Here is a 57,671-nt window from a genome sequence, read left to right on the forward strand (position 1 = left end):
CCCCCCCCCCCCCCCCCCCCCCCCCCCCCCCCCCCCCCCCCCCCCCCCCCCCCCCCCCCCCCCCCCCCCCCCCCCCCCCCCCCCCCCCCCCCCCCCACCGGCGTATCCGCTTACGGTCGTCCCGCCGCGAGTCGCCGAAGGAACGGCGGCCGCTCATCAGGGAGATCGGGGGTGCGCTCGTGCGGATCGGACTGCTCACCGACGGTGGTTATCCGTACGCGACCGGTGAGTCCAGGCTCTGGTGCGACCGGCTCGTACGCGGGCTCGCAGAGCACGAGTTCGACCTCTTCGCACTCAGCCGTTCCGCCGAACAGGAGGCGGCCGGCCGGGTCCGGCTCCCGCCCCAGGTCGCCGGCGTGCGCACCGCGCCCCTGTGGACCGCCGACGAGGACACCCTCGGCCTGCACGCCCCCCGGGGGCCGTTGGCCCGGCTGCTGACCGGTGGGGGCGCGCGGATGTACGCCCGGCGTGAACGGCGGCGCTTCACCGCGCACTTCGCGGACCTCGCGGCCTCCGTCTGCACCGCCGCGGGCAGCGAGCGAAGCCGTACGGGCACGGAGGCGGGCGGCCCCGCGGAGGGCGACGCCGAAGCGCGGCTCGCGGACGAGCGCTTCACCCGCGGGCTCTACGGACTCGCCGACCTCGCCTGGGAACACGGCGGACTGCCCGCCGCCCTGCGCTCGGAGACGGCCGTGCGCGTCCTGGAGGCCGCCTGCCGCGCGCCCGGTACCGGACGCACCGTGCAGAGCGCCACCGTCACCGACCTGCTCTCCTTCACCGCCGAGCTGGACCGGGTGCTGCGTCCCCTCTCGCTCGACTGGTACGAGGAGGACGGCCTCGGTGCCGTGGACCTCTGCCACGCGACGGCGGGCGGTGCCGCCGCTCTGCCGGGTCTGCTGGCCAAACGCTTCTTCGGAGTGCCGCTGCTGGTCACCGAGCACTCCGTGCGGGTGCGGGCGCACTACCTCGCGTCGGGCGGTGCGCCGGTCAGCGCGCCGGTGCGCGCCCTCCTGGCGAACCTGCACGGACGGCTCGCCACCGAGGTGTACCGGCAGGCCGCGCTCATCACCCCCGGCAACACCCACGCCCGCCGCTGGCAGGAGCGCTGCGGCGCCGACCCCGCGAAGGTGCGGACCGTGTACCCCGGCATGGACGCGGCCCGGTTCGCCGCGCTCGGCGAGAGCGAGGACGGCGGCGGGCCCGACACACTCGTCTGGGTCGGCCGCATCGAGCCCGCCAAGGACCTGGTCGGGCTCCTGCGCGCCTTCGCCGAGGTGCGCCTGGCCGAGCCGGACGTCCGGCTGCGGATCATCGGTGCCCCCGCCCCCGGCCCGGCGGGCGCCGCCTACCTGGCCCGCTGCCGCACGCTGGCCGACGAGCTCTTCCCCGGGGAGGACGCCGTCGCCTTCGAGGAGACGGGCGGGCCCGAGGCCCCGGAGCTGGCCCAGGCGTACGCGGCGGGCGGTGTCGTGGTGCTCTCCAGCGTGGTCGAGGGCTTCCCGATCAGCCTGGTCGAGGCGATGTTCTGCGGCCGGGCCACGGTCTCGACGGACGTCGGCGCGGTGGTCGAGGTCGTCGGCGGTACGGGTCTCGTGGTCCCACCGCGCAACCCCCGGGCGCTCGCGGACGCCTGCCTCGCGCTCCTGCGCGACCCGGAGCGCCGTGCACGCCTGGGTGCGGCGGCGCGAGCCCGGGCGCTCGAACTCTTCGGCGTCGAACAGAATCTGGCCGCCTTCGACGGCATCTACCTGGAGCTGATCGCGCGGGCACCGGTACGCGAGAGGCCTCGCCCGGCCGGCCAGGACGGCCCGCGCCCCTTCGCCACCCCGCCGGAGGCCCATGTCCTGGGCCACTGGCCGGAAGCGCCCGGTCGGGAACCCGCCGGCCGCACCCCCAGCTGGGCGGGCGCGGGGAGCGGCGATGCGTAGCCATGAGACGGCCGGCCCGCCCGCCCCGGCGCCGGGCGAACAGCACCACGGAGGAACGACGATGAGCCGCGAGGGGCACCAGGGGGACGCCGCCTCGGCGCCCGACGCCGGAGTCGGGGGCGCGCCCGCCCGCGCCCCCGAAGTGGCGCACGCGCACCCCGCCCCGCGCAAGACCGTCGTCGGGCGGCGGGGGACCGCCGACCCGGTGCGGGCGCTCATGCACCGCCACCGGGAACTGTGCGAACGGGCCGTCGACCCGCTGGAGATCGCCGCCGGTCTGGAGGCCCACGGCGTCACCGACCGCACCGCCGCCCGCTACCGGCACCGGGACGTGTTCTCGCTCGCCGAGGAGCTCTTCGCCCGGATCCCGGCGGTCGCGGCGGAGCCCGTGGCGAAGGGCCCCGCCCCGGCGCGCGACGTCACCACGCGCACCGACTGGTCCCTGCGCGCCCTGCTGCCCGGCGCTGCCTGCCTGGCGACGCTCGTCGTGCTCGGGCTGACCGACGGGGTGCTCGGCGGCGACGCCCGGCTCGCCATCGGCTCCGCCGGGGCCCTCCTCTCGCTCACCGGCCTCGCCCTCGCCCTGCGCACCGGCCCGCTCAGCGCCCGGCACGGTGCAGGGTCCTCCGGCACCGCCGCGCTCTGCGCCTGCTGGCTGCTCGGTTACGTCCTGTACGGCGACGACTTGCTCCACCAGGTCATCAGCGGCGGCCCCGAGGGCCCCTGGACGCCGACCCCGGCGCCCCTGCTGGGGCTTGCCGTCGCGGTGGCCCCGGCCGCCTGGTGCGTGCACCTCTTCGCCCTGGCCGCGCACCGCCGGCTGCACGGCAGCCAGGCGCTGGATGAGTTCGGGGCGGGCGTGCGCCCTCCGCTGTTCGGCGTCGTCGCGCTCTTCGTCTGCGCCCTCGCCGTGCTGCTGTACCTGGCCCGCCTGGGATTCGGTACCGGCGGTTCACCGGCCGGGGCCGCCGCCCTCGGGGCCCTGCTCCTGCTGGCCCGGCTCCTGACCGTCCACGGCTTCCCCGAACCCGCCGCCACCGGACTCGCCGCCGCCTGCGCCATGGAGGCCGCGGCCCCCGCCCTGATCCTGACCGGGCGGCTGCCCGGGCTGCACGCGGTCGCCCGCCCCGTCGACGCCCTCATCGAGGCGGCGGGCGCCGGGGTCGTGCCCGTACTGGCCTGCGGCACCGCCGCGCTCGGCCTGCTGATCACCGCCGTCATCGCCCTCTCCCGGGCATCCGCCCACGCCGCCCCCTGAGGCGGCCCCCCGAGCCCCCCGCGGAGCCGACGCCGCGGGCCGTCACCACCCGAACCGTGCGCACCGAGACGTACGGAACAGCCCTCAAGGAGACACCGACATGACCCGCCAATCCCCCGCACCGGCAGCCCGCCGTCGGCCCTCAGGCCGGGGCGGTGCGCGATGAGGGTGCTGCTGCTCGGAGCCAACGGATTCATCGGCCGGTTCGTGGCCGACCGGCTGCTCGCCGACCCCGCCGTCCACCTCACGGCACTCGGCCGCGGTGACGACGCCGACGTGCGGTTCGACCTCGCCACCGGCAGCCCCGGAGCGCTCACCCGCTTCCTGGACGCCGTCCACCCCGGGGTCGTCGTCAACTGCGCCGGCGCGACCCGGGGCGGCGCGCGCGACCTCACCCGGCACAACACCGTCGCCGTCGCCACCGTCTGCGAGGCGATGCGGCGCAGCCGCTGCACCGCCCGCCTGGTCCAGGTCGGCTGCGCGTCGGAGTACGGGCCCTCCCAGCCCGGGTCCTCCACCGCCGAGGACGCCATCCCGCGCCCCGGCGGCCCGTACGGCGTCAGCAAGCTCGCGGCCACCGAGCTCGTCCTCGGCTCCGGCCTCGACGCGGTGGTCCTGCGGGTCTTCTCACCGGTCGGCCCCGGCACCCCGGCCGGTTCCCCGCTCGGCCGGCTCGCCGAGGCGATGCGCCGCACCATGCAGGCGGGGGACGGCGAACTCAAGCTCAGCGGCCTCGGCGTGCAGCGGGACTTCGTGGACGTACGCGATGTGGCGCGGGCCGTGCACGCCGCCTCGCTCTCCGCCGCCCAGGGCGTCGTCAACATCGGCACCGGCCGGGCCGTCCGGCTGCGCGACGCGGCGGCCGTCCTCGCCAAGGTCGCCGGATACGCCGGAGCGCTCCACGAACTGGACACGCCCCCCGCCCGCCTCCCCATCGGCGCCCCCCGCACCTCCACCGAGTCGGTCATCGAACACCTCTCGGCCACCCCGTCCCCGTACCCGGACGGCTGCGGCGCCTGGCAGCAGGCCGACGTCCGCACCGCGCGGGACCGGCTCGGCTGGCGCCCCCGGATCAACCTGGAGGAGTCGCTCGCCGACATCTGGATGGAGGCGGCGTGCCGTATCTGACGAGCACCGGCACCGCCCGGCGCACCAGCGGCGCCGACCGGATCGGCTTCGGCGTCCCCGGCTACGCCCACCCGCTGCTCGCCCCCGCCGAGTGGGCCGAGCTGACCCGCCCCGGCACCCCGCTGCACTGGGCGGTCCTCAACATCGACAACGGCCCCGGCAGCAGGCCCGACCCGCACTGCCTGGAGGCGGCCGGACGGCTCCGCAACGCCCGCGCCCGCGCGCTGCGCGAAGGGGACCCGCTCGACGCCGTACGGGCGTCCGGCGGCAGGCTGCTCGGACAGCTCGACCTCGCCGACGGCACCCGCCCGTTCGGGGAACTGCTCGCCGACGCGCGGTCCTACCTGGACTGGTACCGGGTGGACGGCTTCTACCTCGACCGCTGCCCGGCCGGCCGAGCCGAACTCCCCGCCGTCCGCCGTCTCGCCGGCACCCTGCGGGCGTTCCTCGGGAGGGACGACGGCCACCTCGTGCTGGGGCACGACACCCACCCGTATCCCGGGTACGCCGAGACCGGCGACCAGCTCGTCACGTTCCGGGGCGCGTGGAGCGACTACCGCTGGTCGCAGGTGGCGGAGTGGACCGCCGCCTACCCGCCCGGCCGCTTCGCGCACTTCGTGCACGGTGTTCCGCGCACGCATCTGGAGGAGGCGATGCGCATCGCCCGCTGGCAGGGCGCCGGAACGATCTTCTTCACCGACCGCGGCGGACGGTCCGGTCCGGGGAACGGGTGCGGACAAAGCGATCCATTCGCGGCACTGCCCAGGTACTGGGACGAAATCGTCTCGCGGATCGGACCTGGTATCTCGGAATGAGGAGGGGCGTGGCAGTGTTACGGGAAGAACAACCGTACGTAGTCGAAGTACGTAGAAACCGACCACCTGCATTGTTGAGGTTCCTGTGTCGCTGCCACCCCTGGTCGAGCCAGCTGCTGAGCTCACCGTCGACGAGGTCCGCAGGTACTCCCGCCACCTGATCATCCCGGATGTCGGGATGGACGGGCAGAAGCGGCTGAAGAACGCGAAGGTGCTCTGTGTCGGCGCCGGCGGCCTCGGTTCGCCGGCCCTGATGTACATGGCCGCCGCCGGTGTCGGCACGCTCGGCATCGTGGAGTTCGACGAGGTAGACGAGTCGAACCTGCAGCGCCAGGTCATCCACAGCCAGGGTGACATCGGCAAGTCCAAGGCCCAGTCGGCCAAGGAGACCGTCCAGGGCATCAACCCCCTGGTCAACGTGGTCCTTCACGAAGAGCGGCTGGAAGCCGAGAACGTGATGGACATCTTCTCCCAGTACGACCTGATCGTGGACGGCACGGACAACTTCGCCACCCGCTATCTCGTCAACGACGCCGCGGTCCTGCTGAACAAGCCCTACGTCTGGGGCTCGATCTACCGCTTCGACGGCCAGGCGTCCGTGTTCTGGTCCGAGCACGGTCCCTGCTACCGCTGCCTCTACCCGGAGCCGCCCCCGCCGGGCATGGTTCCGTCCTGCGCCGAGGGCGGCGTCCTCGGCGTGCTCTGCGCCTCCATCGGCTCGATCCAGGTCAACGAGGCCATCAAGCTGCTCGCCGGCATCGGCGACCCGCTGGTCGGCCGGCTGATGATCTACGACGCCCTGGAGATGCAGTACCGCCAGGTCAAGGTGCGCAAGGACCCCGACTGCGCGGTCTGCGGCGAGAACCCCACCGTCACCGAGCTCATCGACTACGAGGCGTTCTGCGGCGTCGTGTCGGAGGAGGCCCAGGAGGCGGCGGCCGGTTCGACCATCACTCCGAAGCAGCTCAAGGAGTGGATCGACGCCGACGAGAAGATCGAGATCATCGACGTCCGCGAGCCGAACGAGTACGAGATCGTCTCGATCCCGGGCTCCCGGCTGGTCCCGAAGAACGAGTTCCTGATGGGCAACGCCCTCCAGGACCTCCCGCAGGACAGGCGCATCGTCCTGAACTGCAAGACGGGTGTCCGCAGTGCGGAAGTCCTCGCGGTCCTCAAGTCGGCGGGCTTCGCCGACGCGGTCCACCTGGGCGGCGGCGTGATCGGCTGGGTCAACCAGATCGAGCCCGAGAAGCCGGTCTACTAGAACGCTCCGAAGGGGCCGGTCCGCATCACGCGGGCCGGCCCCTTCGGCGTTCGTGGCGTGGTTACGAGCAGGTCTTGCCGTCCGCCGGGACCTTCCCGTCCAGGAAGTACGAGTCCACGGTCGACGTCACACAGCTGCTGCCGCCGTACGCGCCGTGCCCCTCGCCCTCGTTGGAGAGCAGCACGCCGACGCCCTCGCCCAGCTCGTCCGCCATCCGGCGGGCGCCCTCGTACGGCGTGGCCGGGTCGCCCGTCGTCCCGACGACCAGGATCGGACCGGCGCCCGGAGCGCTCGCCTCCGGGTCGTCGTGCTCGCCCTTCACCGGCCAGCCGGAGCACCAGCCCGCCGTATCCCAGGCCAGGAACGGGCCGAAGACGGGGGACAGCTTCTCGAACTCGGGCAGCAGCGCCTTCGCCTCGGCCGCCGTGGGCCGGGCCTTGCCGTCCGCACAGGAGATGGCCCGCTGCGAGTGGTTCTGGGTGTCGTAGTGGCCGTTCTCGTCCCGGCCGTTGTACGAGTCGGCGAGCTGGAGCAGCGTGGCGCCGCTGCCGTCCTCGGCCTCTTCCAGGGCCCGCGTGAGAGTGGGCCAGTCGTCCTTCGAGTAGAGGGGGAGCACGATGCCGGTGATCGCCAGCGACTGGTTGAGCTCGCGGTCCGTGCCGGTCGGCAGCGGATCCGCGTCGAGCCGCTTCAGCAGCGCCGTGACCCGCCGGGTGCCCGCCTCCGGGTCCTCGCCGCGGTCCTTGAAGTAGTTCTCCAGCGCCCGCTGGAAGCCGGTCGCCTGGTTGCGGGCGTGTCCGGTGGCGTCCGCGGTCGGGTCGACGACCGCGTCGAGGACCGTGCGCCCCACCTTCGCCGGGAAGAGGTGGGCGTACGTGCCGCCCAGCTCGGTGCCGTACGACATGCCGAAGTACGTCAGCTTCTCGTCCCCGAGGACCTGGCGGATCAGGTCCATGTCGCGGGCGGCGTTCGTCGTGCCGACGTACGGGAGGACCTTGCCGGACAGGCGTGCGCAGCCGGCCCCGAAGTCGGCGCCGTCCGCCATGAAGGCCGTCTCCTCGGCCGCCGTGTCCGGCGTCATGTCCACATTCCGGTACGCCTTCTCCTGCGCCTTGTCGTCGCGGCACCGCACCCCGGCGCTCCGCGCCACCCCGCGCGGGTCGAAGCCCACCAGGTCGTAGCGGGAGTTGAGAGTGGCGTACCCGGCGGCGGCGCGCGGCAGTATCGAGACGCCGGAGCCGCCCGGTCCACCGAAGTTGAAGAGCATCGAGCCCAGGCGCTTGGACGTGTCCGTGGCCTCCTTGCGGATCAGGGCGATGCCGATCGTGCCGCCCTTCGACTTCGCGTAGTCCAGCGGAACCTGCACGGTCGCGCAGCGCCACTCGGAGCCCGGCGCCTCACCGTCCTCGGGAGCCTCGCAACGGGTCCAGTCCAGGTGCTGCGAGGCGAGCGGGCCGGGCGACGAGGCGGTGGAGCCGTCCGCGCGCCGGCCCGGCTTGTCGTCCGTACCGTCCTCGCAGCCCGCGAGCACCCCCGTCAGCAGCAGTGCGGCGGCGGCCAGTGATCCGGCCCGTGCGTGTGCGACCACGTGTGCGTTACCTCCCCGTCGAGCGCTGCCCGTACGGCAGTTCGCCCATCGTAGGGGGCGCCTCGCAGGGCTCAGCCGCAGACCGTGCCGGCCTCCGGGACCTTGCCGTCGAGCAGGTAGCCGCCGACCGCCTTCTGCACGCAGGTGTCCCCGCTGTTGTACGCGCCGTGCCCCTGGCCCTTGTACGTCATCTCCACACCGACGCCCTCGCCCAGCTCCTCGGCCATCGCCTTGGCGCCCTCGTACGGGGTCGCCGGGTCGCCGGTGTTGCCGATGACCAGGACGGGGGCGGAGCCGGGGGCGCTGACGTCGGGGGTCTTCCAGGTGCCCTTGACCGGCCAGTCGGTGCAGCCCATGAGGCCCCAGCCCAGGTAGTCGCCGAAGACCGGCGAGGCGTCGCGGAATTCGGGGAGCTTCGCCTTCGTCTGCTCCAGCGTGAACCGCTCGCGCGAGTCGGCGCAGCTGATCGCGGAGTAGGCGGCGGCGGAGTTGTCGTACCGCCCGTCGTCGGAGCGGCCGTTGAGGGAGTCGGCGAGCGCCAGGAGCAGGGAGCCGTTCCCGCCGTCGGCCTCGTCCACACCCTGTTCCAGCAGCGGCCAGGTCTCCTTGGAGTAGAGGGCCGCCGCGATGCCGGTGGTCGCCTGGGTCTCGGTCAGCTTGCGGGCGCCGATGCCCGTGATGGGCTTCTTCTCCAGCTGGTCCAGCAGGGAGGAGATGCCCTTCTCGATCTCCCCGGCGTCGGACCCGGGCAGCTTGCAGGCGTCACCGCGGTCCGCGCAGTCCTTCGTGAAGTTGTCCAGGGCGAGCTGGAAGCCCTTGGCCTGGCTCAGCGAGGACTGCTCGGCGTCCTCGGTGGGGTCGACCACCGCGTCCAGGACCGCCCGGCCGACCTTCTCGGGGAACAGGTGCGCGTAGACGCCGCCCAGCTCGGTGCCGTACGAGATGCCGAAGTAGTACAGCTTGTCGTCGCCGAGCACCTGGCGCATCAGGTCCATATCGCGGGCGGCGTTGGTGGTGCCGACGTACGGAAGCTGCTCACCGGACCGGTTCTCGCAGGCGGCGGCGAACCTCTTGGTGTCCTGGACGAACGCCTTCTCCTCCGCCGCGTCGTCCGGGGTGCCGTCCTCCTGGTAGCGGGCGTCCAGCTGTTTGTCGGTCTCGCACTCGACGCCGTCGCTGTTCCCCACTCCGCGCGGGTCGAAGCTCACCAGGTCGTACCGCGCGCGCAGCTTGTCGTACGCCGTACCGAATGCGGGCAGGGTGGCGACGCCCGAGCCGCCGGGGCCGCCGAAGTTGAAGATGAGCGAGCCGATCCGCTTCTTCGGGCTGATCGCCTTCGCACGGATGAGCGCCAGCTCGATGGTGGCGCCGTCCGGCTTCGCGTAATCGAGGGGGGCCTTCATGGAGGCGCACTCCCAGTTCGCCCCGCCGGGCAGCGGGGAAGGCGGGTTTCCGCCGCCCTGGGCCTGGGAGGGCGCGGGGCACTTCTTCCAGCTCAGCTTCTGGGAGGCGAGGCCGGACGACGGGCTGCCGGTGGCGGCGTTCGCCGCGCGGCCCTGGCTCGTCGGGCCGGCGGGTTCCCGCTCACCGCCGTCCGCACAGCCGGCGAGGGGGAGCAGCACGGTCACGGTGGCGGCGAGGGCCGCGGCGCGCAGGGCAGGGGAGGTCCTCATCGCTCCATGCTGCGGTGGCACCGGAGCCCGCGCACGGGGTGCCGGTCCAAGTGGGTGGCCCGTGCACCTAGGGCACGTGGCCCCCCGTCAGCGTCCGGGCGCCTTCAGAGCTGCCCCTTGCGCGTGAGGTGGTTGAAGCACAGCCAGCCGGGAAGGACCGGCAGCCACAGGGTCATCAGCCGGAACAGCAGCACGGCCGGGGCGGCGACCTCCTTCGGCAGCCCGACCGCGATCAGACCCAGCGTCAGCGCGCCCTCGACGGCACCCATGCCGCCCGGCGTCGGCGCCGCCGAGCCGAGCGCGTTGCCGGCGAGGAAGACGACCGCGATGCTCGCGTAGCTGAGGTGCGGGGTGTCCGGTCCGCTGAAGGCCCGGACCGAGGCGTCCAGACACATCACGAAGACACCGGTCAGCAGCAGCATCCCGCCGATCCCGGTGAGCAGCTTCTGCGGACGCTGCACCACGTCGAGCATGCGGGGGACGACCCCGGCGAACAGCGACCGGACCCGGGTCACCACGAACTTCCGCAGGAACGGGATGGCGGTGACCACGAGGACCAGCACGGCGACCGTCAGCAGCCCGGCGATCACGGTCCTGGACGGAGTGAGCGAGGACGGCGTCTTCTCGGTGCCGGTCAGATAGCCGAAGGCGCCCAGCAGCAGGATGTGGCAGCCCAGGCCGAAGAGCTGGGAGGCGCCGACGCTGGCCACCGCGAGGCCGGGCCGCACCCCGGAGCGCTGGAGGAACCGGGTGTTCAGCGCCACCCCGCCGACCGCCGCCGGCGCCACGATCTTCACGAACGATCCGGCGACCTGCGCGAGGACGGTCCGCCCGAACGACACCCGCTCGGGCACGAAGCCCAGCAGGCTCATCGCGGCGGCCACGTAACTCAGCGCCGAGAAGCCGAGCGCGGCGGCCACCCAGCCCCATTCCGCCTGCTCCACGACCGCCCCGAAGTCGGCCTCGGTGACCTGAGAGATCAGGAAGTACGCGGCGATGGCACCGGCGATGAAGCTGATCAGGGTGCGCGGCTTGATGCGTTCCAGGCGGACGGGCTCGACCGGCGCCTGCGGCCGGATCAGCAGGACCTCCCGGCGCATCTGGGAGAGCAGGTCCTCCTCGCGCACCTCTTCGAGGGCGTCGTCCATGGCCCGCTTCTCGGCCTGCTTCTCGGTGCGCAGCGACTTGCGGGCGTTCCTGCGGTCCCCGCTCCTGGACAGCTCCGCGTCCTCGGCCCGGGCGCGCTTGGCCGCGTCCGACGCTTCGAGAACGGCCTCGCGCTCGCGCTGCGAGCGTTCCCGGGCGAGCCGGCGCAGCTGCGCCCGGGTGGAGCGGCTGAGCGCGATCGGCTGGAGGAGGGGCAGGCAGTCGGCGACCGCGTCGGGGCCGAGCACGGCGAGCGCGGCGGCCACGGCCCGCTCCGGGCCCACCCGCAGCCCGGTGGTGGTGAGCAGCTGCGCGACGTCCATCCGCAGGACCAGGTCGCCGGCCGCGATCTCGCCGCCGCGCAGGTCGGTGACGAACACCTTGCCGAAACGATCCACCAGTATGGCGTCGCCCGTGAGTCTGCGGTGCGCGATCCGGCGCGACTGGAGGGCCTTGACCTGCTCCCACGCCCCGCGCACCAGATCGTCGGTGATCTCGGTGTCCGCCAGGGCGTCCAGGGACCGCCCGCCGATGTGCTCGTAGACCAGCATCACGGCGTCCGGTCCGAGCTCGGACGTGGCGATGAGCTTGGGCGCGTTGGCGCCGGCGGCGATCGCCGCGTACGCGAGCAGCGCCTCCTGCTCCAGCGCCTGGCGCAGCGACTGGATGGACCGCCGCTGGGTGATGCCGCGCAGGGTGAGCCTGCGCCACACCCGGTAGAAGAACCCCTGGGCCTGCTGCTCGCGGTCCACGACGGTCACGTCGAGCGGTGGCCCGTCCTCCAGGGACACCAGATAGCGGCGCCCCCGGTCGCTCTGGTCGCCGGAGTCGGGAGCCTCCTCGGCGCGCATCGCGGTGACCGGCCGGAAGCCGACGTGCCGCAGACCGGCCATCAGGTGCTGGCCCGTCGGGCGGACGTTCGGTGAGCCGACCGTGTACAGCGTGCCGTACGCGACCGTCCAGCCGATCAGCACCGTGAGCACGATGGAGAACGGGGTCGTGTAGCCGCCGACCAGCATCGCGAAGGCGTCGAGCAGCAGCACCACCCACAGCACGACCCGCCAGCGCGGCCGTCTCGCCATGCCCACCGCGGTCATGTACGCGATCACGGGGGCGAGGTAGCCGTGCACCGGATCGGTGAGCGCGTCGCCGGGCTGCGGCTGGGTCAGCGCGTCCCGGATGGTGCCGGAGGCGGACTTGGCGACCCACAGGTCCGCGGCGAGCGTCACCCCGTGCGCCAGCACCGCGGCCAGCACCCCGTCGGCGATCCGGAGCCCGTCGCGTTTGATCAGCCGCTCGATGGCGAAGGCGACCGGGACGAGCAGCACGGCGATGCTGGAGACCAGTCCGGCGAGCTTGATCAGCAGGTCGGGGGCCTGGCCCGTGCCCTTGTTGATGTCCTCTTCGAGGCCCGTGGTCGTGCCGTGGGCGAAGGCGGCGACGGAGAACAGCACGATGACCGCCAGCACCCCGATGAGCAGGCGCAGCAGGTCGGAGGGGCGGTGCACACGGGCGGGCAGCAGCGGTTCGTCACCGGAGACGCGCTCGGCCTGCGACCCGTCGGAGCCGACGAGGGTCGATCCGGCAGGGGCCTCCGCGTCCGTGCCCGGCTCCCGGGCCCTGTCCGGACGCGGCTCCGCATCGGAGGCGTCGTCGGCCGCCTTCGGTGGCTGCACGCCCTGCTCCTTCGTCGCCTCTGATTGGTCTTCGTGTTCTCGTATCACCGGTCACCGCCCGCATGATGGTGGCACGGCCGATGGACGCAAGGGGGCATCAGGGTGCGATGCGGGGGCGTGCGATGCGCAACATACGCTCCTTTCCCGCCGTGCGCACGCTGCGTGTGCGCACGGACACGGGCCGGCCCGCGAGGCCCGCGCTGTCGGTGGTGTGCGGCAGGATGGGTCGGATGAGCGAACACCCCACGGGCGACGCGCTGCCGGAGTACGCGGAGCGCGTGCTCGACGTCGCCGACCTGATTCCGCCCGGCCGCGTCATGACCTACGGCGACGTCGCGGAGTGGCTGGACGAGGGCGGCCCGCGCCAGGTCGGCCGGGTCATGGCGCTGTACGGGAGCGCGGTGCCGTGGTGGCGCGTGGTGCGCTCCGACGGCAGGCTGCTGCCCGGCCACGAGCTGCGCGCCCTGGACCACTACCGGGCGGAGGACACCCCGCTGCGCGAGGCCCCGGCGAGCGCGGAGGGCCACCTCCCGCGCCTGGACATGCGGCGCGCGCGATGGGACGGCGTGACGGGCGGCGGCGGTGGGGGAACTCACACCTGACAGCTTCGGCCATGGGGCGGCGGATCGGGCGGATCCGCGTCCGTACGGTGCGCGCGGGGCGCGGCCGGAAGAACGTGACGATCCCCGCAGCCGTCCCGCCGCATTCGGGGGGCGCGCCGGAGTAGCGTCTTCAGTTCGCGGCGGACGCCGCTGCCTCACCCGTACACCCACCAGGACCGGCGAACCCACGTGAGCACCTCCTCCACCACCCGGCACAGTCCTCACCGTCACGCACGGCCGGGGACCACGGGTCCGTACCGGCTGGTGCGCACCCTGCCGGGTTCGGTGGAGCCCCCTCTCCTGGACGCGGCACAGCGCGCGGTGGTTGACCACCCCGGCGGTCCGCTCCTGGTCCTCGCCGGGCCCGGTACGGGCAAGACGACGACGCTCGTCGAAGCCGTCGCCGCGCGCATCGCCCGGGGCGCCGACCCGGCGCGCCTCCTGGTCCTCACCTTCAGCCGCAAGGCCGCCGTCGAACTGCGGGACCGGATGGCCGCCCGGCTCGGCGCCGCCCGGGGGCCGCAGGCCACCACCTTCCACTCCTTCTGCTACGCCCTGGTCCGCGCCCACCAGGACGCCGACCTCTTCGCCAACCCGCTGCGACTGCTGTCCGGGCCCGAGCAGGACGTGACCGTCCGCGACCTCCTGGCCGGCCAGCTCGAACTGGAGAAGGAGGGGCGCCCGCACATCAGCTGGCCCGACGAGCTGCGCGCCTGCCTGACCACGCGCGGCTTCGCCGACGAGGTGCGCGCGGTGCTCGCCCGCAGCCGTGAACTGGGCCTCGGCCCGGACGCCCTCGCCGCCTTCGCCCGGCGCACCGGCCGGCCCGACTGGGGCGCCGCCGCCCGCTTCCTCGCCGAATACCTCGACGTGCTCGACGCCCAGGGCGTGCTGGACTACGCGGAGCTGGTGCACCGCGCGGTGCTGCTCGCGGAGCGCCCCGAGGTGTCGGCCCAGCTGGCCGGGGCGTACGACGCGGTCCTCGTGGACGAGTACCAGGACACGGACCCCGCCCAGGTACGGCTGCTGCACGCGCTGGCCGGCAACCGGGGGAGCGCCCCGGGGGGCGGCGGCGGGCGCGACCTGATCGCCTTCGGTGACCCGGACCAGTCGATCTACGCGTTCCGGGGCGCCGACGTCAACGGCATCCTCGACTTCCCGGAGATGTTCCGGCGCGCCGACGGCGCCCCGGCCCCGGTCGGCGTCCTCACCACCTCGCGCCGCTCCGGCGACCGGCTGCTCGCCGCCACCCGGCTGCTCACCCGGCGGATGCCGCTCACCCGGCTGCCGTCGGCGAAGGTCCGCGCGCACCGCGAACTGGGCGCGGTCCGCGAGGGCGGCAGCGTCGAGGCGTACACCTACCCGACCGCCTCCACGGAGCTGGAGAACATCGCGGACCTGCTGCGCCGGGCGCACCTGGAGGACGGGGTCCCGTGGTCGGAGATGGCGGTGCTCGTCCGGGCCGGCGGGCGCACGCTGCCCTCCCTGCGCCGGGCCCTGACCTCGGCGGGCGTCCCCCTGGAGGTCGACGGCGACGACCTCGCCCTGCGCCACGAACCGGCGGTGGGCCCGCTGCTGACGGCGCTGCGCTCGGTGGCGGAGGCGGCGGTGCGGGGCACGGCACCGGAAGACGGGGCGGCGCCCTGGCTCGGCACCGAGACCGCGCTGACCCTGCTCGCCTCGCCCCTCGGCGCGATGGACGCCGCCGACCTGCGCCGCCTCGGCCGCGCCCTGCGGGACGAGGAGCGCGCCGCCGGCAACAAGGTGCCCGCGCCCTCCGGTGAACTGCTGGCCCGGGCGCTCGCCGAGCCGGAGCGCCTGGTGACGCACGACCCGTCGTACGCCCGGGGCGCCCAGCGGCTCGGCACGCTCCTGCGCACCGCCCGCGAGCTCCTGGAGGCGGGCGGCACCGCCGAGGAGGCCCTGTGGGCGCTGTGGTCCGGCACCCCGTGGCCGGGCCGGCTGGAGCGGGCGGCCCTGCGCGGGGGAACCGCGGGGCGCAACGCGGACCGCGACCTCGACGCGGTGTGCGCGCTGTTCGAGACCGCCGCCCGCGCGGAGGAACGCACCGGCGGCCGGGGCGCGCTCAACTTCCTGGAGGAGGTCGACGCCCAGGACATCGCGGCCGACACCCTCTCCCGCCGCGCGGTCCGCCCCGACGCCGTCCGGCTGATGACCGCCCACCGCTCCAAGGGCCTGGAGTGGCGCCTCGTCGTCGTCGCGGGCGTCCAGGAAGGGCTCTGGCCGAGCCTGCGCCGCCGGGGCTCGCTCCTCGAAGCGGACCGGATCGGCCGCGACGGACTCGCCGAACCGCTGACGCCCGGCGCCCTCCTCGCGGAGGAGCGGCGGCTGTTCTACGTGGCGGCGACCCGCGCCCGCGACCGCCTGGTCGTCACGGCGGTCAAGGCCCCCGCCGACGACGGCGACCAGCCCTCCCGCTTCCTCGCCGAGCTGGGCGTCGAACCCCGGGACGTCACCGGCCGCCCGCGCCGCCCGCTGTCCGTCGCCGCGCTCGTCGCCGAGCTGCGCGCCACCACCGTCGACCCGGCCGCCTCCGACGCGCTGCGCGAGGAGGCCGCCCGCCGCCTCGCCCGCCTCGCGGCGCTCACCGACGACGACGGCCAGCCGCTCGTACCGGCCGCGCACCCGTACCGCTGGTGGGGCCTGTACGAGCCGACCCGCTCGGCCGTGCCGCTGCGCGACCGGGACCAGCCCGTCACCCTCTCCGGCAGCGCGCTCGACCAGCTCGCCCACACCTGCGCCCTCCAGTGGTTCCTGGGCCGCGAGGTGAAGGCCGACGCGCCCGCGACCGCCGCCCAGGGCTTCGGGAACGTCGTCCACGTCCTGGCCGACGAGGTGGCCTCCGGCCGTACGCCCGCCGACCTGGCCGTCCTCATGGAACGGCTCGACTCGGTCTGGGACGGTCTCGTCTTCGACGCCCCCTGGAAGTCGCGCCAGGAGAAGGAGCAGGCCCGCGCCGCCCTCGAACGCTTCCTGCGCTGGCACGTCATGGACCGGGCAGGCCGCACCCCCGTCGCCAGTGAGCACGACTTCGACGTGACGCTGGAGGCGGGGGAGTACGAGGTGCGCATCCGGGGCTCCATGGACCGCGTCGAACGGGACGCCGAGGGCCGGGCCTACGTGGTCGACTTCAAGACCGGCAAGCAGTCCCCGACGAAGGACGAGGTCCACCGTCACCCCCAGCTCGCCGTCTACCAGCTGGCGGTACGGGAAGGCGCGGTCGACGACGCCTTCGGGGGTACGCGGCCGGAGCCGGGCGGCGCCGAACTCGTACAACTGCGTCAGGCGGCCCCCAAGAAGGAGGGCGGCGACGCCGTGCCCAAGGTGCAGGCGCAGGCGCCGCCGGACGGGGAGTGGGTCTCCGACCTGCTGGCGACCGCCGCGGGCCGGGTCCTGGACGAGCGGTTCACGCCGACGACCGGCCAGCACTGCGGCCACTGCTCGTTCAGGGCGTCGTGCAGCGCGCAGCCGGAGGGCCGGCACGTCCTGGAGTAGCCCCGGGGATCAGTGCTTGCGGGCCACCAGGCCGTAGACGCTGACGTCGGCGTCCGTGACGTCGTTGATGTCCTGGTAGCGCGTACGGTCCAGCTCGTCCAGGCCCGCCACGAAGTCGGGGTCCGGGTTGTGGGCCTCCGGCAGGTCGACGACCCGCTCGGGGCGCCAGCGGTGCACGGGGACGATGCCGGGGTCGAGGAGTTCCAGGCCGTTGTCGGTGACGAACCGTTCCATCTGGGCGTACGACCGGCGCACCATGGCGAAGCCGCGCTCCTTGAACCCCTTGGTGATGCTGCCGACCTGCTCCGGATTGAGGTCCGAGCCGACATTGCTCAGGACGAGGAAGCTGCCGGGGACGAGCGCGTCCATCAGCCGCTTCACGACCGGGTAGGCCGTCTCGTCCTCGATGAAGTGGGTCACGGCCGCGAGGACCAGGGCGACCGGGCGGTCGAGGTCCAGCGTGCGGCGGGCGGCCTCCAGGATGGGGCCGGGGTCGCGCAGATCCGCCTCGATGTAGTCGGTGCGGCCTTCGGGACCGCTGGTGAGGAGGGCCTGTGCGTGGACCAGGACCACCGGGTCGTTGTCCACGTAGACCACGCGCGACTCGGGCGCGACGGCCTGGGCGATCTGGTGCACGTTCGCCTGCGTCGGCAGTCCGGTGCCGACGTCCAGGAACTGCCGGATGCCGTCGTTCGCGGCGAGGGTCACCGCCCGCCGCATGAAGTCCCGGTTGTGCCGCACGGTGAGGTAGCCGCGCGGATTGGCGGCCAGCGCCATGGCCGCGGCCTCGCGGTCGGCCGGGTAGTTGTCCTTGCCGCCGAGGAAGACGTCGTAGACCCGCGCGGGGTGCGCCTTCGTCGTGTCGATGCGCTTCCTCAGCTCGGCGGCGTCGGGGGCTGGTGCGTCGGCGCTCATATGACCGTCCTCGTAAGGCTGTTGGTGCGACAAGCAGACAATTTAGACCCGCTCGGGTGTGACGAGCGCCACCGGGAGGCGGTGACCACAGCCGCCGTCGCGACGTCACCGCTTGTCGGTGGCGCCGGTTAGCCTCTGTGGAGTGTCCCCGCGCCTCACCGATCCCGAGCAGCTCAAGGAGCTGCTGGGCATCCCCTTCACCCCGGAGCAGACGGCCTGCATCACCGCGCCGCCCGCCCCGCAGGTGATCGTGGCCGGAGCCGGGTCGGGCAAGACCACGGTGATGGCCGCCCGCGTGGTCTGGCTGGTCGGCACCGGCCAGGTCGCCCCCGAGCAGGTCCTCGGGCTCACCTTCACCAACAAGGCGGCCGGTGAGCTCGCCGAGCGCGTACGCAAGGCACTCGTCGCCGCGGGCATCACCGATCCGGACGTGATCGACCCGGACAACCCCCCGGGCGAACCCGGCATCTCCACCTACCACGCCTTCGCGGGGCGGCTGCTGACCGAGCACGGACTGCGCATCGGACTCGAACCGGGCACCCGCCTCCTCGCCGACGCCACCCGCTACCAGCTCGCCGCCCGCGTGCTGCGCGAGGCCCCCGGCCCCTACCCCGCCCTGACCAGGTCCTTCCCCACCCTGGTCAGTGACCTGCTGGCCCTCGACGCCGAGCTGGCCGAACACCTCGTACGCCCCGAACAGCTCGACGCGTACGACACCGAACTGCTGAGCGCGCTGGAGACCGCGAAGCTCAGCAACGAAGAGCTCCGCAGGATCCCCGCGACCGCCGAGGCCCGCCGCGAACTGCTCGCGCTGACCCGGCGCTACCGCGACGCGAAGCGGAGCCGCGACCTCCTCGACTTCGGCGACCAGATCGCCCTCTCCGCCGAGCTGGCCCTCACCCGCCCCGAGGTCGGCGCGATCCTCCGCGACGAATACCGGGTCGTCCTGCTCGACGAATACCAGGACACCTCCGTCGCCCAGCGCCTCCTGCTCTCCGCGCTCTTCGGCAGCGGCCCCGGCACCGGTGAGCCGACCGGGCACGCCGTCACCGCCGTCGGCGACCCCTGCCAGGCCATCTACGGCTGGCGCGGCGCCTCCGTCGCCAACCTGGACGACTTCCCGGACCACTTCCCGCACGCCGACGGCACCCCCGCCACCCGCTACGCCCTCAGCGAGAACCGCCGCAGCGGCGGGCGCCTCCTCCACCTCGCCAACGGGCTCGCCGCGCCCCTGCGCGCCATGCACGAGGGCGTCGAGGCGCTGCGCCCCGCCCCCGGCGCCGAGCGCGACGGCCTCGTCCGCTGCGCCCTGCTGCCCACGCACACCGAGGAGATCGCCTGGCTCGCGGACTCGATCGCCCACCTCGTGCGCACCGGCAAGGCGCCCGGCGAGATCGCCGTCCTGTGCCGCACCGCCGGTGACTTCCCGGAGATCCAGGCCGCGCTGGTCGCCCGCGACATCCCGGTCGAGGTCGTCGGCCTCTCCGGGCTGCTCCACCTCCCCGAGGTCGCGGACCTCGTGGCCGTCTGCGAAGTCCTCCAGGACCCGGGCGCCAACGCCTCCCTCGTCCGCCTCCTCACCGGCCCCCGCTGGCGGATCGGCCCCCGCGACCTGGCCCTGCTCGGCCGCCGGGCCCGCCTCCTGGTGCACCGCGCCGCCCACGGCGACGACGACCACGACCCCGACCGCAGGCTCGCCGAAGCCGTCGAGGGGATCGACCCGGCCGAGGTGATCTCCCTCGCCGACGCCCTCGACACCTTCCTGGACGCGGGCGGCGAGGAGGACGACCGGCTGCCGTTCTCCGCCGAGGCCCGCGTCCGCTTCGCCCGCCTCGCCGCCGAACTGCGCGACCTGCGCCGCTCGCTCGCCGATCCCCTGATGGACGTCCTGCACCGCGTCCTCGCCACCACCGGCCTGGAGGTCGAGCTCTCCGCCTCCCCGCAGGCCCTGGCCGCCCGCCGCCGCGAGACCCTGGGCAACTTCCTCGACGTCGCCGCCCGCTTCGCCGCCGTCGACGGCGAGGCCACGCTCCTCGCCTTCCTCGGCTTCCTGCGCACCGCCGTCCAGTACGAGAAGGGCCTGGACAACGCGCTGCCCGGCGGCGAGAACACCGTCAAGGTCCTCACCGCCCACAAGTCCAAGGGCCTGGAGTGGGACGTCGTCGCCGTGCCCGGACTGGTCACCGGCCAGTTCCCCAGCGGCCAGTCGCGGGACGCCTGGACCTCCCAGGCCAAGGTCCTCCCACACGCCCTGCGCGGTGACACCGCCACCCTGCCCGCCCTCCGCGGCTACGACGCCAAGGGCCTCAAGGGCTTCAAGGAGGAGATGAAGGAGCACCAGCACACGGAGGAGCTGCGCCTCGGCTACGTCACCTTCACGCGCCCCCGCACGCTGCTGCTCGGCTCCGGCCACTGGTGGGGCCCCACCCAGAAGAAGCCGCGCGGCCCGTCCCCCTTCCTGCACGCGCTGTACGAGCACTGCGCCGCCGGGTACGGCGAGATCGAGGTGTGGGCCGACGCCCCGGCGGAGACCGACGAGAACCCGGCCCTGCCCGAGGCGTCCGCCGACCACGCCTGGCCGCTCCCGCTGGACGACACCGCCCTGGCCCGCCGCAGGGCCGCCGCCGGCACCGTGATGGAGCTGCTGTCCCGGCCGGAGCCCCCGGACGTCCCGGCCGACGCGCCGGACGTCCCGGCCCCCCGCACACCCGCCCGCCTCACCCCCGAGGAGACGCGCACCCTCGCCTCCTGGGACCGGGACCTCGACGCGCTGGCCGGGGAGCTGCGCCGGGCCCGCGCCACCGTGCGCGACGTCCTCGTCCCCGCCTCGCTCTCCGCCACCCAGCTGCTGCGCCTCGCCGACGACCCGGACGCCTTCGCCCGGGAGCTGGCCCGGCCCATGCCCCGCCCGCCGCAGCCCGCCGCCCGCCGGGGCACCCGCTTCCACGCCTGGGTGGAGTCCCGGTTCGAGGAGCTGCCGCTGCCCATGCTCGGCCCCGACGAACTGCCCGGCGGCGACGACGGCGACACCGACATCGCCGACGAGCGCGACCTCGCCGACCTGAAGGAAGCCTTCGAGCGCACCCCGTACGCCCGCCGCACCCCGTACCGGGTGGAGACGCCGTTCCAGATCACCCTGGCCGGCCGGATCATCCGGGGCCGTATCGACGCCGTGTACCGCACGGGGGACACGTACGAGATCGTGGACTGGAAGACCGGCCGCACCCACACCGCCGACCCGCTCCAGCTCGCCGTCTACCGGCTGGCCTGGGCCGAGCTGCACGGACTGCCGCTCACCGACGTCACGGCCACCTTCCTCTTCGTCCGCAGCGGCGAGGCCGTCCGCCCGGCCTCGCTGCCGGGCCGCCGGGAGCTGGAGCGCATCCTCCTGGACGAGCCACCTCCGGCGGACGGATAGGCTGAAGGCCATGAGCGACACCCCGGACAGCGCCGTCCGCACGTACACCGAGCAGCACCGCGCGGCCTTCCTCGACGATCTCGCCGAGTGGCTGCGCATCCCCTCCGTGTCCGCTCAGCCGGAGCACGGGGGCGACGTACGGCGCAGCGCCGAGTGGCTGTCGGCCAAGCTGAAGGAGACCGGATTCCCGGTCACCGAGGTCTGGGAGACCGACGGCGCACCCGCCGTCTTCGCCGAGTGGCCCTCCGACGACCCGGCGGCGCCCACGGTCCTGGTGTACGGACACCACGACGTCCAGCCCGCCGCCCGCGAGGACGGCTGGAGCAGCGAGCCGTTCGAGCCGGTGATCCGCGACGGCCGGATGTACGGACGCGGCGCGGCCGACGACAAGGGGCAGGTGTTCTTCCACACCCTCGGCGTCCGGGCCCACCTCGCCGCCACCGGCCGCACCACCCCCGCCGTGCACCTCAAGCTGATCGTGGAGGGCGAGGAGGAGTCCGGCTCCCCGCACTTCCGCGACCTGGTCGAGCGCCGTGCCGGCCGCCTCGCCGCCGACGCGGTGATCGTCTCGGACACCGGCATGTGGAACGAGACCACGCCGACCGTGTGCACCGGGATGCGCGGCCTCGCCGAGTGCGAGATCGAGTTCCACGGACCCGGGCAGGACATCCACTCCGGCTCCTTCGGCGGCGCCGTCCCCAACCCGGCCACCGAGATCGCCCGCCTCGTCGCCGCCCTGCACGACGCGGACGGGAAGGTCGCGGTCCCCGGCTTCTACGACGGCGTGGCCGAGCTCACCGCCACCGAACGCGCGCTCTTCGCCGAGCTGCCCTTCGACGAGGCCGACTGGCTGCACACCGCCAAGTCCCGGGCCGCCTCCGGAGAGGCCGGGTATTCGACGCTGGAGCGGATCTGGGCCCGCCCGACCGCCGAGGTCAACGGCATCGGCGGCGGCTACCAGGGCGCCGGCAGCAAGACGATCATCCCCGCGTCAGCGCGCGTGAAGATCAGCTTCCGGCTGGTGGCGGGCCAGGACCCGGACCACATCGAGAAGGCCGTACGGACCTGGGCCGAGGCCCGTGTCCCGGCCGGGATCAGCCACCGGATCACCTTCCTTCCCGCCACCCGGCCCTGCCTGACGCCCCTGGACCACCCGGCGCTCCAGGCCGTGGCCCGCGCCATGGGCCGGGCGTTCGGCCAGAAGGTCCTCTTCACCCGCGAAGGGGGATCGGGGCCCGCCGCCGACCTCCAGGACGTGCTCGGCGCGCCGGTCCTCTTCCTCGGCATCTCCGTACCGTCCGACGGCTGGCACGCCCCCGACGAGAAGGTCGAGCTGGACCTTCTGTTCAAGGGAGTCGAGACCGCCGCCCATCTCTGGAGCGACCTGGCGGCCGCCCTCCGCTGAATTCTCTGAACGCCCGATCCATCCCGGGGGAGTAGGAAGCACCTGTGAGCACCTTCGACAACGCCACCGCAGACCGGCCCATCGGTCTGACCGCGCCGAGCGGCATCGACCGCGCGGCGCACCACCGCCTCGACGAGGCGTGGCTGTCCGCCGCGTGGAGCCACCCGACGACCCGGGTCTTCGTCGTCTCCGGGGGCCAGGTGCTGATCGACGACACCGACGACGGCACCGAACTCGTGATGACGCCCGCCTTCGAGGCCCCCGTCACCGAGACCCACCGCTACTTCCTCGGCACCGACGCGGACGGGGTCAGCTACTTCGCCCTCCAGAAGGACACCCTGCCGGGCCGCATGGACCAGTCGGCCCGCCCGGCGGGACTGCGCGAGGCGGGCCTGCTGCTCGGCCCGCGCGACGCCGCCCTGATGGTGCACGCGGTGGCCCTGGAGAACTGGCAGCGGCTGCACCGCTTCTGCTCCCGGTGCGGCGAGCGCACGGTGATCGCGGCGGCCGGCCACATCCGCCGCTGCCCGGCGTGCGGCGCCGAGCACTACCCGCGCACCGACCCGGCGGTCATCATGCTCGTCACCGACGACCAGGACCGGGCCCTGCTCGGCCGCCAGGTGCACTGGCCCGAGGGGCGCTTCTCCACACTCGCCGGGTTCGTGGAGCCGGGCGAGTCGATCGAGCAGTCCGTGGCCCGCGAGGTCTTCGAGGAGGCCGGCATCACGGTCGGCGAGGTCGAGTACGTCGCCAGCCAGCCCTGGCCGTTCCCGTCCAGCCTGATGCTGGGCTTCATGGCGCGCGCCTCGACGTTCGACATCAACGTGGACGGCGAGGAGATCGAGGAGGCGCGCTGGTTCTCCCGCGAGGAGCTGACCACCGCCTTCGAGTCGGGCGAGATCCTGCCCCCGTTCGGCATCTCGATCGCCGCACGGCTGATCGAGCTCTGGTACGGCAAGCCGCTCCCGAAGCCGGTGCGCGCGGGCGCCTGAACGGGCCGGACACGACACCGCCCCCACCGGTGCGTCGACCGGAGGGGGCGGTGTGCCCGGGTGGGTCAGGCCCCGAGGGCCTGCTTCACCTGAGCCAGGCTCGGGTTCGTCATCACGACGTCCGTGCCGCCGTTCTCGGGAACCACCAGCACGGTCGGGACCGTCTGGTTTCCGCCATTCGCCTTCTCGACGAAGGCGGCCGACTCCGGGTCCTGCTCGATGTTGATCTCGGTGTAGGCGATGCCCTCGCGGTCCATCTGCCCCTTCAGCCGACGGCAGTAGCCGCACCAGGTGGTGCTGTACATCGTCACAGTGCCCGGCATGTCTTCGCGCTCCTCTGTCTCTTCGGTCCCGGCAAATCCCGTCACGCCCGGACGGCCACCCACGCGTCTGGTACGTCACACGGGACCGGGGCGTGCGTTGCCGCACGCCAGGTGAACGTATGCGACCCGGCCGCCATTCCCGCCCCCGGGGCCCTGGCGAGGACGGCGCGCGGGACCGCCCCGGGGCCGTTCCCGCATTAGTACGACGGATACCTCACCCCTGTGGACAACCACCGCACCCGCCCCGGCCGACCTGGCAGCATGGCGGGGTGACATCAGCAACGCACTCCACCCTCTTCCCCCGGGTCCCGGACACCGCGGACGCCGTCCTCGACGGGCTCGACCCCGAGCAGCGCGAGGTGGCCACGGCCCTGCGGGGCCCGGTGTGCGTGCTGGCCGGAGCCGGCACGGGCAAGACGCGGGCCATCACGCACCGCATCGCCTACGGGGTGCGCGCGGGGATACTCCAGCCGGCGAGCGTCCTGGCCGTCACGTTCACCAACCGGGCGGCCGGCGAGATGCGCGGCCGGCTGCGCCAGCTGGGCGCGGGCGGGGTGCAGGCACGGACCTTCCACTCCGCGGCCCTGCGCCAGCTCCAGTACTTCTGGCCGAAAGCAGTCGGTGGAGAGCTGCCCCGGCTCCTTGAGCGCAAGGTCCAGCTGGTGGCCGAGGCGGCGGCCCGCAGCGGCCTGCGGCTCGACCGGAACGAGTTGCGCGACGTCACGAGCGAGATCGAGTGGGCCAAGGTCACCCAGACCGTCCCCGCCGACTATCCGGCGGTGGTCGCCAAGTCCCAGCGCGACGCCCCGCGCGACCCCGCGGAGATCGCCAAGGTCTACGAGACCTACGAGGAGCTGAAGCGCGAGCGCACGGTGATCGACTTCGAGGACGTGCTGCTCCTCACCGTCGGCATCCTCCAGGACCGGCACGACATCGCCGCCCACGTCCGCCGCCAGTACCAGCACTTCGTCGTGGACGAGTACCAGGACGTGAGCCCGCTCCAGCAGCGCCTGCTCGACCTGTGGCTCGGCGACCGGGACAGCCTCTGCGTCGTGGGCGACGCCGGCCAGACGATCTACTCGTTCACCGGGGCCACCCCGGACCACCTGCTCAACTTCCGCACCCGCCACCCCGGCGCGACCGTCGTCAAGCTGGTCCGCGACTACCGCTCCACCCCGCAGGTGGTCCACCTGGCCAACGGGCTGCTCGCCCAGGCCACCGGACGGGCCGCCGAGCACCGCCTCGACCTGGTCTCGCAGCGGGAGCGCGGCCCCGAGCCCGCCTACGTGGAGTACGCGGACGAGCCCGCCGAGGCCGAGGGCACCGCCCGCCGCATCCGCGACCTGATCGCGGCGGGCGTCCCGGCCGGTGAGATCGCGGTGCTCTACCGGGTCAACGCGCAGTCCGAGGTCTACGAGCAGGCCCTCGCGGACGCGGGCGTGCCCTACCAGCTCCGGGGCGCCGAGCGGTTCTTCGAACGCGCGGAGGTCCGCGAGGCCGGTGTGGCCCTGCGCGGCGCGGCCCGTGCGGGGGGCAACGATTCCCTCCTGGACGACGCGGACGACCTGCCCGCCGAGGTGCGCGCGGTGCTCTCCACCAAGGGCTGGCGCAGCGAGCCGCCCGCCGGGTCCGGGGCGGCGCGCGACCGCTGGGAGTCCCTGGCCGCCCTCGTCAGGCTCGCCGAGGACTTCGAGCGGGCCCATCCGGGGGCGACGCTCTCCGACCTGGTCGCCGAGCTGGACGAGCGGGCCGCCGCCCAGCACGCGCCCACGGTCCAGGGCGTCACGCTGGCCTCGCTGCACTCGGCGAAGGGCCTGGAGTGGGACGCGGTGTTCCTGGTCGGGCTGACCGAGGGCATGATGCCGATCACCTACGCCAAGACGGCGGAACAGATCGAGGAGGAGCGCCGGCTGCTGTACGTCGGCGTCACCCGGGCCCGCTTCCATCTCGCCCTGTCCTGGTCGCTGTCCCGGTCGCCCGGTGGCCGGCCCGGCCGCCGGCCGACCCGCTTCCTGAACGGCCTCCGCCCCGGTTCCACGGGCCCCGGCGGCCGGAGCGCGTCCGCGGCCGGCCCGGGCGGCATCTGGGCCGGTGACGGCGGCCGGAACGGCGGGGGCGGCGCGGCCGGCCCCGACGGCGGGGCGCGGGCGGCGGCTGTCAGGCGGAAGCCCCGGACGCCGGCCCGGTGCCGGGTCTGCGGCAAGACCCTGACGGACGCCGGCGAGATGAAGCTGATGCGCTGCGACGACTGCCCGTCCGACATGGACGAGGCGCTGTACGAGCGGCTGCACGACTGGCGGGCGTCCCGGGCGCGGGAGATCGGCCAGCCCGCCTACTGCGTGTTCACCGACCGGACGCTGATGGCCATCGCGGAGGCGGTGCCCGGCGGCGAGGGCGAACTGGCCGGTATCCCCGGGGTCGGCGCGCGGAAGCTGGGCCGCTTCGGAGCCGCTGTTCTGGACATCTGCGCAGGTGGAGACGGGCGCGAGGGTGATGCGGAGGCCGCCGGGGAGATGTGAGAAAAACTCGTCGGAAAAATAGTTTGCGCCCGCCCCAGTCATCACCATAGGTTCTTAACCACGGAAACAGCGGCTTCTCTGAAGCCCTGGATCCGTGCTGTACTTATCCGAATACGCAGGACCGGCCCGCCGGTCCCCCGAGACGCCGAGAGGAGGCGATTGAAGTGATCAGCATCATCGAGACCAACAAAATGACCGATCTCTCGGTCGTCTCCGCCTGCTCGCTCGGCCTTCTCGCCCGTGCCCCGAAGTCCTCCCTGCGCGCCACCGGTGTGTCCGGCGTCTCCGCCGTCATTCCGATGTCCCTGGCCGGCCTTCCCGTGCGGGAGCGCAATGAGCGACCGACCCAGGCACCGGCAGCAGCAGTAGCGAAGGGACAGGCCCCGGCCTATGCCTTTGCGGCCGTCGGTGCGGGAGCGGAAGCCGGCGTCACCGAGCAGACGAAGCACCACCAGACGATGTGGGCCTTCCGTGGGCCTGAACCCTGGAGTGATCCAGCCTGATCCAGCATCAGGCCGGCGCCTTCAGGGCCGCGGAACCCCACTCGGGATCCGCGGCCCTTTTGTTTTGCCTCAACGGGCGGGACAACGAGAAGGGGCCTCGGAACAAGCAGGACCTGGTACCAGCCGCCCCCCGGCCAACAGGCCGGAAACGACCAGACGAGGACACCACCACCGTGCAACTCGAAGCGCACGCCCCGTCCGTACCGCCTTCCGACACGATCTCCCCGCCCGGCCTCACGGAGGACTCCACCTTGACCCCCCTCACCGCGCTCACCGCGCTCGACGACGCCATCGAGAACCTCGGTGTACCCGTCCCCTGCCGCGCCTACGACCCGGAGGTCTTCTTCGCGGAGTCGCCGGCCGACGTCGAGTACGCCAAGTCCCTCTGCCGCACCTGTCCGCTGGTCGAGGCGTGCCTCGCCGGCGCCAAGGAGCGCCGCGAGCCGTGGGGTGTCTGGGGTGGCGAGCTCTTCATCCAGGGCGTCGTCGTCGCCCGGAAGCGGCCGCGTGGCCGCCCGCGCAAGAACCCGGTCGCAGCGTGACCACCGTGGGGTTCCCGGCCCCCAAGCCCATGAAGCGCATCGGAACCATCGACCGTCCCCTGACCCACGACCCCCGAAACCAGGCTCCAATGACCATCCCCACCCCCACTGCCGAGCCCGCCGGCTCCGCGACCCCAGACGTCACCATCATCGGCGCGAACGACTCGCGTCAGAACAGGACCCGCGAGATGCAACTCATCCCAGAAGCCCTGGCTCGTGCGCATATGCACGACCGCCTGCGCGAAGCCGACGTGGAGCGTCAGGCCGTGCGCCTGATCTCCGCCCGGCGGATGCAGCGCCGTGCGGAGCGCGCCTCGATGCGCGCCCGCCGCGCGCTGGCCATGGCCGTCATGCACTGAGCCACCCCGGCCGGCCACGGAGGTCCCGCCCGGACGCAGCCGCTCTCTGCGCCCGGCGGACCGCGCCTCCCAGCGCCACCCGCGCAGCAGCACCCCACCCCGGGGCCGATCCGTCCGACCGACGGACCGGCCCCGGGGGCGTTTCGGAGGCCGTCGGCGCGATGCGGGGCGGGGCCCGGTCCGCCCCGGGCGCCCGGCCCGGTTCGGCCCGGGCGAGGTCCGGTTCGCCCGGCCTGGGCGGGCGGGGTCCGGTTCGCCCGGCCCTGACCGCCCCGTCCCGGCTAGCCGGCGTCCACCGTCTCGGCGGACCTCGGCGCCGGCGGCACATGCTCCGGGCCCTGGCCGCCCGTGCCCTGGCCCTGGCCCTCAGAGTCCAGGACCTCCACGTCCTCCTGGCCTTCCTGGTCCTCCCGGTCGTCCGCCGCGTCGACCTGGCCCTCGGCGTCCTCCAGGTCGTCCGCCGCGTCGGCTTGGCCCTCGGCGTCCTCCTGGTCCGCCGCGTCGACCTGGCCCTCCGCGTCGACCTGGTCCTCCGCGTCCTCAGGCGCCAGGAACCCCGGCAGCCAGGACTCGAGTTCGTCGCGGAGCCGGACCGTGGCGCCGAGCTGGCACAGCACGCCGATCGTGCTCAGCGTCACCCGGTGTATCAGCAAGTAGGACGGCGGCAGGTTCAACTGCTTGCCCAACTGGTGGGCCGGGGAGCGCGGGTCCGCTATGCGGGCCGCCTGATGACGCATCCAGCTCCGGCTGAACGTGAACTCCTCCACCTCGGCCGGCTCGATGATCGGCAGCAGGTAGTCCAGCACCGCGTCAGGCTCCAGGTCGATCGAGTCCTTGACGAACCCCTCCGCCCGCAGCATCTCGTAGACCGCGTCCGCGTCGCCCCCGAGCGTCAGCCGCAACGCGTCCCCGATGGTCTGCGGCAAGCCGCCCGGCAGCCGGTCCACCGTCCCGAAGTCCAGCACCCCCAGCCGCCATCGGGCCGCGTCCGCACCCTCGTCGCTCTCCTCGCCTGACGCGCCGGCCCCCGGTTCCGGGGGCAGCAGCCGGAAGTTGCCGGGGTGTGGGTCGGCGTGGAGCAGCCCGGTGCGTGCGGGGCCCGAGAAGAGGAACCTCGCGAGCAGCTGGCCGGCCCGGTCGCGCTGTCCGGCCGTGCCGTCGGCGATCACATCGGCCAGCGGGACACCGTCCATCCACTCGGTGACCAGCACCTGCGCCGACTGGTGGACCACCTCGGGGACCACGACGTCGGGATCCTCCGCGAACTCCTCTGCGTGCGCCCGCTGGGACCGCGCCTCCTGCTCGTAGTCCAGCTCTTCCGAAACCCGGTCACGCATCTCCGTGATCAGCGGCTTGATGTCCATGCCCGGCACCAGTGGGCCCAGCAGCCGTGCGAACCGGCTGAGCTGCGTCAGATCCGAGAGCAGCGCCTCGCCCGCGCCCGGGTACTGCACCTTCACGGCCACGTCCCGGCCGTCGTGCCACACCGCCCGGTGCACCTGGCCGATCGACGCCGCGGCCGACGGCTTGTCGTCGAAGGTCAGGAACAGCTCCCGCCAGTCCTCGCCGAGCCGCTCCGCCAGGACCGCGTGCACCGTGCCGCTCGGCATGGGCGGGGCGGCCTCCTGGAGTTTGGTGAGCGCCGCGCGGTAGGGCCCCGCGACCTCCTCGGGCAGCGCGGACTCGAAGACGGACAGGGCCTGGCCGAGTTTCATCGCCCCGCCCTTCAGCTCCCCGAGGACCTTGAAGAGCTGGTCGGCGGTGCGCTGCTGCACCTCACGGGCCACCAGCTCAGCCGACTTTCCGCCGATGCGCTTGCCCAGCCCCCAGGTGGCTCGGCCGGCGAAACCCAACGGCAGCGCGGCCAGCTTGGCGGTACGGGTGACCGCCTTCCGGGGAAGATCAGACATATGCCCCTCCAATTCCCAGACTGCCGCGCTGCGGGCGGCGGTTACCCGGCCATTGTGTCGTGCGCCGTGCCGGCTCCGGAGGCGCGGACCCCCTCAGTGTGACCGGCGGCGCCACAGGAACAGTCGAGGTGCGCCCCGATCCGTTCCGACCTCCAGTCCAACAGCGGCAGCGCCGCCTCCCGCCGCGCACCGGTACTCATGGGCAACTCGCCGTCGAGAAAGGCCAGCGCATGCGCCGCCGCGAGCCCCGCCACCGCCGTCGCCAGGGCCAGGTCGCACGCCTGCGCGGCACCGCGCCGCCCGGACTGCCACTGCGCCAGCATGCGCGGCCATTGCGGGTCCCGGTCCCGCCGGTGCGACTGGAGGCAGCCGGCGCAGGCCGTGCCGCCGGGCAGGACCAGGGGTCCGACGAACCCGGTCGCCTCCATCACCCCCGCGTACAGATGCGGTGTGCCCGAGGAGATCCACGGCTCGGCGGTGCCCGGATCGGGGACGTACGCCGACAGTCCGTCGCGCGGCGCGACCACGATCAGCGACAGCCCCGGCTCGTGCCCGGCGGGACCGCAGCCCGCCGCCCCGGAGGACCGGGGCCCCGCGGCGGGGGCGGAGCGCCGGACCAGCTGCCGGGCCGCCATGTCCCTGCGCTCCCCGACGGAGGAGGCGGGCAGCCCGCCCGGGGACACGTCACCCGGCTCCGTACACCCGCCGTCCAGGACCTCCACCCGGCCGACCCCCGCTCCGGAGAGCACAGCCGCGACGGCCGCGCCGACCCTGCCCGCGCCCCGGACCTGCACGCGCATCGAGCGGCGGGCCGCGAGTCGGCGCATCCCGCCGCCGGGTTCGGGATGCACGACGGAGAGCGAGGCCAGGTCGGGCCGGTGACGCTCCAGGACGTCGGACCTGGTCCGCAGCGCTTCCGCCGCCGGACCGCCCGCCCGCACATCGTCCACGAGTCCGGCGTCCACCAGCCGGGTCACCAGCGTGTCCACATGACGCTCGCTCAAGTCCATCGCCCTGGCCTGTTCACGGAGCAGCGGCATGCCTCTGGTGCCGTCGAGCAGTTCCATGAAACAGCCCGTCGCGATATCCATCGGGCCGACCTTCACCGCGTGTGCGGGTGTCACTCCGAATTGCACGGTGTCCCTGCCCCGCCAAGCGCGGCGCAGGGCGGGCTTCAACATCGGATGCACGGCTTCCCCCGGTCTGTGTGTCTGTGACTCCGCTGTGCGTGACTCTGCTGTGCGTGTTCCTTTGCCAGAATGCAGCGGGCCGCCTAGACGTGCGAAAAGTTATCCACAGGGGCGGGTATTAGTCGTTCAAATGGTGCAAGGCGTGGAGCCGATCATGGAGAACCGTCCCGGAGGCGGGACTTCCCCCGCACACAGCGGGTAACGTCGAGCCGTGCCCGCCGACCCGTCGCCCGGCCCCGCCGGGGAGCCCGCCGTGCCCGGCGCCGGACCCCGCCGGCGCGGTGCGGACCCTGCCCGCCGTGCCTCCGCGACGAGCGCGGTCGAGGTCCGCAGAAGCGCCCGCCGCAGCAGAACGGTTTCCGCCTACCGCGAGGGCGACCGCACGATCGTGCTCATCCCCGCCCGCATGTCCGAGGCCGAGGAGCGGCGCTGGGTGGACGTGATGCTCGACCGGCTCGCCGCCCAGGAGAGCAGGCGCGTCCTCGGTGACACCGAGCTCGCCGAACGGGCGGAGCGCCTGTCGGCCCAGTACTTCGCGGGCCGGGCCAGGCCCGCCTCCGTCCGGTGGGTGACCAACCAGAACACCCGCTGGGGCTCGTGCACCCCGTCCGAGGGCAGCATCCGGCTGTCGCACCGGCTCCAGGGCATGCCGGAGTACGTCGTGGACTATGTGCTCGTCCACGAACTGGCCCACCTCCTGGTGCCCGGGCACGGCCCGCGGTTCTGGCGGCTGCTGGACGCCTACCCCCGCACCGAGCGGGCCCGCGGCTATCTGGAGGGTGTGGTGGCCGCCGACCGGCTGCCGCACCTGCCGGCCGCGCGCGGCGAGTGACAGGTGGTGGCGCCGGGTGAGCGGTGTCGGGTGTTTCTGTACCGGGTCTGTACCGGCTTCGCCCAATGCCGGAGTTTGCGGATAGCCTGACGCGACGCATTCACCTTCCGGATGGGGGACGGTCGTTACGCATGGCCAGGGAATTCCAACGCGGCCACAAGGCCAAGATCAGCGATCTCACACCGGGGACGGACCTGTACGTAGGGGTGCAGATCGCCGGCCCGGGGCTGAGCTTTGACATCAGCTGCTTCGGGCTCGATGCCAATGAACAGCTCTCCGACGACCGGTATTTCATCTTCTTCAATCAGCCGAAATCCCCCGAGGAGTCCATTCAGCTCCTCGGGGCCCAGGCCGGTGACACCGAGTCGTTCCGCGTCACCCTGGACCGCATTCCGGCGAACATCCACAAGCTGTCGTTCACCGCGACCGTGGACGGTGCCGGGCAGATGTCGCAGGTCGGCCCCGGATACATCCGGATCGTCGCGGGCGGCGAGGAAGTCGTCAGGTACGCGTTCAACGGTTCGGAGTTCAGCACCGAGCGCGCCGTCATGCTGGGCGACTTCTACCTCAAGGACGTCTGGCGCTTCGCCGCGGTCGGCCAGGGCTTCGACGGTGGCCTCGACGCGCTGCTGAAGAACTTCGGCGGCGAGGTCGCCGAGGAGGAGCCGGCCGCCGCCGCGCCGCCGCAGGGCGCGGCCCCGTCGTTCGCCCCGCCCGCCCAGGCGGACCCGGCCCCGTCCTTCGGTGCCCCGGCAGCCCCTCCGGCACCCCAGGCGCCCCAGGTCCCCCAGCCCGCGCCCGCCTTCGGAACCCCGCCGGCCCCCGCCCCCGCTCCCGCCGCGCAGCAGCAGATGCACGCCGCGCCGACGATCGCCGCCCCGCTCGCCGCCCCGCCTGGCGGCACCATGCCCCCGCCGCCCGCGCCGGCCCCGTACGGCCAGCCCGGCCAGCCGCCGCAGCAGCACTTCGGGCAGCAGCCCCACCCGCCGCAGCAGCAGTTCGGGCAGGTCCCCGGCCAGGCGCCCGCGCCCTACGGACAGCAGGCGCCGTCCCCGTACGGCCAGCAGCCTCCCGGCATGCCGCCGGGCGCACAGGGCATGCCCGGAGGCGCTCCGCAGGCGGCCGGCGCCGGTCTTCAGGCCGCGCTCCAGCCGTACAAGGAAACCGCGACCGGACAGCGCTGGACCCCGCAGAACCAGCAGCTCATGCGGGTCGACCTGACCATGGGCGGCACGGGAGTCCTCGCCCGGCAGGGCAGCATGGTCATGTACCAGGGCAAGGTCGACTTCGGCTACAAGGGCGCGGGTTTCGCCGGCCGCATGGTGGGCAACGCCACCGGCCAGGAGATGCAGCTCATGCGCTGCACCGGCCGGGGCCAGGTCTTCCTCGCCGAGGAGGGCGCCCATCTGCACTCCATCGAGCTCCAGGGCGACGGAGTCTGCGTCTCCGCCGAGAACGTGCTCGCCTTCGACGAGTCGCTCCAGTACGAGGTCCGCCGCATCGAGGGCCACGGCATCCCCGGCGGCGCCCTGTTCACCATGCAGTTCCAGGGCACCGGCACCCTCGTCGTCAAGACGCACGGCGTCCCCGTGGTCCTGCCGGTCACCCCGACCACCTTCGCCGACTGCAACGCCGTGGTGGCGTGGTCGTCCGCGTCCCAGGTGATCATCTCCAGCCAGGTCCGGCTGCGCCGCAACGCCTACCCCGGACACAGCGGCGAGACCGTGAACCTCCAGTTCCGGGGCGCGCCCGGCAACTTCATCGTCGTCCAGCCCTACGAGGTCTGAGGGAGCCCGTCATGAATCAGCAACTCGCGGGCTACGCCCCGACCCCCGTCACGGCACGGATGGAGAACCACGGCCATTCCATGCTGAAGGTCGCCATGGCGACCGGCCAGGACCTCTACGCGCGCACCGGATCGATGGTCGCGTACGAGGGCTTCATCCAGTACGAGCCCAACCCGCCCGCCGTCCGCCAGATCGCCTCGCAGTGGATCACCGGCGAGGGCGCGCCCCTCATGAAGTGCACCGGCGACGGGCTGCTCTACCTCGCCGACTACGGTGCCGACGTCGTCGTCATCAACCTCAACAACGACTCGATCTCGGTCAACGGCACCAACGTCCTCGCCTTCGACGGCCACCTCACCTGGGGCGTCGAGCGGGTCAAGGGCCTCGCCAAGTTCGCGGGCCAGGGCCTGTGGAACGTCTGCATCTCGGGGACCGGCTGGGTCGCGATCACCTCGCGCGGCACGCCGCTCGTGGTCGACTGCGGACGCGGCGAGGACGAGACGTACGTCGACCCGGACGCGCTGGTCGCCTGGTCGCCGAACCTCAAGGTGAAGGGCAAGCGCAGCTTCAAGGCCTCCTCGCTCATCGGGCGGGGCAGCGGCGAGGCGTTCCAGATGGCCTTCTCCGGCCAGGGGATCGTCGTCGTCCAGCCGAGCGAGGACAGCACCGACCGGCTGCGCGTCCGGCACTGACGGGGAGGGAGAACACACCATGCAGAGTTCGCTTTTCGGCCTCACGGAACAGCAGTCCCAGGACCGCTACACCATCCAGAACCCGCAGCTTCTGCGGGTCGCGCTGACCGGCCACGACGACGTCCTCGCCCGCAAGGGCGCCATGGTCGCCTACCAGGGGCTGATGGAGTTCGACGGCGAGTACCAGTCGAACGCCCAGCGCCGCTCCCGCGCCCACACCGGTGAGGGCCTGGACCTGATGCGCTGCTCCGGGCAGGGCACCGTCTACCTCGCCAACCTGGCGCAGTACATCCACGTCGTGGACGTCGACCACGACGGACTGACCGTGGACAGCTCCTACGTCCTGGCGCTCGACTCCTCGCTGCACACCGAGGTCATCGCGGTGGACAGCCAGTACGGCATCTCGGGCACCGGCAAGTACCAGCTCAACATCTCGGGCACCGGCAAGGTCGCCCTGATGACCTCGGGCCAGCCGCTGATGATGCAGGTCACGCCCGACAAGTACGTCAGCGCCGACGCCGACGCGATCGTCGCCTGGTCGACCTCGCTGCGGGTGCAGATGCAGGCCCAGACGCACTCCTCGGGTGTCTTCCGCCGGCGCGGGAACACCGGTGAGGGCTGGGAGCTCAGCTTCCTCGGGCAGGGCTTCGCCCTGGTCCAGCCGAGCGAGCTGATGCCGCCGCAGAACGCCCAGATCGGACAGGGCCTCGCCGCCCAGTACGGCATGGGCCAGCACGGCGCGCACGCCCAGAACCAGAACAACGCCTGGAACTGAGCCACGCACCACAACGGTAAGGGGCGGTCTCCCGGAGGCCGCCCCTTACCGTTGTCACGTCGTACGGGCGGCTACCGGCCGCCCTCCAGCGCCGCGCGCGTACGCTCCACCAGCCGGACCACCGAGGCGTCGGCGACCTCGGCCACCTCCTCGTACGCGAACCAGCGCAGGTCCAGGGACTCGGCGCTGATGCTCTCCGTCGCGCCCGCCGGCGCCACCGCCGCGTACTGCACGTCCAGGTGCCAGTGGCACGGCGCGGGGATCGGATGCCGGTCCAGGACCACCGGCCCGCCCGGCAGCAGCGTCAGCCCGCCGATCCCCGACTCCTCCGTCGCCTCCCGCAACGCGGCCGCCGCGAGCGTGGCGTCACCGGGCTCGCAGTGGCCGCCCATCTGCAGCCACATCCGCAGCTTCCGGTGCAGCGTGAGCAGCACCCGGCCGCGCTCCGGGTCCACGACCAGGGCGCTGGCCGTCAGGTGCCCGGCCCCGCAGGACTTCCACATGCCGTCCGGATGGCGCGCCAGGTGCTCCAGATACGCGTCGCGCAGCTCCTCCTGGGCGGCTCCGGCCCCCGCCCCGTAACCCTTGAGTACGAGGACGGCGTCGTCGTGCAGGCTCACTTGTCGGTGTCGTCCTTGCCGTCGGTGTCGCCCTTGTCCGTGGCGTCGTCCGGGGCGTCCGCACCCGGCGCGGGCTTCTCCGGGCCGTTCGCCGCCTCGCCGAGCATCTTGTCCAGCTCCGAGAAGTCCATCTGCTCGTGGTGGACGAAGCCGTCCGGGTCGTCCAGGTCGTGAGCGGTCGGGAGCATGTCGGGGTGCTCCCACAGCGCGTCGCGCCCCTCAAGACCGCGGGCGTCGGTCAGCGAGGCCCACAGCCGCGAGGCGTCCCGCAGCCGGCGCGGACGCAACTGGAGGCCGATGAGCGTGGCGAACGTCTGCTCGGCGGGGCCACCGGACGCACGGCGCCGGCGCATCGTCTCGCGCAGGGCGTCGGCCGAGGTCAGCCGGGACTTCGCGGCAGCGTGCACCACGGCGTCCACCCAGCCCTCGACCAGCGCGAGGGCCGTCTCCAGGCGGGCCAGGGCCGCCTTCTGCTCCGGCGTCTCCTCCGGCTGGAACATGCCCTGCTGAAGGGCCTCCTGGAGCTGCTCGGGCTGCGAGGGGTCGAACTGGCCGACCACGTCCTCCAGCTTGCTGGTGTCGACCTTGATGCCGCGCGCGTAACCCTCGACGGCGCCGAACAGGTGCGAGCGGAGCCACGGGACATGGGCGAAGAGCCGCTGGTGGGCGGCCTCGCGCAGCGCCAGGTACAGCCGCACCTCGTCCTGCGGGACCGACAGGTCCTTGCCGAACCGCTCCACGTTCAGCGGAAGGAGCGCGGCCCGGCCCGCCGGGCCCAGCGGCAGCCCGATGTCGGTCGAGCCGACCACCTCGCCCGCCAGCACGCCGACGGCCTGCCCGATCTGCTGGCCGAACATGGCCCCGCCCATCGACCGCATCATGCCGATCAGCGGGCCCGCCATCGCCTGCATCTCCTCGGGCAGCACGTCACCCATGGCGAGGCCCACCCGCTCGGCGACCGGGTCCACCAGCTGCTGCCAGGCCGGGAGCGTCGCCTCGACCCACTCCGCGCGGCTCCACGCCACACTGGAGATGGCACCGGACGGCATCGACGTCACGCCGTCCAGCCAGAGGTCGGCCAGGCGCAGCGCCTCGTCGACCGCCGAGCGCTCGGCGGGGCCCACGCTGGCGTCCTTGGAGCCGTCCGGCGTGCCCTGCGACACCGTCTGCCGGGCGATCTGCTTGGCCATGTCCCAGTTGACGGGCCCGCCCTCGTAGCTCAGCATCTGGCCGAGCTGCTGGAAGGCCGCGCCCAGGTCGTTCGGGTTCATCGAGCCGAACATGGCGGCGAAGGGGTTGTCACCGCCCGCGCCGGGGCCGAAGCCGAACGGGTTCGCCGGACCGCCCGAACCCTGCCCACCTCCGGTGGGGTCGTTCTTCTTGCCCTGGTCGCCGTCGTCCGGCTCCTCCGGCGGAAGGCCGAATCCGAATGGGGTGTCACTCACGGGTTTCCTCGGCTCGTAGGGCCGCCGGGGGAACCGGCGGCGACTGCCCGACATCACCATCCAGCGTAGACACCAAGTCCGCTCAGGGCCTCAGTGCTCCGCCCGGTCCGGCCCTGCGGCAGGATGGACGCCACCTGGTACGTACGTGTCACGCGGGTACGTACTGAAGACAACCGCTGGAGACGCCCGGTGAGTTCCCCAGATCCGCAGGTTCGCGCAGCGCGAAACCTGGCCGACCCGTCACCCGAGAAGAAATCCGCCCCCGGCCGGCCCGGAGGCCGCGGCCCGGTCGTGGCCGTCACCGGAGCCGCGACGGGTGTCGGTGAGCTGCTCACCGCGCGCCTCGCCGCCTCCGAGGAGATCAAGCAGGTCGTCGCCATCGACGAGCGCCGGGGCGAGGTCCCCGACGCGACCTGGCACCTTCTCGACGTCCGCGACCCCGCGATCGCCGAGAAGCTGCGCGGCGCCGACGTCGTCGTCCACCTGGCGCTCGACCTCGACCTGGAGACCGACCCCGCCGCGCGCACCGCCTACAACGTGCGGGGCACCCAGACCGTGCTGACCGCCGCCGCGGCCGCCGGCGTCCACCGCGTCGTCCTGTGCACCTCCGCGATGGTCTACGGGGCGCTGCCCGACAACGACCTCCCGCTCGCCGAGGACGCCGAGCTGCGGGCCACCGCCGAGGCCACCGGGGTCGGCGACCTGCTGGAGATCGAACGGCTCGGCCGCCGCGCCCCGCGCGCCCACCCCGGGCTGCACGTCACCGTCGTGCGCCCCGCCGTGCTCGTCGGCGGCACGGACACCGCGCTGACCCGCTACTTCGAGTCGCCCCGGCTGCTCGTGGTCGCCGGTTCCCGGCCCGCCTGGCAGTTCTGCCACGTTGAGGACCTGGTCACGGCCCTGGAGTACGCCGCCCTGGAGAAGATCGACGGCGAGTTCGCGGTCGGCTGCGACGGCTGGCTGGAACAGGAGGAGGTCGAGGAGCTGAGCGGGGTGCGCCGGATGGAGCTCCCCTCCGCCGTCGCGCTGGGCGCCGCCGCCCGGCTGCACCGGATCGGCCTCACCCCCTCGCCCGCGGGCGACCTGGCGTACACCATGCACCCCTGGGTCGTCAGCGTCAGCCGGCTGCACGACGCCGGCTGGCGCCCGGCCTGGACCAACGAGGAGGTGCTCGCCGCGCTCCTGGAAGAGGTGGAGGGACGCCACACCGTCGCCGGCCGCCGCCTCGGCCGCAAGGACGCCACCGCCGCCGGTGCCGCCGGCGCGACCGTCGCCCTCCTCGGCACCGCGGCCCTGGTGCGCCGCGCCCGCAAGGCCCGCCGCCGTATCTGAGCACCCTGTAGGAGGCTCCAAGCCGGGGCGCGCCCCGCCGGGTGAATCGGCAATTCCGTGTTGTCGGTGCGGTACGGCACGATGGGGGTCATGGCACTCACGCACGACCACCCCGGCGAGCAGACGGCGCAGGACCCGATCCGGCTGCTGGACATCCGTGACACGCCGCTGTCGGTGGACGAGGTCTTCCAGGCGGTCGGCGACGACGCCGCGGGCGGCACCACTTTCTTCGTCGGCACCGTGCGTGACCACGACGGCGGTCAGGACGTCGACGGACTCGGCTACTCGTGCCATCCCTCGGCCGCCGACGAGCTGCGCCGGGTGGCGGAGAAGGTCGTCGCCGACTTCCCGGTCCGGGCGCTGGCCGCCGTCCACCGGGTGGGTGAACTGCGGGTGGGTGACATCGCGGTCGTCGTGGCGGTCTCCTGCCCTCACCGCGCGGAGGCGTTCGCGGCCTCCCGCAAGCTCATCGACGACCTCAAGCACGAGGTGCCGATCTGGAAGCACCAGCGCTTCTCGGACGGTACGGAGGAGTGGGTCGGCGCCTGCTGAGCGCAGACCGGAACGGCGTCCATCCGCCCCGATTTGCGTAACCGCACCCCTGCCACGAGCGTTGGTTTTCCACATGGTTAATCTGCTGATCGGCCAGTCGGCCGCATCAGGGGGTAGGGAGGTCGACATGGCAGCGCTCGCCTGGTTGTTGATTCCGCTTTTCGCCGCGTTCGGCGCGGCGATATGGGGAAGCTGGGCCGCCCGCAACCGCACAACCGGTGACGTCACCGAACTCGCCGGATACGCGCGGTTCCGTGAAGCCATGGAGAAGTCCGACTCCGGTTCCGAACCGGTGGAGCAGGCCTCCAACGTCTGAGGTCGCTTCCGGGGTTTTCGACGCACCCGCCCCGAGCCCCGTACGGACCGGCCCCGGCGGTGCACGGAGAGACCCTTCCCGTACTGTCGTTCCATGCCACGCCGCACCGCGACGATGCTCGCCTCCACGCTGATCCTGATCGCGCTGCTCTGCGCAGGCGTGCTGATCAAAGTGCCGTACTCGGAGATGTCTCCCGGTCCGACGGTGAACACGCTCGGTGACGTCGAGGGCGATCCCGTTCTGCGGATCACCGGTCACAAGACGTACAAGACGTCCGGCAACCTCAACATGACGACGGTCCGCGTCACCGGCGCCGACTACAGCATGAATCTGGTCGAGGCCGTCTCCGGATGGCTGGGCCACGACAGCGTCGTCGTACCGCACGACACCCTCTACCCGGACGGCAAGACCGAGGAGCAGTCGACGCAGGAGAACGCCGAGGAGTTCAGCCAGTCCCAGGAGAGCGCCAAGGTCGCGGCCCTCAAGGAGCTGGACATCCCGGTCACCTCGTACGTCGTGGTCTCCAGCGTCGTCAAGGGCAGCCCGGCGCAGGGCAAGCTGCACGCCGGCGACATCATCGAGAACGTCGACGGCACCGCGGTCGAGAAGCCCGAGGACGTCGCGAAGCTGGTCACCAAGCGCAAGCCCGGGCAGGACGTCGTCTTCACGGTGATCCCGGCCAAGACCGCGGCGGCGGCCGAGAAGGCCGGCAAGAAGCCCGAGGGGACCGAGAAGGTGACCCTCACGACGGTGAAGGCTCCCGAGGAGGACCGCGCGATCATCGGCATCAAGGCGGGGACCGACCACACCTTCCCCTTCGACATCGACATCAAGCTCGCCGATGTGGGCGGCCCGAGCGCGGGGCTGATGTTCTCCCTGGGCATCCTCGACAAACTGACCCCGGGGCAGCTGACGGGCGGCGAGTTCATCGCCGGCACCGGCACGATCGACGACGCCGGCAAGGTCGGCCCGATCGGCGGGATCACCATGAAGCTGGTCGGCGCGCGCGGCGCGGGCGCACGCTACTTCCTGACCCCCGACGACAACTGCGAGGCCGCCGCGGCGGACACCCCCGACGGACTCACCCTGATCCGGGTCAAGACCATCGACGACGCCAGGAAGTCCCTGGACAAGCTCCGCGCGGGGGACACGGCCGGGCTGCCGAGCTGCTCGGCGGGCTGACCGCGCCCCCGCGACACAAGGCGGACGGTCAGGACTCGAAGGTGGCCGCCAGAGCCTCGGCCAGCCCCGGCACGAGACCGGCACCGGTCAGCACCTCGCTCGCCGAGTCCTTCTCGCGCAGGCGTACGGCGGACTCGCGCGCCCCGTCCCGCAGCACGGCCACGGTCATCCGCACCTCCTGCCGGTCGGGGTGCTCGGCGACCCACTTGGTCAGCCGCTTGTCGTCAAGCCCGTCCGGCACGGACGCCTCGGCGGACGGCGGAAGCATCAGGCGCTCCACCGTCATCGCGCACCCGGCGACCGCGTCGGGCCAGGCGATCGTGGCGAGGAACTCGTCCAGCGCCGTGCCCGCGGGCAGCTCCTCCTGTTCCACGGGGGTCAGCGCGGCGGTCTTCGCGCCGTCGTCGTCAAGGCCGAGCTGGGCGGCGATACCGGGCTCCTGGGCCCGCAGCCGCGCGGTGTCGACCAGGGCGAAGAGACGGGCCGGCTGGTCCCAGCCGAGGGTGGAGACGTACTCGTCGATTTCGAGCACCGCGACGGTGAGCGGGCTCGCGGCCATCGGAGGGCCTGAGGGGGAAACGTTGGACATGGGCAACATCCTGCCTCCTTCCGCCCCCGTAACGGGAACTAGGTAAAGCATCAGTAAGTTGAAGGGATGGGCTCTACGATCGCTGGGCCCGCTCCACACGACCCGCGAACTTCGAGGTGCGCACGTTGGCTTTCCAGATGCCGGACCGCGGCGGAGGCCCGACCGGGCCACGGATCAGAGTCGGCCGCCCGTCCCGGCGCGCCCGAACCCTGCTCATGACTCTGGGCGTCCTGGCGATTCTCGCCATGGCGTTCGTCATGTTCGCCGGGTTCTGGACGGACTGGCTCTGGTACAGGTCGGTCGCGTATTCGTCCGTCTTCACCACCACCCTGTGGACCAAGATCGGGCTGTTCCTCGTCTTCGGACTGCTGATGGCCCTGGCCGTCGGACTGAACATCTGGCTCGCGCACCGGCTCCGGCCGCCGCTGAGCGCGATGTCGCTGGAGCAGCAGAGCCTGGACCGCTACCGGATGGGCCTCGCCCCGTACAAGAAGTGGGTCCTGCTCGCGGTCACCGCGCTGGTCGGGCTGATCGCCGGCGCCTCCGCCTCGGGCCAGTGGCGGACCTGGCTGATGTACGTGAACGGCGTGTCGTTCGGCCAGAAGGACCCCCAGTTCCATCTGGACGTGTCGTTCTACGCCTTCGACCTGCCCTGGTACCGCTTCCTGCTGGGCTTCGGCTTCGCGGCCACCGTGCTCTCGCTGATCGCCGCCGCGCTGACCCACTACCTGTACGGCGGACTGCGGGTCACCAGCCCCGGCGCGCGGGCGACGGGTGCGGCCACCGGCCACCTGTCGGTGCTGCTCGGGGTCTTCGTCGCGCTGAAGGCCGTGGCGTACTGGCTCGACCGGTACGGCCTGGCGGTGAAGTCCAGTGACTTCAAGGCCACCGACAACTGGACGGGCCTGCGGTACGTCGACGCCAACGCGTACCTTCCGGCGAAGACGATCCTGTTCTGCATCGCCGCGATCTGCGCCGTGCTGTTCTTCGCGACGCTCTGGCGGCGCACCTGGCAGCTGCCGGTGATCGGCTTCGGCCTCATGGTCCTCTCGGCCATCCTGATCGGCGGCCTCTACCCGGCCATCGTGCAGAAGTTCCAGGTCCAGCCGAACGAGCAGGCCAAGGAAGCCCCGTTCATCCGGAAGAACATCGAGGCCACGCGCAACGCGTACGACATCGACGACGCGCAGGTCTCGGACTACACGGGCAAGTCCACCGAGGACGACGACGCCAAGCTCCGGGCGGCGGCCAACGACGCGGCCAGCTACCGGGTGATGGACCCCAACGTCGTCTCGCCGGCCTTCCAGCAGCTCCAGCAGAAGCGGAACTACTACCAGTTCCCCAAGACGCTGGACGTCGACCGCTACAAGGACGAAGCGGGCAAGGAGCAGGACACGGTCATCGGTCTGCGCGAGCTCAACATCGAGGGCATCCCCAAGCGCAACTGGATCAACGACCACTTCACCTACACCCACGGCTACGGCGCCATCGCCGCCCGCGGGACCACCACCGGTAAGAACCCGAAGGGATCTCCCGACTTCACCGAGTCCGGACTGCCGACCACCGGCGACCTGGGCACGTACAAGCAGGAGATCTACTACGGCGAGAAGACCGAGCAGTACTCCATCGTCGGCGGGCCCCAGAAGGAGCTCGACTACGAGGAGGACGGCGAGAAGACCACCAGCTACAAGGGCGACAGCGGGGTCAGTCTCTCCAACACGTTCAACCGCGCCGCGTACGCCGTGGCGTTCAGCGAGCCGCAGATCCTCTACTCGGGCGCCATCGGCGACGGTTCGCGGATCCTCTACAACCGCACGCCCAAGGAGCGCGTCGAGGCGGTGGCCCCCTGGCTCACCATCGACGGCGACGCCTACCCGGCCGTGGTGAACAAGCGCATCCAGTGGGTGGTCGACGCCTACACGACGACCAACGGCTACCCGTACGCCTCGCGCACCACGCTCGGTGACACCACGGCCGACTCGCTGACCACCAACCAGCGCGCGGTCGTCGCCCAGCAGAACCAGGTCAACTACATCCGCAACTCGGTGAAGGCCACCGTCGACGCGTACGACGGCACGGTCACGCTGTACGAGTGGGACACGCAGGACCCGGTCCTGAAGACCTGGCGCAAGGCGTTCCCGGGGACCGTGAAGCCCAAGGCGGACATCCCGCAGGAGCTGATGGACCACCTGCGCTACCCGCAGGACCTGTTCAAGGTGCAGCGCGAGCTGCTGACCCGCTACCACGTCACGAGCCCCGCCCAGTTCTACAGCGGCAGTGACGCCTGGCAGGTCCCGGACGACCCGACCAACAAGGAGTCCGGCTCCGTCCCGCCGTACTACCTGAGCATAAAGATGCCGGGTCAGACGGCTCAGAAGTTCTCGCTGACCACGACGTTCACACCGAAGGGGCGGCCCGACCTGGGGGCGTTCATGGCGGTGGACGCCGATGCGGCCAGCAAGGACTACGGCACCATAAGGCTCCTGAGAGTCACCGGTGCGGTGAAGGGCCCCGGGCAGGTGCAGAGTGAGCTCAACGGCAACGACGACGTCGCAGAGTTCGTGAGAAACCTCAAGGGCACCGACTCCGACATCGAGTACGGCAACCTGCTGACCGTGCCGCTCGAAGGGGGCTTCCTCTACATCGAGCCGGTCTACACGCGCGGTGGTACGCAGAACTACCCGCTGCTGCGCAAGGTCGCCGCCTCGTACGGCTCGAAGATCGTCTTCGAGAACAGCCTCGGCGAGGCCCTGAACGCCGTGTTCGGCGCCGAGGGTTCGGATACGAGCGAGCCACCGGGCGACACGACCGAGCCGCCGGACACCAGTCAGCCGCCGGCCACCGGAGACGCCGCGCTCAAGAAGGCGATCGCCGACGCCCAGAAGGCGTACACGGAAGGCGAGGCGGCGCTGAAGAAGCAGGACTGGGCGGCCTATGGCAAGGCGCAGACCGATCTCCAGGACGCGCTGGAGCGGGCGGCCGCGGCCCAGTCCAAGGCGGACAGTGACGGCAAGGCCGACAAGTCCGGCGACGGCAAGGCGGACGAGGCCGATAAGAACGACAAGGGCGACAAAGCGAGCCAGGCCAGCGCTTCGGACAAGGCGGGCGATGAGGGCGGGGGCTGAGTAACCCGGTAAAGCTCCACCTCCGCGTCGTGGTACGGTTTGAACACAACGACGCGGGGTGGAGCAGCTCGGTAGCTCGCTGGGCTCATAACCCAGAGGTCGCAGGTTCAAATCCTGTCCCCGCTACTGAAAGACGAAGGCCCGGATCCTCCAGGGGATCCGGGCCTTCGTCGTGCCCCGGCGGCCCGTTTCGCCAGGTGGGCGTGAAGTGCGGTTCGAGGGGCACGAGTTGACCGGGGACGTGTTTGACTTGTCTCTCTGTGGGCATGTCGACAAAACGCTGAAGTGACGTCACTGACCGCGATATACCAGGTGTACGCGGGTTACAGGTGGTGCGACGATGGTATTTATGGGGGACAGGGCAACTCTGTTGAAGACAGGGCGGTTTGCGCGGGGTCACGTCCATCCGGCGGAAAAGATGGCGGATGCGGTGTTTGCCGCTGCCGCCGAGCAGTACAAAGACACCATCGAGAGCGTCGAGACCGCCCGGACTTCCGAGAACGCCGAGAACGCGGAGAGTGCCGCGACCGCAGAGACCGCAGAGACCATCGAGGCCGCCGACGGCGTGGAGAACGCCGAGCGGGCGGAGGCCGAGGCGAGCGCCGACAGCGTGGAGGCCGAGGCGCGCCACCGCCGCGCGGCCGACGCCGGAGACACCGCGTCGATGAGCGTCCTCGGCGCGCTGCTCCTGCGCCGGGGCGACCTCACCGGTGCCGAGCCCTATCTGCGTGGCGCCACCGCCGACGGGGACCGGGCCGCCGCCAACAACCTGGGCGTCCTCCTGCACCAGCGCGGCTACCCCGACGAGGCGGCCGGCTGGTGGCGCACCGCCGCCGTGGCCGGGTCCGCCGCAGCCGCGCACGCCCTGGGCCGGCACTTCCGCGAGCGCGGGGACGAGCCCGCCGCCGAGTACTGGCTGCGCCAGTCCGCCGAGCAGGGTCACGCGCTCGGTGCCTACGCCCTCGCCGACCTCCTGGAGCACCGCAGCGACGTCGGCGCCGAGCGCTGGCTGCGCGCCGCCGCCGAGCAGGGCCACCGCGAGGCGGCCTACCGGCTGGCGCGCCTCCTGGAGCGCAACGCCGCCGACGCCGCGCACGAGGTGTTCGGCCGTCCCGGCCTGGGCCCGCGCACCGGCGCGGAGCCCGTCGCGCCCCGCCGCACCGCCGAGGGCGACGGCCCGGTCGCCGGCCCCGGCCACGCGCGCGGCGGCGAGGCCGAGCAGTGGTACCGGCAGGCCGCCGCGCGCGGTCACCGGCGCGCCGCCCTGCACCTCGGCGCGATCCTCGAACAGCGCGGCGAGCTCAAGGAGGCCGGGCGCTGGTACCTCATGTCGGCCAAGGCGGGCGAGGCCCGGGCCGCCTGTGCGCTCGGCTTCCTGCTGCGCGACGCGGGCGACCGGGAGAGCGCCGCCGTGTGGTGGCTGCGCGCCGCCCAGGACGGCGACGGCAACGCCGCGAACGCACTCGGTGCGCTGCACGCGGCCCGGGGCGAGCAGCAGACCGCCGAGCGCTGGTACCGCGCGGCCATGGACGCGGGCGACGTCAACGGCGCGTACAACCTCGGGCTGCTCTGCGCCGCCCAGGACCGCACCGCCCAGGCCGAGCAGTGGTACCGCCGCGCCGCCTACGCGGGCCACCGCGAGGCCGCCAACGCGCTCGCCGTGCTCCTGCTCCAGGCCGGCGACCCGGCCGGCGCCGAGCCCTGGTTCTCCAAGGCGGCCGAGGCGGGCAGCGTCGACGCGGCCTTCAACCTCGGCATCCTCTACGCCGGGCGCGACGAGGACCGCACCGCCCTCCTCTGGTACGAGCGGGCCGCCGCGGCCGGGCACACCGAGGCGGCGCTCCAGGTCGGCATGGCGCTCCTGCACCACGGCGAGGAGCAGGAGGCCGAGCGCCACCTGCGCTGCGCGGCGGGCGGCGGCAGCGCGGAGGCGGCCTTCCGGCTGGCCGGCCTGCTCGACGCGCGGCAGCCGCCGCCGGGGCCGCCCGCGCTGGGCGAGCCGCTGCCCGAGAAGACCGAGTGCGAGGAGTGGTACGAGCGGGCCGCCGAGCAGGGGCACCGCCGGGCCCAGGTCCGCGTCGGCATGCTCGCCGCCTCCCGGGGCGACGTGGAGAGCGCCGGCCACTGGTACCGGGAGGCGGCCGAGTCCGGCAGCCGCAACGGGGCGTTCAACCTCGGCCTGCTCCTGGCCCGCGAGGGCAGCGAGCGCGAGGCCGCCCTGTGGTGGACCCGCGCCGCCGCCGACGGGCACGGCCGGGCGGCGCTGCGCCTCGCCCTGCTCGCCGCGCGCCGCGGTGAGCTGGCGGAGGGGCAGCACTGGTGCGCCCGGGCGGTCGAGCTGGGCCCGGCCGAGGTCGCGGAGCGCGCGGCGCGCCTGCGCGAGGCCCTGCACCAGGAACTGACGGCGTGAGCCCCGGGGCGGCCGGGCCGCCCCGCGTCAGGGCCGCCGCACGAACGAGGCCGCACAAACGAATTTGCGCTGGTCCGAGCCGTCCCGTAGGGTTGTGAACACAACGACGCGGGGTGGAGCAGCTCGGTAGCTCGCTGGGCTCATAACCCAGAGGTCGCAGGTTCAAATCCTGTCCCCGCTACTGAAGGCCGAGGGCCGGATCTTTCCGAAGATCCGGCCCTCGGTCGTATGTGCATGCGGTCGTCCGCGCATGCGGAAACCGCCCCCGGCGCGAGCGCGGGGGGCGGTGCGGCGCGCTCAGGCCGCCGCGGCGCAGTCCGGGCAGATGCCCCGGTAGGTCAGTTCGACGCCCGAGATCGTGAAGCCGAAGCGCTCACCGGCCGGCAAGTCCGCCAGCGGGTCGCCCGACGGGTGCACGTCGCGGATGGCGCCGCACCGCGCGCACACCAGGTGGTGGTGGGCGCGGTGCGCGTTGGGGTCGTAGCGCTTGGCGCGGCGGTCGGTGGAGACCTCGATGACCTCGCCGAGACTCACCATCTCGCCCAGCGTATTGTACACGGTGGCGCGGGAGATCTCGGGCAGCTTGGCCACCGCCCGGGCGTGGACCTCGTCGGCGGTCAGGTGCACATGGTCCCCGTCGAGGACCTCGGCCACGACGCGCCGCTGCGCGGTCATGCGCCAGCCGCGTCCTCGAAGTCGTTCCAGCAGGTCACTCATGGGCGCCAGTCTAGCAGCGCACGGGCCAGGTCTTGAATAGGTGCGACTTTGGATGCTCATTTGACTTGGACTTTGTCCAATGTAGGATCGCTTACGCGTCGGCCAGAGGACAGGCAGGCCGGACGCGGGGCACGGCATGAAGGCATGACGTGCGGAAACGACGCAGGAGGCGCACGTGACGCAGGGACCGCTCACCACGGAGGCAGGCGCACCGGTCGCCGACAACCAGAACAGCGAGACCGCCGGTGCCGGCGGCCCGGTCCTGGTGCAGGACCAGCTGCTGATGGAGAAGCTGGCGCACTTCAACCGCGAGCGCATTCCGGAGCGCGTGGTGCACGCCCGGGGCGCCGGCGCGTACGGGACGTTCACGCTGACCCGTGACGTGTCGCGGTGGACACGGGCGAAGTTCCTCTCGGAGGTCGGCAAGCAGACCGAGACGTTCCTGCGCTTCTCCACCGTCGCGGGCAACCTCGGCGCCGCCGACGCCGTGCGCGACCCGCGCGGCTTCGCGCTGAAGTTCTACACCGAGGACGGCAACTACGACCTCGTCGGCAACAACACCCCGGTGTTCTTCATCCGGGACGCCATCAAGTTCCCCGACTTCATCCACACCCAGAAGCGCGACCCGTACACCGGCTCCCAGGAGGCGGACAACGTCTGGGACTTCTGGGGGCTCTCGCCCGAGTCCACCCACCAGGTGACCTGGCTCTTCGGCGACCGGGGCATCCCCGCCACGTACCGGCACATGGACGGCTTCGGCTCGCACACCTACCAGTGGCAGAACGAGGCGGGCGAGGTCTTCTGGGTCAAGTACCACTTCAAGACCGACCAGGGCATCGAGAACCTCACCACCGAGGAGGCCGTCCGCCTCTCCGGCGTGGACCCGGACAGCCACCAGCGGGACCTGCGCGAGTCCATCGAGCGCGGTGACTTCCCGTCCTGGACCGTGCAGGTGCAGATCATGCCGGCGGCCGACGCGGCGACCTACCGCTTCAACCCGTTCGACCTCACCAAGGTGTGGCCGCACGCGGACTACCCGCCGGTCGAGATCGGCAAGCTGGAGCTCAACCGCAACCCGGAGAACATCTTCGCCGAGGTCGAGCAGTCCGTCTTCAGCCCGGCGCACTTCGTGCCCGGTATCGGTCCGTCCCCCGACAAGATGCTCCAGGGCCGTCTCTTCGCGTACGGCGACGCGCACCGCTACCGCGTCGGCATCAACGCCGACCACCTCCCGGTGAACCGCCCGCACGCCACCGAGGCGCGGACCAACAGCCGGGACGGCTACCTGTACGACGGCCGCCACAAGGGCGCGAAGAACTACGAGCCCAACAGCTTCGGCGGCCCCGCCGAGACGGGCCGGCCGCTCTCGGGCGCCACCCCCGTCGCGGGCGTCACGGGCAACCACCCGACCCCGCTCCACGCCGAGGACGACGACTTCACGCAGGCCGGGAACCTCTACCGGCTCATGACCGAGGACGAGAAGGCCCGGCTGGTCGACAACCTCTCCGGCTTCATCGCCAAGGTCTCGCGCGACGACATCGCCGAACGCGCGATCGGCAACTTCCGCCGTGCCGACGAGGACTTCGGCAAGCGGCTGGAGGCGGCCGTGCAGGCGCTGCGCGCCTGAGTCCTCACGGCCGTACCGGCCCGGCCCCGCACCCGCGGGGGCCGGGCCGGTCGTATGCGCGGGGCGGCCGTCAGCCGACCAGTGCGGCCGGGCGGCGGGGCGCGGGGGTCCAGCAGCGGATGATGTCGCGGACCGAGACGATGCCGGCCGGGCCGCCGTCGTCCAGGACGATCAGGTGGCGGAAGCCGCCGTGCGTCATGGCCGCCGCGGCTTCTTCCAGAGTCCAGCCGGGCGCGGCGAAGACCACGTCGGTGGTGGTGTGGGAGGAGGCCGTCTCGGTGTCGGGGTCCTGGCCCGAGCCGACGGCGTTGAGGATGTCGCGCTCGGTCAGGATGCCGAGCCCGCAGGTATCGGGGTCGTGGACGACGGCCGCCCCGATCCGGCGGGCCGACATCAGCCGGGCGGCCTGGCGCAGCGTATGGGCCGGGCCGATGGTGAGGACCATCGTGCTCATGGCGTCACGGACGAGCATGAAGGGTGCCACCTCCTCTGTGAAGCGACCGCGTGAGTCGATTCACAAGTTCACAAGTGGGGGAATCCTCAGAGTTGCACCGATGTGGGAGGGCGACAAGGGGGCGCGAAGATCAGAAGAGGGGCGCGCGGACCTGCCGCACGCCCCTCGAATGCCCTCGACGCCGCCCTGCGGGCGGGGCGCACTCAGTAACGCTGGTTCAGGTAACCCAGCAGCTCGCGGTGGAGCGCGCCGTTCGACGCCGCTCCGTTCCCGCCGCCCGGCCCGTCCACACCGTCCAGACTGGTGAACCGGCCGCCCGCCTCCTGGACGACGATTGCGTTCGCCGCCATGTCCCACAGCGAGAGCTCCGGCTCCGCGCACATGTCCACGGACCCCTCGGCGACCATCATGTACGGCCAGAAGTCCCCGTAACCCCGGGTGCGCCAGCAGGCCCGGGTCAGGTCCAGGAACCCGTCGAGCCGCCCCTGCTCCTCCCAGCCGGTCAGCGAGGAGTACGCGAACGAGGCGTCCGCGATCCGCTCCACCTGGGAGACCTGGAGCCGGGTCGCGGAGGTCAGGCTGCGGCCGGTGTACGCACCCGAGCCCTTCGCCGCCCACCAGCGCCGGCTCAGCGCGGGCGCGGACACGACCCCCACGACGGGCTGGAAGCCGTTCTCCCCGGCTTCCATGAGCGAGATGAGCGTCGCCCAGACGGGCACGCCCCGTACGTAGTTCTTGGTGCCGTCGATCGGGTCGATCACCCAGCGCCGCGGGCCCGTGCCCTCGATGCCGTACTCCTCGCCCAGGATCGCGTCGCGCGGGCGCGCCCGGTGCAGATGGCCCCGGATCAACTCCTCGGCGGCCTTGTCGGCCTCACTCACCGGCGTCATGTCCGGCTTGGTCTCGACCTTGAGGTCCAGAGCCTTGAACCGGTCCATCGTCACCGCGTCGGCGGCGTCCGCCAGTACGTGGGCCAGGCGCAGATCATCGTGGTAATCGGGCATGCCGTCACAGTATCGACCCGCGGGTGAGCCGGGCCACACAGGCCCGGAGCGCGGTCAGTGCGCGGAGCCGGAGAGCTGGAGGCCGATCACGCCGAGGATCACCAGGGAAATCGACACCAGCTTGAGCGTGGAGACCACGTCACCGAGGAAGATCATGCCGTAGATGGCCGTGCCCGCCGCGCCGATGCCGGTCCACACCGCGTAGGCGGGCCCGACGTCGAGCTTCTTCAGGGACAGCGTCAGCAGACCGAAGCTGCCCAGCGCGAAGACGCAGAACGCGATGGTCGGCCACAGCCGGGTGAAGCCGTGCGAGAGCTTCAGGCAGACCGCGAACCCGGTCTCCAGAAGTCCCGCGACCACGACCAGCAGCCATGCCATCGTCCGCACCCTCCCACATCGCCGACCGCCCCGCACCGGCCGGTGCCGCTGGGCGTGATTATGCACTTACCGGAAGCGAGTGATCGCAAACGTTTCCGGCCCGGTCGGAGATCAGTCGCCGTCGCGCCTGTTCCGGGTGGAGAGCAGCCGGCGCAGCGAGTCCAGCCGCGCCGGGTCCGCGTGCCCCGCCGCCACCCAGGCGTCCAGCGCGCATTCCGGTTCGTGGCTGTCGTGCGTGCAGCCGCGCGGGCACTCCTCCGTACCGGGCTGGAGGTCCGGGAAGGCGTTGATGACGCGCGACGGGTCGATGTGGTTCAGCCCGAACGAGCGCACCCCGGGGGTGTCGATCACCCAGCCCCGGTAACCCGGCAGCGGCAGCGCCAGGGCCGACGTGGTGGTGTGCCGGCCCCGGCCGGTCACCGCGTTCACGACCCCCGTGGTGCGCCGTTTCTCCTTCGGCACCAGCGCGTTGACCAGCGTGGTCTTGCCGACGCCCGAGTGCCCGACGAACGCCGTCACCCGGCCGTCGAGCTGCTCGCGCACCCGGTCCGCCGCATCCCCGTTCTCCAGTTCCTCGCGGCTGGTGACGACGAACGGCACCCCCAGCGGGGTGTACGCGCCCAGCAGCGTGTCCGGGGACGCGAGGTCGGACTTGGTCAGCACCAGGAGCGGGGAGAGCCCCCCGTCGTACGCGGCGACCAGGCACCGGTCGATCATGCGCGGACGCGGTTCCGGATCGGCCAGCGCGGTCACGATCGCCAGCTGGTCCGCGTTGGCCACGACCACCCGCTCGAACGGGTCGTCGTCGTCCGCCGTCCGGCGCAGCACCGAGCGCCGCTCACCGATGCGGACGATCCGGGCGAGGGTGTCCTTGTCGCCGGACAGGTCGCCGACGAGCGAGACGGTGTCGCCCACCACCGCGGCCTTGCGGCCCAGTTCGCGGGCCTTCATCGCGACGATCGTGCGGTCGCCGACCAGGACGGTGAGGCGGCCCCGGTCCACGGTGAGGACCATGCCGTCCTCGGCGTCCTCGTGCTTGGGCCGGATGTGGGTGCGCGGGCGGTTGCCCTTGCGGTTGGGGCGGACGCGGATGTCGTCCTCGTCCGGGTTCTTGCCGTAGCGGCGCATGTCTCAGGCCCCGAGCATTCCGGTCCACATCTGCGGGAAGTCCGGCAGGGTCTTGGCGGTCGTCGCCACGTTCTCGATCTCCACTCCGGGGACGGCAAGACCGATGACGGACCCCGCGGTGGCCATCCGGTGGTCGTCGTACGTATGGAAGGTACCGCCGTGCAGCGGGCGCGGGCGGATGTGCAGGCCGTCCGCCGTCTCGGTGACGTCGCCGCCCAGCTCGTTGATCTCCTTGGTGAGCGCGGCCAGCCGGTCCGTCTCGTGCAGCCTCAGATGCGCGACGCCGCTCAGCGTGGAGGGGGAGTCGGCCAGCGCGGCGACGGCGGCGATGCCCGGGGTGAGCTCGCCGACCTCGGAGAGGTCCACGTCGATGCCGTGGACGCGGCCGGAGCCGGTGAAGGTCAGCCCGTGCTCGGTGAGTTCGCAGCTGCCGCCCATCGCGGTGAAGATCTCGCGCAGCGCGTCACCGGGCTGCGTGGTGTGCGCCGGCCAGTCCGGGATGGTCACCCGGCCGCCCGTGACCAGCGCCGCCGCCAGGAACGGCTGGGCGTTGGACAGGTCCGGCTCGATGGTCAGGTCGCGGCCGAGGAGCGCCGAGGGGGAGACCCGCCAGACGTTCGGCTCGCCGCCCGTCTCCGGCTCGTCCACCTGCGCGCCGACGGCCCGGAGCATGTCGACGGTCATCCGGATGTGCGGCATCGAGGGCAGCCGGTCGCCGGTGTGCCGGACCTCCACGCCCTGGTTGAAGCGCGGCGCGGACAGCAGCAGCGCCGAGACGAACTGGGAGGACGAGGAGGCGTCGATCGCGACCGGCCCGCCGTCCAGCGCGCCGCCGCCGTGCACGGTCATCGGCAGCGAACCCCGGGAGTCGTCGTCGATCCGGGCACCGAGGACCCGCAGGGCCTCGATCACCCCGGTCAGCGGACGCTCGTAGGAGCGGGGGTCGCCGTCGAAGCGGACGGGGCCGTCGGCGAGCGTGGCCACCGGGGGCAGGAAGCGCATGACCGTACCGGCGTTGCCGACGTCGACGGTGACCGGGCCGTGCAGCGGGGCCGGGATGACCCGCCATGCCTCGCCCGCGGCCTCCGGACCGCCGGCCGCGCCGGTCGCCGAGGAGCTGGAGGACACCGTCTCCTCGATGCGTACGCCCATCGCCCGGAGCGCGTCCGCCATCAGCAGGGTGTCCCGGGAGCGCAGCGGGCGGCGCAGCCAGCCCGGCTCCGAGGAGAGCGCGGCGAGCACCAGCGCGCGGTTCGTGACCGACTTGGAACCGGGCACCGTGACGGTCGCGTCGACGGCCCCGCTCGCGAAGGGGGCGGGCCAGAGGGCGGGGTGTACGGCGCTTTCGGTCATGCGCTCACTTTAGGTCCTGTCCGGAGTTCCCCGCCTGCGCCCCGACGCCCGGCACGCACGCTCGCCGCACGGGGTCGCAGGACAGGTGGCTCCGCCACATGACCTGCGACCCCGCACACCGATCGCACGCACCGACCGCCGCTGCGCCCGCGCTCCGCGCGGGCGACGGGGAACTCCGGACAGGACCTGGAGGTCTGCCCCGGAGTGAGCCCGGTCACAGGCCCAGCAGCCAGCGCCCGCCGCCGATCAGGGAGCACAGCGACACCGCGTGGAACAGGAACAGCCACAGCGCCGCCGGGACGTCGGTCAGCCGGGACAGCTGGTCCGCGTCCGAGTCCGGCGCCCCGCCGTGCCGCCGCTTCGACTGGAGCTCGAACACCGGGCGTACGCCGCCCAGCAGCAGGAACCAGACCGCGCTGTACGCGAACAGCGACTGCCAGGCGGGCGAGGCCAGCCACGAGACCAGCAGGAACACCGAACCGGTGAGGATCACCGTCAGCGCCCCGTACACATTGCGGATCATCACCAGCATCACCGCGAGCAGGGCGGTCGCCAGCCACAGCAGCAGGGTGATCCGGCCGTCCACCAGCAGCCAGGCGCCGCCGAGTCCCAGCAGCGAGGGTGCGGTGTAGCCCGCCGCCGCGGTCAGCACCATGCCGATCCCCGTCGGCTTGCCCCGGCTCACCGTCAGACCGCTGGTGTCCGAGTGCAGCCGGATGCCCGAGAGCTGCCGGCCGGAGAGCAGGGCGACCAGCCCGTGGCCGCCCTCGTGCGCGATGGTGATCGCGTTCCGGGACATCCGCCACAAGATGTTCGGCACGACCGCGATGAGCGCCGCGGTCGCGGTCACCACCACCAGCCACTGCTCCGGGGCGGGCTGGGTGCCGGTGACGCGGTCCCACAGGTTGCCGAGATCGGTGCTGTCCATGGGGCGGGCGGCTCCTTACCGGATCGGGGGCCGTCCGGGACGGCGGTCGTGGCAGTCTGGCACTTATGTGCGGACGGTATGCAGCGAGTCGGCGGCCCGAGGACCTGACCGGACTCTTCCAGGTGGAGAAGTGGGAACCGGCCGAGACGCTGGAACCCGATTACAACGTGGCGCCGACCAAGGAGGTCTACGCCGTACTGGAACGTCCTGTGAAGGACGCCGACGACCAGCGTCCGGTTCGCCAGCTGCGGGCCCTGAAATGGGGGCTCGTCCCGTCCTGGGCCAAGAACCCGGAGGGCGCCGCCCGGATGATCAACGCCCGGGCCGAGACCGTCCACGAGAAGCCGTCCTTCCGCCGCCCCTTCGCCTCCCGGCGCTGCATCCTCCCCGCCGACGGCTATTACGAGTGGGTGACCGGCGCCGAGGAACGGCAGTTGGAGGAGAAGGGCCGCCGCAAGCGCCCCCGTAAGCAGCCGTACTTCGTGACCCCGGCCGACGGCTCGGTCTTCGCGATGGCCGGACTGTACGAGTTCTGGCGCGACCGCACCCTGCCCGACGACCACCCGCAGGCGTGGTGGGTCACCTGCTCGGTGATCACCACCGAGGCGGAGACCGGCCCGCTCGCCGTCGCCCCGGCCGACGGACCGGCCTCGCTCTCCGACATCCACCCCCGGATGCCGCTGATGCTCACTCCGGACCGCTGGGACGACTGGCTGGACCCCTCGCGCACCGACGTCGAGGAGCTGCGCGCCCTGCTCGCACCGCCGCCGCCCGGCCTGATGCGCGCCTACCCCGTCGCGACCGCCGTCAGCAACGTCCGCAACAACGGCCCCGAGCTGAAGGACGAGCTGGCCGAGCCCGAGGTGAGGACCCTCTTCTGAGCCGTACGCGACGGGGCTCGCGCCGTCCCCGTACCGCCCGCCGGGTGTTGGTTGGATGGACACCGTGAACACCGACGACGTGACCCCCCGCGCCGAGACCGTCGAGACGGGGGCCGGCACCGCCCGCGTCACCTGGCTCGCCGCCCCGGCCCCGCGCCTCGTGCTCGCCCTCGGCCACGGCGCCGGCGGCGGCATCGAGGCCCGCGACCTCCGGGCCCTCGGCGCCGCGCTGCCCGCGCACGGCGTGAGCGTCGCCCTCGTGGAGCAGCCCTGGCGGGTGGCCGGCAAGAAGCTCGCGCCCGCCCCGAAGACCCTGGACACCGGCTGGCGCGGACTCTGGCCGGCCCTCACCGCCCCCGGGCTGCCGGTCGTCGCCGGGGGACGCAGCGCCGGGGCCCGCGTGGCCTGCCGCACCGCCGCCGAGCTCGGGGCCCGGGCGGTCCTCGCGCTCAGCTTCCCGCTGCACCCGCCGGGCCGCCCCGAGAAGACCCGCGCCGACGAGCTGCTGGGCTGCGGGGTGGACGCGCTCGTCGTCCAGGGCGGCAACGACCCGTTCGGGAAGCCCGCCGAATTCCCGCCCGGCGACTACCGGATCACCGAAGTGCCGTACGGCGACCACGGCTTCTCCGTACCCAAGAAGTCCGGGCTCACGGAGGAGGACGCGATGCGGATCCTCACCGGATCCGTCGCCGCGTGGCTGGCGGATCCGACGTGACACGGGACCCCCGCAGCCCCGGGAATGCCCGGCGGGGGGCCGCTGTTGTTCGGGACATCGGTACGCCAACGTCGTAAGTGGAGAGGGAGTCCGTCGCATGGGTTCGACCATCTGCCCACGTCGCTCGAACACCGCTGACCTGGAGTGGACGGTCCTGCACGCGGCCAAGACCACTCCCGAGCGGTCACTCGGCCGAACGGAACGACAGCCCGCGCCGGACCAAGGTCGACTATTCTCCGATTCGAGCGGGTCCGGTTTCGGCTCCGCCCCAGCGTTGGAGGAGGTGGGTCCGGTCACTGGGACCGACACAGGGACCGACGACGGCCGCCCGCAGGAGACGACGGCCGAGCGCAACGCGCGTTTCGAGCGCGACGCCCTCGGTTTCCTCGACCAGATGTACTCGGCCGCCCTGCGCATGACGCGCAATCCCGCGGACGCCGAGGACCTGGTCCAGGAGACGTATGCCAAGGCGTACGGCTCCTTCCACCAGTTCCGTGAGGGCACCAACCTCAAGGCGTGGATGTACCGCATCCTCACCAACACCTTCATCAACTCGTACCGCAAGAAGCAGCGCGAACCCCAGCGCAGTGCCGCCGAGGAGATCGAGGACTGGCAGCTGGCCCGCGCCGAGTCGCACATGTCGACCGGGCTGCGCTCCGCCGAGTCGCAGGCTCTCGACCACCTGCCCGACTCGGACGTGAAGTCCGCGTTGCAGGCGATCCCCGAGGAGTTCCGCATCGCGGTCTATCTCGCCGATGTCGAGGGCTTTGCCTACAAGGAGATCGCGGACATCATGGGGACTCCCATCGGTACGGTGATGTCCCGACTGCACCGGGGCCGCCGTCAACTGCGCGGCATGCTGGAGGACTACGCCCGTGACCGCGGGCTCGTCCCCGCCGGCGCCGGTGAGTCGGACGATCGGAAAGGCTCGGGCTCATGAGCTGCGGAGAGCCGCACGAGACGGAGTGCGCAGAGGTCCTCGATCACCTCTACGAGTTCCTCGACCGGGAGATGCCCGACAGCGACTGCACCAAGTTCGAGGAGCACTTCGTCGAGTGCTCCCCGTGTCTGGAGAAGTACGGCCTGGAGCAGGCCGTCAAGAAGCTGGTGAAGCGCTGCTGCGGCCAGGACGACGTGCCGGCCGACCTGCGCTCCAAGGTGATGGGCCGCATCGACCTCATCCGCTCGGGCCAGGCGGTGCCGGAACAGGACGTCGCGGTCTCCGGCCCCGAGGTGCCGAGCGCGGCCAAGGAGTAGCCGGTCCTCGCTTCACCCGAACGTGCTAATCGCCCCCAACGGCACCCGCCGGGACCATCCCGCTCGTTAGCGTGGCCCCTTCACGAGCGGAGCTGGGGGGCGAGCGAGGGTGAGAGCCACACGTGGGGCGGCGCGGGCCCATATCGGCGCCGTCGCCCTCGGCGCGGCCCTGTGCGCCGGGCCCGCCCTGCGGCCGGGCGCCGCCACCCCCTGGACCACCCTCGCCCTGCTCGCCGGCCTCTACCTCGCCTGCGAACTCCTCGGCCGCCACCCCTTTCCGGCCGGCTTCGTCGGTGCGGGTTCCTTCTTCCCGCTGCTGCTCGCCGCCGCCTTCCTGCTCCCGCCCCCGGCGGCGGCGCTCGTCGCCGTCCCCGGCTCCCTCACGGGCCGGGCCGGCAAACCGCCCGCCGCCGCCCGCCGGATCTGGCGCGCCGCCGAGCTGGCCGTCGCCGTCTGGGCGGCCGCCCGCGTCCACGCGCTGCTCGGCGGGCCCGCCGCGCTCGGCAGCCCGCCCGACCTCCCCTACGCGCTGCTGCCCGTCTGCGCGGCGGCGCTGGCCTTCAGCGCCGTGCTCGCCGCCCTCGACGGCTCGATCCTGCTCGTCGCGGAACAGCTGCCCGTCCGGCGCGCCTGGCGCGGACTCCTGACGCGCTCGCTCGCCCCCCACCTGGTGCACGGCCTCGCCGGGCTGATGATGGCCGTCCTCTGGAACAGCTCGTACGGGCCGCTCGCCGCGCTCTTCGTCCTGCTGCCCATGTGCATCTCCTGCTGGGTCTACGCCCAGTACCACCGCGAGCACGCCGCGCACCGGGCCACCATCAGGGCGCTCGTCCAGGCGGTCGACATCAAGGACACCTACACCCGGGGCCACAGCGAACGGGTCGGCCGCGCCTCCGTCCTCA

At 72.7% G+C, this 57,671-nt stretch carries 47 protein-coding genes and 2 tRNA genes (1 of these 49 running past the window's edge); 32 read left to right on the top strand and 17 right to left on the bottom strand.

All coding sequences use genetic code 11. From position 1 onward, the window contains the following. Positions 1–179 precede the first annotated feature (179 nt). The 5 genes from ACN6LM_RS10940 (at position 180) to moeZ (ending at position 6,393) form a co-directional block, all read left to right on the top strand. Positions 180–1,928: a glycosyltransferase gene (locus ACN6LM_RS10940; RefSeq protein ID WP_445065135.1), complete on the top strand. Its 1,749-nt coding sequence runs from the start codon at positions 180–182 to the stop codon at positions 1,926–1,928. 61 nt (positions 1,929–1,989) lie between these two features. Then, positions 1,990–3,186, top strand: a complete 1,197-nt coding sequence (locus ACN6LM_RS10945; protein ID WP_445065184.1) for a hypothetical protein — start codon at positions 1,990–1,992, stop codon at positions 3,184–3,186. A 162-nt stretch (positions 3,187–3,348) separates the two neighbouring features. Continuing rightward, positions 3,349–4,314, top strand: coding sequence for an NAD-dependent epimerase/dehydratase family protein (locus ACN6LM_RS10950; protein ID WP_073964087.1), 966 nt, complete (start codon positions 3,349–3,351; stop codon positions 4,312–4,314). Next, positions 4,302–5,129, top strand: a complete 828-nt coding sequence (locus ACN6LM_RS10955) for a spherulation-specific family 4 protein (RefSeq protein ID WP_445065136.1) — start codon at positions 4,302–4,304, stop codon at positions 5,127–5,129. The genes ACN6LM_RS10950 and ACN6LM_RS10955 overlap by 13 nt, the downstream gene beginning before the upstream one ends. An 85-nt stretch (positions 5,130–5,214) precedes the next feature. Further along, positions 5,215–6,393 (top strand): adenylyltransferase/sulfurtransferase MoeZ, encoded by a 1,179-nt coding sequence (gene moeZ, locus ACN6LM_RS10960; RefSeq protein ID WP_445065137.1) that lies wholly within the window; start codon positions 5,215–5,217, stop codon positions 6,391–6,393. A gap of 61 nt (positions 6,394–6,454) precedes the next feature. Here the strand turns inward: moeZ and ACN6LM_RS10965 are convergent, their stop codons facing one another. From ACN6LM_RS10965 to ACN6LM_RS10975, 3 genes are all read right to left on the bottom strand, one after another. Continuing rightward, positions 6,455–7,981, bottom strand: coding sequence for an alpha/beta hydrolase (locus ACN6LM_RS10965; RefSeq protein WP_445065138.1), 1,527 nt, complete (start codon positions 7,979–7,981; stop codon positions 6,455–6,457). Between the two features lie 71 nt (positions 7,982–8,052). Next, complete coding sequence (locus tag ACN6LM_RS10970; protein ID WP_445065139.1) at positions 8,053–9,654, bottom strand: alpha/beta hydrolase; 1,602 nt, start codon at positions 9,652–9,654, stop codon at positions 8,053–8,055. A gap of 104 nt (positions 9,655–9,758) precedes the next feature. After that, complete coding sequence (locus ACN6LM_RS10975) at positions 9,759–12,476, bottom strand: lysylphosphatidylglycerol synthase domain-containing protein (protein ID WP_445065140.1); 2,718 nt, start codon at positions 12,474–12,476, stop codon at positions 9,759–9,761. Positions 12,477–12,706: 230 nt separating this feature from the next. On the opposite strand from ACN6LM_RS10975, the gene ACN6LM_RS10980 reads away from it, so the two are divergent. Further along, entirely contained in the window at positions 12,707–13,078 is a 372-nt protein-coding gene (locus tag ACN6LM_RS10980; protein ID WP_445065141.1) for an MGMT family protein, read from the top strand. A gap of 189 nt (positions 13,079–13,267) precedes the next feature. Next, a complete protein-coding gene (locus tag ACN6LM_RS10985) occupies positions 13,268–16,594 on the top strand; it encodes an ATP-dependent helicase (protein WP_445065142.1) in 3,327 nt (1,108 codons plus the stop codon). 9 nt (positions 16,595–16,603) lie between these two features. On the opposite strand, the gene ACN6LM_RS10990 is transcribed toward ACN6LM_RS10985, so the two are convergent. Further along, positions 16,604–17,509, bottom strand: coding sequence for an SAM-dependent methyltransferase (locus ACN6LM_RS10990; protein ID WP_445065143.1), 906 nt, complete (start codon positions 17,507–17,509; stop codon positions 16,604–16,606). A 142-nt stretch (positions 17,510–17,651) separates the two neighbouring features. Here ACN6LM_RS10990 and ACN6LM_RS10995 point away from each other — a divergent pair, with 142 nt between their 5' ends. From ACN6LM_RS10995 to nudC, 3 genes are read left to right on the top strand one after another with little or no spacing between them, the layout of a single operon-like run. Further along, a complete protein-coding gene (locus ACN6LM_RS10995; protein ID WP_445065144.1) occupies positions 17,652–20,927 on the top strand; it encodes a UvrD-helicase domain-containing protein in 3,276 nt (1,091 codons plus the stop codon). A gap of 10 nt (positions 20,928–20,937) precedes the next feature. Next, a complete protein-coding gene (locus ACN6LM_RS11000) occupies positions 20,938–22,332 on the top strand; it encodes a dipeptidase (RefSeq protein WP_445065145.1) in 1,395 nt (464 codons plus the stop codon). Positions 22,333–22,376: 44 nt separating this feature from the next. Beyond that, complete coding sequence (gene nudC / locus ACN6LM_RS11005) at positions 22,377–23,324, top strand: NAD(+) diphosphatase (RefSeq protein ID WP_445065146.1); 948 nt, start codon at positions 22,377–22,379, stop codon at positions 23,322–23,324. A gap of 65 nt (positions 23,325–23,389) precedes the next feature. Here the strand turns inward: nudC and ACN6LM_RS11010 are convergent, their stop codons facing one another. Continuing rightward, a complete protein-coding gene (locus ACN6LM_RS11010; protein ID WP_164398441.1) occupies positions 23,390–23,647 on the bottom strand; it encodes a glutaredoxin family protein in 258 nt (85 codons plus the stop codon). Positions 23,648–23,916: 269 nt separating this feature from the next. On the opposite strand from ACN6LM_RS11010, the gene ACN6LM_RS11015 reads away from it, so the two are divergent. From ACN6LM_RS11015 to ACN6LM_RS11030, 4 genes are all read left to right on the top strand, one after another. Further along, positions 23,917–26,166 (top strand): ATP-dependent DNA helicase UvrD2, encoded by a 2,250-nt coding sequence (locus ACN6LM_RS11015; protein ID WP_445065147.1) that lies wholly within the window; start codon positions 23,917–23,919, stop codon positions 26,164–26,166. A gap of 164 nt (positions 26,167–26,330) precedes the next feature. Beyond that, positions 26,331–26,669 carry a hypothetical protein gene (locus tag ACN6LM_RS11020; RefSeq protein ID WP_445065148.1) on the top strand — a complete coding sequence of 113 codons (339 nt, stop codon included), beginning with the start codon at positions 26,331–26,333 and terminating at the stop codon, positions 26,667–26,669. Between the two features lie 173 nt (positions 26,670–26,842). Beyond that, a complete protein-coding gene (locus ACN6LM_RS11025) occupies positions 26,843–27,211 on the top strand; it encodes a WhiB family transcriptional regulator (RefSeq protein WP_018105532.1) in 369 nt (122 codons plus the stop codon). 29 nt (positions 27,212–27,240) lie between these two features. Further along, entirely contained in the window at positions 27,241–27,570 is a 330-nt protein-coding gene (locus ACN6LM_RS11030; RefSeq protein WP_164402168.1) for a hypothetical protein, read from the top strand. A 281-nt stretch (positions 27,571–27,851) separates the two neighbouring features. Here the strand turns inward: ACN6LM_RS11030 and ACN6LM_RS11035 are convergent, their stop codons facing one another. After that, positions 27,852–29,480, bottom strand: a complete 1,629-nt coding sequence (locus ACN6LM_RS11035) for an ABC1 kinase family protein (RefSeq protein WP_445065149.1) — start codon at positions 29,478–29,480, stop codon at positions 27,852–27,854. A 41-nt stretch (positions 29,481–29,521) separates the two neighbouring features. Next, entirely contained in the window at positions 29,522–30,670 is a 1,149-nt protein-coding gene (locus ACN6LM_RS11040) for a ThiF family adenylyltransferase (RefSeq protein ID WP_445065150.1), read from the bottom strand. A 253-nt stretch (positions 30,671–30,923) separates the two neighbouring features. Here ACN6LM_RS11040 and ACN6LM_RS11045 point away from each other — a divergent pair, with 253 nt between their 5' ends. From ACN6LM_RS11045 to ACN6LM_RS11060, 4 genes are all read left to right on the top strand, one after another. Next, entirely contained in the window at positions 30,924–31,502 is a 579-nt protein-coding gene (locus ACN6LM_RS11045; protein ID WP_445065185.1) for a M48 metallopeptidase family protein, read from the top strand. Between the two features lie 131 nt (positions 31,503–31,633). Further along, positions 31,634–33,289 carry a TerD family protein gene (locus tag ACN6LM_RS11050; RefSeq protein ID WP_445065151.1) on the top strand — a complete coding sequence of 552 codons (1,656 nt, stop codon included), beginning with the start codon at positions 31,634–31,636 and terminating at the stop codon, positions 33,287–33,289. A gap of 11 nt (positions 33,290–33,300) precedes the next feature. Beyond that, entirely contained in the window at positions 33,301–33,981 is a 681-nt protein-coding gene (locus ACN6LM_RS11055; RefSeq protein ID WP_018105538.1) for an AIM24 family protein, read from the top strand. 19 nt (positions 33,982–34,000) lie between these two features. Then, positions 34,001–34,756, top strand: a complete 756-nt coding sequence (locus tag ACN6LM_RS11060) for an AIM24 family protein (protein WP_445065152.1) — start codon at positions 34,001–34,003, stop codon at positions 34,754–34,756. 71 nt (positions 34,757–34,827) lie between these two features. Here ACN6LM_RS11060 and ACN6LM_RS11065 read toward each other — a convergent pair whose 3' ends face one another. Together ACN6LM_RS11065 and ACN6LM_RS11070 are read right to left on the bottom strand one after the other, a co-directional pair. After that, positions 34,828–35,376 carry an NUDIX hydrolase gene (locus ACN6LM_RS11065; protein ID WP_445065153.1) on the bottom strand — a complete coding sequence of 183 codons (549 nt, stop codon included), beginning with the start codon at positions 35,374–35,376 and terminating at the stop codon, positions 34,828–34,830. Then, on the bottom strand, positions 35,373–36,821 hold the full coding sequence (locus tag ACN6LM_RS11070; RefSeq protein ID WP_445065154.1) for a zinc-dependent metalloprotease: 1,449 nt from the start codon (positions 36,819–36,821) through the stop codon (positions 35,373–35,375). Before ACN6LM_RS11070 ends, ACN6LM_RS11065 begins: the two co-directional genes overlap by 4 nt. A gap of 189 nt (positions 36,822–37,010) precedes the next feature. Here ACN6LM_RS11070 and ACN6LM_RS11075 point away from each other — a divergent pair, with 189 nt between their 5' ends. From ACN6LM_RS11075 to ACN6LM_RS11090, 4 genes are all read left to right on the top strand, one after another. Continuing rightward, positions 37,011–38,153: an SDR family oxidoreductase gene (locus ACN6LM_RS11075; protein ID WP_445065155.1), complete on the top strand. Its 1,143-nt coding sequence runs from the start codon at positions 37,011–37,013 to the stop codon at positions 38,151–38,153. A 90-nt stretch (positions 38,154–38,243) separates the two neighbouring features. After that, positions 38,244–38,705, top strand: a complete 462-nt coding sequence (locus tag ACN6LM_RS11080) for a molybdenum cofactor biosynthesis protein MoaE (RefSeq protein ID WP_445065156.1) — start codon at positions 38,244–38,246, stop codon at positions 38,703–38,705. 127 nt (positions 38,706–38,832) lie between these two features. Continuing rightward, positions 38,833–39,021, top strand: coding sequence for a hypothetical protein (locus ACN6LM_RS11085; protein WP_445065157.1), 189 nt, complete (start codon positions 38,833–38,835; stop codon positions 39,019–39,021). A gap of 93 nt (positions 39,022–39,114) precedes the next feature. Beyond that, entirely contained in the window at positions 39,115–40,203 is a 1,089-nt protein-coding gene (locus ACN6LM_RS11090; RefSeq protein ID WP_445065158.1) for a YlbL family protein, read from the top strand. Between the two features lie 28 nt (positions 40,204–40,231). On the opposite strand, the gene ACN6LM_RS11095 is transcribed toward ACN6LM_RS11090, so the two are convergent. Further along, complete coding sequence (locus ACN6LM_RS11095; protein ID WP_445065159.1) at positions 40,232–40,801, bottom strand: PPA1309 family protein; 570 nt, start codon at positions 40,799–40,801, stop codon at positions 40,232–40,234. Positions 40,802–40,929: 128 nt separating this feature from the next. On the opposite strand from ACN6LM_RS11095, the gene ACN6LM_RS11100 reads away from it, so the two are divergent. The 4 genes from ACN6LM_RS11100 (at position 40,930) to ACN6LM_RS11115 (ending at position 46,508) form a co-directional block, all read left to right on the top strand. Beyond that, positions 40,930–43,917, top strand: a complete 2,988-nt coding sequence (locus ACN6LM_RS11100; protein WP_445065186.1) for a UPF0182 family membrane protein — start codon at positions 40,930–40,932, stop codon at positions 43,915–43,917. A gap of 52 nt (positions 43,918–43,969) precedes the next feature. Next, positions 43,970–44,043, top strand: a tRNA-Met gene (locus tag ACN6LM_RS11105). 214 nt (positions 44,044–44,257) lie between these two features. Then, a complete protein-coding gene (locus tag ACN6LM_RS11110) occupies positions 44,258–46,327 on the top strand; it encodes a sel1 repeat family protein (RefSeq protein ID WP_445065160.1) in 2,070 nt (689 codons plus the stop codon). A 107-nt stretch (positions 46,328–46,434) separates the two neighbouring features. Further along, positions 46,435–46,508 (top strand) — tRNA-Met (locus tag ACN6LM_RS11115). A 116-nt stretch (positions 46,509–46,624) separates the two neighbouring features. On the opposite strand, the gene ACN6LM_RS11120 is transcribed toward ACN6LM_RS11115, so the two are convergent. Then, entirely contained in the window at positions 46,625–47,044 is a 420-nt protein-coding gene (locus ACN6LM_RS11120; RefSeq protein WP_026242534.1) for a Fur family transcriptional regulator, read from the bottom strand. A 175-nt stretch (positions 47,045–47,219) separates the two neighbouring features. Here ACN6LM_RS11120 and ACN6LM_RS11125 point away from each other — a divergent pair, with 175 nt between their 5' ends. After that, complete coding sequence (locus ACN6LM_RS11125) at positions 47,220–48,671, top strand: catalase (protein WP_445065161.1); 1,452 nt, start codon at positions 47,220–47,222, stop codon at positions 48,669–48,671. Positions 48,672–48,741: 70 nt separating this feature from the next. On the opposite strand, the gene ACN6LM_RS11130 is transcribed toward ACN6LM_RS11125, so the two are convergent. The 6 genes from ACN6LM_RS11130 to ACN6LM_RS11155 all read right to left on the bottom strand — a co-directional run bounded on the left by ACN6LM_RS11130 (position 48,742) and on the right by ACN6LM_RS11155 (position 53,916). Continuing rightward, entirely contained in the window at positions 48,742–49,143 is a 402-nt protein-coding gene (locus tag ACN6LM_RS11130; RefSeq protein WP_445065162.1) for a CBS domain-containing protein, read from the bottom strand. A 185-nt stretch (positions 49,144–49,328) separates the two neighbouring features. Next, positions 49,329–50,129 (bottom strand): histidinol-phosphatase, encoded by an 801-nt coding sequence (hisN, locus tag ACN6LM_RS11135; RefSeq protein WP_445065163.1) that lies wholly within the window; start codon positions 50,127–50,129, stop codon positions 49,329–49,331. A gap of 54 nt (positions 50,130–50,183) precedes the next feature. After that, the gene (locus ACN6LM_RS11140) at positions 50,184–50,507 is read right to left on the bottom strand and encodes a DMT family transporter (RefSeq protein ID WP_073964058.1); all 324 of its coding nucleotides are present in this window, start codon (positions 50,505–50,507) and stop codon (positions 50,184–50,186) included. 111 nt (positions 50,508–50,618) lie between these two features. Continuing rightward, the gene (gene rsgA / locus ACN6LM_RS11145; protein WP_445065164.1) at positions 50,619–51,635 is read right to left on the bottom strand and encodes a ribosome small subunit-dependent GTPase A; all 1,017 of its coding nucleotides are present in this window, start codon (positions 51,633–51,635) and stop codon (positions 50,619–50,621) included. Between the two features lie 3 nt (positions 51,636–51,638). Beyond that, entirely contained in the window at positions 51,639–52,988 is a 1,350-nt protein-coding gene (gene aroA, locus ACN6LM_RS11150) for a 3-phosphoshikimate 1-carboxyvinyltransferase (RefSeq protein ID WP_445065165.1), read from the bottom strand. 214 nt (positions 52,989–53,202) lie between these two features. Further along, a complete protein-coding gene (locus ACN6LM_RS11155) occupies positions 53,203–53,916 on the bottom strand; it encodes a M50 family metallopeptidase (RefSeq protein ID WP_164398559.1) in 714 nt (237 codons plus the stop codon). Positions 53,917–53,981: 65 nt separating this feature from the next. Between ACN6LM_RS11155 and ACN6LM_RS11160 the strand changes: the two genes are divergently transcribed. The 5 genes from ACN6LM_RS11160 to ACN6LM_RS11180 all read left to right on the top strand — a co-directional run. Then, positions 53,982–54,797 carry an SOS response-associated peptidase gene (locus ACN6LM_RS11160; protein WP_445065166.1) on the top strand — a complete coding sequence of 272 codons (816 nt, stop codon included), beginning with the start codon at positions 53,982–53,984 and terminating at the stop codon, positions 54,795–54,797. Between the two features lie 55 nt (positions 54,798–54,852). Beyond that, on the top strand, positions 54,853–55,512 hold the full coding sequence (locus ACN6LM_RS11165; RefSeq protein WP_445065167.1) for an alpha/beta hydrolase family protein: 660 nt from the start codon (positions 54,853–54,855) through the stop codon (positions 55,510–55,512). Between the two features lie 283 nt (positions 55,513–55,795). Next, positions 55,796–56,452 (top strand): sigma-70 family RNA polymerase sigma factor, encoded by a 657-nt coding sequence (locus tag ACN6LM_RS11170; protein ID WP_018105559.1) that lies wholly within the window; start codon positions 55,796–55,798, stop codon positions 56,450–56,452. After that, positions 56,449–56,769, top strand: a complete 321-nt coding sequence (gene rsrA / locus ACN6LM_RS11175) for a mycothiol system anti-sigma-R factor (protein ID WP_164401170.1) — start codon at positions 56,449–56,451, stop codon at positions 56,767–56,769. Before ACN6LM_RS11170 ends, rsrA begins: the two co-directional genes overlap by 4 nt. A 109-nt stretch (positions 56,770–56,878) precedes the next feature. Further along, on the top strand, positions 56,879–57,671 hold the 5' portion of the coding sequence (locus ACN6LM_RS11180) for an HD-GYP domain-containing protein (protein ID WP_445065168.1). Its footprint extends 578 nt past the window's final position; 793 of the gene's 1,371 nt are visible here — the first part of the coding sequence; it begins with the start codon at positions 56,879–56,881; its stop codon lies beyond the right edge, outside the window.

Source organism: Streptomyces sp. SAS_281, assembly GCF_052542855.1.

What these genes read in the sequence shown, in the direction of transcription:
- ACN6LM_RS11100 (WP_445065186.1), top strand. Translation starts at nt 40,930, where the DNA reads ATGCCGGACCGCGGCGGAGGCCCGACCGGGCCACGGATCAGAGTCGGC.
- ACN6LM_RS11095 (WP_445065159.1), bottom strand. Translation starts at nt 40,801, where the DNA reads ATGTTGCCCATGTCCAACGTTTCCCCCTCAGGCCCTCCGATGGCCGCG.
- ACN6LM_RS10970 (WP_445065139.1), bottom strand. Translation starts at nt 9,654, where the DNA reads ATGAGGACCTCCCCTGCCCTGCGCGCCGCGGCCCTCGCCGCCACCGTG.
- ACN6LM_RS11165 (WP_445065167.1), top strand. Translation starts at nt 54,853, where the DNA reads ATGGACACCGTGAACACCGACGACGTGACCCCCCGCGCCGAGACCGTC.
- ACN6LM_RS11155 (WP_164398559.1), bottom strand. Translation starts at nt 53,916, where the DNA reads ATGGACAGCACCGATCTCGGCAACCTGTGGGACCGCGTCACCGGCACC.
- ACN6LM_RS11085 (WP_445065157.1), top strand. Translation starts at nt 38,833, where the DNA reads ATGGCAGCGCTCGCCTGGTTGTTGATTCCGCTTTTCGCCGCGTTCGGC.
- ACN6LM_RS11010 (WP_164398441.1), bottom strand. Translation starts at nt 23,647, where the DNA reads ATGCCGGGCACTGTGACGATGTACAGCACCACCTGGTGCGGCTACTGC.
- hisN (WP_445065163.1), bottom strand. Translation starts at nt 50,129, where the DNA reads ATGCCCGATTACCACGATGATCTGCGCCTGGCCCACGTACTGGCGGAC.
- ACN6LM_RS11050 (WP_445065151.1), top strand. Translation starts at nt 31,634, where the DNA reads ATGGCCAGGGAATTCCAACGCGGCCACAAGGCCAAGATCAGCGATCTC.
- ACN6LM_RS10945 (WP_445065184.1), top strand. Translation starts at nt 1,990, where the DNA reads ATGAGCCGCGAGGGGCACCAGGGGGACGCCGCCTCGGCGCCCGACGCC.
- ACN6LM_RS11055 (WP_018105538.1), top strand. Translation starts at nt 33,301, where the DNA reads ATGAATCAGCAACTCGCGGGCTACGCCCCGACCCCCGTCACGGCACGG.
- ACN6LM_RS11110 (WP_445065160.1), top strand. Translation starts at nt 44,258, where the DNA reads ATGGTATTTATGGGGGACAGGGCAACTCTGTTGAAGACAGGGCGGTTT.
- ACN6LM_RS11140 (WP_073964058.1), bottom strand. Translation starts at nt 50,507, where the DNA reads ATGGCATGGCTGCTGGTCGTGGTCGCGGGACTTCTGGAGACCGGGTTC.
- rsgA (WP_445065164.1), bottom strand. Translation starts at nt 51,635, where the DNA reads ATGCGCCGCTACGGCAAGAACCCGGACGAGGACGACATCCGCGTCCGC.
- ACN6LM_RS11160 (WP_445065166.1), top strand. Translation starts at nt 53,982, where the DNA reads ATGTGCGGACGGTATGCAGCGAGTCGGCGGCCCGAGGACCTGACCGGA.
- ACN6LM_RS11030 (WP_164402168.1), top strand. Translation starts at nt 27,241, where the DNA reads ATGAAGCGCATCGGAACCATCGACCGTCCCCTGACCCACGACCCCCGA.
- ACN6LM_RS11000 (WP_445065145.1), top strand. Translation starts at nt 20,938, where the DNA reads ATGAGCGACACCCCGGACAGCGCCGTCCGCACGTACACCGAGCAGCAC.
- rsrA (WP_164401170.1), top strand. Translation starts at nt 56,449, where the DNA reads ATGAGCTGCGGAGAGCCGCACGAGACGGAGTGCGCAGAGGTCCTCGAT.
- ACN6LM_RS11090 (WP_445065158.1), top strand. Translation starts at nt 39,115, where the DNA reads ATGCCACGCCGCACCGCGACGATGCTCGCCTCCACGCTGATCCTGATC.
- ACN6LM_RS10990 (WP_445065143.1), bottom strand. Translation starts at nt 17,509, where the DNA reads ATGAGCGCCGACGCACCAGCCCCCGACGCCGCCGAGCTGAGGAAGCGC.
- ACN6LM_RS10980 (WP_445065141.1), top strand. Translation starts at nt 12,707, where the DNA reads ATGAGCGAACACCCCACGGGCGACGCGCTGCCGGAGTACGCGGAGCGC.
- ACN6LM_RS11080 (WP_445065156.1), top strand. Translation starts at nt 38,244, where the DNA reads ATGGCACTCACGCACGACCACCCCGGCGAGCAGACGGCGCAGGACCCG.
- ACN6LM_RS10950 (WP_073964087.1), top strand. Translation starts at nt 3,349, where the DNA reads ATGAGGGTGCTGCTGCTCGGAGCCAACGGATTCATCGGCCGGTTCGTG.
- ACN6LM_RS11120 (WP_026242534.1), bottom strand. Translation starts at nt 47,044, where the DNA reads ATGAGTGACCTGCTGGAACGACTTCGAGGACGCGGCTGGCGCATGACC.
- ACN6LM_RS11130 (WP_445065162.1), bottom strand. Translation starts at nt 49,143, where the DNA reads ATGCTCGTCCGTGACGCCATGAGCACGATGGTCCTCACCATCGGCCCG.
- ACN6LM_RS11035 (WP_445065149.1), bottom strand. Translation starts at nt 29,480, where the DNA reads ATGTCTGATCTTCCCCGGAAGGCGGTCACCCGTACCGCCAAGCTGGCC.
- ACN6LM_RS11060 (WP_445065152.1), top strand. Translation starts at nt 34,001, where the DNA reads ATGCAGAGTTCGCTTTTCGGCCTCACGGAACAGCAGTCCCAGGACCGC.
- aroA (WP_445065165.1), bottom strand. Translation starts at nt 52,988, where the DNA reads ATGACCGAAAGCGCCGTACACCCCGCCCTCTGGCCCGCCCCCTTCGCG.